Origin of the sequence: uncultured Sunxiuqinia sp. (assembly GCF_963974515.1) — a bacterium.
Lineage (GTDB): Bacteria > Bacteroidota > Bacteroidia > Bacteroidales > Prolixibacteraceae > Sunxiuqinia.
This window is the reverse complement of record NZ_CAXBDD010000030.1, coordinates 1-40769: the sequence shown is the minus strand read 5'-3', so window position 1 is coordinate 40769 and position 40769 is coordinate 1. Positions and strand designations below refer to the sequence as shown.

Genomic DNA, 40769 nt, shown 5'->3' with positions numbered 1-40769 from the left:
TACAAATGGGATGTTTTTTGGATGGCGATCAAAAAAAAACCGTATCAATGATAAAGACTAAGCTTTTCATTAACTGTGAAATACAAGCAATAATCTGGATTAGATGTCTATGCTTTGAATTACTGGTACGGCTTTTGTCAATTTGGAATCAGAGACCATTCATTTAATACTTAAAGTCATGAAAAAATTAATCATCATATCCGTCCTCGCACTGCTCACAGCAGTTGGAAGCACCGCAAGAACAGAGTCATACCCGGATGAATACCTGGGACTGCCGGGAGACAACTTTAATCTCTACGCCACCATGAAACTGTTTCAGGAGTCGGAAACTCTTGAAGATTTTGAAAGAAGCCTGAATGATGAAAATTCACGGATTAATAACCTCGACCTGAATGGCGACAATTTGGTTGATTACATCATGGTGATGGACTATGCCGATGGTAATGTTCACACCATCGTTTTGCGTGCCGCACTTAACCGAGACGAAACACAGGACATTGCAGTGTTCACTGTTGAACGTTACAGTGATGAATCCGTTCGTATTCAACTTATTGGCGATGAAGCACTTTATGGCAGAAACTACATTGTTGAACCAATTTATGCAGATAGCATGGAAACTCCAAACCCCGGGTACATTGGGAATGCAGGCAATAATGGAAGGCCGATTGCGGTTTCAGTAACTACTTATCAGGTTGCTGGATGGCCAGTAATCCGATACATCTATCGCCCGAGTTACATTGGCTGGCACTCTTCTTGGTATTGGGGTTATTATCCGTCCTACTGGAATCCATGGCGTCCGTTTTACTGGCATACCTACTATGGTTACCATTCCAATTTTCACAACCATTACTATGCGCATTACCGTCACTGGGATCATCCTCGTTACCAGCGATACAACGACCATTATTACACCAGCATCCGGACCTACTCTCCGAGAGTGACTGTGAGAATAAAAGAGGGAAATTATCGAAAAACTTACTCTCGTCCTGACCTGAGGAGAAAAGGTGAAGCGCTTTACACACGTACAAACCGGGAGAATTCGGCCTCACGCTCCAGTTATTCCGGAAGGAGGAGTGACTCCAATAATGCTTCAACGCTCAAAAGCAGATCAACCAATCGAAGCAGTTCCGGGTCTGAGAGAAGGTCGGTTTCAAATCCATCGACCCGAACCAGAACAAACTCTGTAATTTCCGGGCAAAGCGGAAACAGTCGTAAGTCAACAACAATTCAACCCAAAAGATCGGTTACAAGCCCTTCTTCGGGAAACAGAACAAATGTATCGCGCAGCGTAGAAACCTCGGGCAATAGGACATATAGAGCAGGTTCAAATTCGTCGGTGAGTAAACGAAACGAGGTGGCGCCGAAGTCAAAGACGATAAGCACCAGCAGAACGGCAAGATCGTCATCGGTCAGGCAAAATACCAGTTCTCCGAAACGATCATCGACAGCTGTTTCTACCAAGTCGGTTTCCAGCCCGAAAGCGTCACCAAGGTCAGTGAGCACAAGAAGTTCATCCAGTCCGCGCAAAGCTGCGGTCAGTTCAGGTGGGTCAAGCAGCAGAAGTTCAAAAGCTACGAACAGAACAAGTAGTTCAAGAGGTTCATCGAATGGTAGTCCATCGCGTCGATAGTTTGACAGGTGCACCACAACTTACGTTGCCCTACAATTAACCAACAAAATCAATCAGCAAGCAAATATAAAGGCTTGCTGATTTTCCATATAGCAATATTGGAATCAGCAGCCAACAGCTGCTTCTGAGACCGTGTATTTAAAAGCCAAACCCGATATGGACTCCCAGCGAAGCATGAGATTCTTCCTTGTCGAAACCAAAGCCGATCATTGGTCCCAGGTGAAATTCGCCAACTGTGAATTCGTAGATCATTTCAGCATGTCCCGACATGGCAGTATGCGACTCTCCGTCTTCTTTGGCAAAGGTGATTCCGGGGCCACCAACAATTGAAAGCCGGGGTATCAGTTCATAATTAATCAGTGCTGAAATGGTATTGTGGGTATGATCGTCCAAAATAGATTCAAAACCCAATCCAATGGAAACAGGACTGAGTGGAGCTACACGGTATAAATAGTGAAGGTGAACAACCGGGGCTATTTCATTTTCGGCAAATAAGCTCGCCGCCCCCAATCCTAAGCCCAAGTGATGGCGGTGGCTATCAAGGTTGTGATTATGGTCATGGCTATGATCATGATCCTGAGCAACAGCAAAATTGAAAAGCAATAAAAAAAGGGCAAGTAATCGAAGTCTCATTTTAGTTGTCGATTGATAATATTGGGATAACAACAAGACTTACCCCAGAAAAGTTGAAAAAAAAACCCGGATTTATCCGGGTTTGTGTTTTAATATTGTATCCGGCTTGATTAATCCGGGAAATAGCCACGAATAATGCCCCGCTTGGAATCTTTTACGAACATCAGTATTTCATCGCGTTCCGGAGTTGCCGACATTTCTGCTTCAATGATCTCAACAGCCTGAGAAATATTCAAGCCTTTTTGATAGATGTAGCGGTAAATTTCCTGCACTTCCCGAATCTTATCGTTGTTATAACTCCGCCTTCTCAGGCCAATGGAGTTGATTCCAACGTAGGAAAGCGGTTCGCGTCCGGCCTTGATGAATGGAGGCACATCTTTACGAACCAAAGAGCCTCCGGAAATCATCACATGTGATCCGATATGACAAAACTGATGGATTGCCGACATTCCGCCAATAATGGCCCAATCATCAATGATCACCTCGCCAGCCAGCTGTGTGCTGTTCACCAAAATGACATTGTTTCCAACAAGACAATCATGTGCAACATGCACATACGCCATAATTAAGCAGTTATTACCAACCACTGTTTTTCCTCTTGCTGCGGTACCACGGTTGATGGTAACGCACTCGCGAATGGTGGTGTTATCGCCAATCTCCACGGTAGTGTATTCGCCTTTGAATTTCAAATCTTGTGGGACTGCTCCAATAACTGCTCCGGGGAAAATACGGCAGTTTTTACCAATCCGGGTTCCGGGCATAATGGTTACGTTTGAACCAATACGGGTACCTTCCCCGATGATGACATCCTTATCAATGGTAACAAATGGCTCAATAACCACATTGTCTGCTACCTGTGATTCGGAATGCACGTAAGCTAACGGTTGTTTCATCTTTTAAATAATTGTTTTCAATAATTTCTTCAAGCCTTTACAATCTGTGCCATAAAATCGCCTTCGGCAACAATAGTCTCTCCAACATAGCAAAGTCCTTTCATGTTGGCAATTCCTCGTCTGATAGGAGAAGTTAATTCAATCCGGAACAGCAGTGTATCTCCCGGGATCACTTTCTTACGGAACTTCACATTATCAATACGGATGAAATAAGTCGAATATTTTTCTTTTTTATCGTGCAAAACATACAAGCCGCCACATTGCGCCATTGCTTCAATCAGTAAAACGCCCGGCATCACCGGCTCTTCAGGAAAATGCCCTTGAAAGAATGGTTCATTGACCGTCACATTTTTAACACCGACAATGTAGTTATCTTTAATTTCAATGATCTTGTCGACCAGCAAAAATGGAAACCGATGAGGTAGAAAGGTTTTAATCTCATTCACACACATCAGAGGTTCCTTCAGCGGATCATAATGGGGGATGGCTTTGCAAACTTCGTATTTCCTGATTTCTTTTTTCAGCAACTTAGCAAACTCTGTGTTTGCCTTATGGCCGGGTTTTGTAGCGATGATTCGTCCTTTAATCCGTTTTCCTGCCAGGCTCAAATCACCAATTACGTCAAGCAATTTATGGCGGGCGCATTCATTTTCAAATTGAAGATCCAGGTTGTTCAGAATACCCTGCTCCTTTTTGACCTCAATATGTTCATGATTAAACAGGTCAGCTAAACGATCAAGTTCTTCCTGGCTGATTTCCTTATCCATAATGACGATGGCATTATCCAAATCACCACCTTTCACCAGGTTGTTTTTTAGAAGGAATTCCAGTTCGCGGACAAATACAAAGGTGCGGCAAGGTGCGACCTGGGTTTTAAAATCATCGAGGCTTTCCAAAACAGCAAATTGATTGTTCAATACGCTGGAGTTGAAGGAAATCATCACGTTCAGATTGTAATCGCTATCGGGTAAGGCAATGATTTCTGAACCCGATTCCGGATCTCGATAAACAATTTTCTCGGTGATTTCAAGGTAATCCCGTTCGGCATTCTGTTCCACTACTCCAGCTTGTTCAATAGCTTCGACAAATAATTTGGCGCTTCCATCAAGAATAGGAACCTCTTCGTTGTCGATTTCAATCAGGACATTGTCCAAATCCATTCCGGTGAGGGCGGCCAACGCGTGCTCAATGGTGCTGAGCCGGGCATTGCCTTTCCCAATAACTGTTCCGCGCGAAGTATCAATAACTAAGCTGGCATCGGCCTCTAGAATAGGGCTACCTTCCAGATCAATCCGTCGAAATTTAAATCCATGATTTGTGGGAGCAGGCTTAAAGGTCATGTTTACCTGTACTCCTGTATGCAATCCTTTACCGCTTAAAGAAAATTGGCGGGCTAAAGTTTTTTGTTTCATTGTCATCACCAAGTCGATTTCTAAATCTTATTCTTTGTTTAATTTCGATTTTAGTTCCGCTACTTCCTTTTGCAAATTAATCAACTCATCCCTCATTTGGGGAAGACGTCTGTATACCACGTACGATTTTAAAGCGTGTTCATGATCCGTTACAGGCGTTCCAAGAACGATTCTTCCCGACTTGATATTATTTGAGACCCCAGACATGGCTCCTACTTTTACGTTGTCGCCTATTGTTAAATGTCCTGCAACTCCGATATGGCCTCCAAGCATACAATTTTTTCCAATTTTTGTTGATCCGGCAATTCCGGTTAAAGCAGCAATTACTGTATTTTCACCAACCTCACAATTATGAGCAATTTGAATCAGGTTATCCAACTTTGTGCCCTTACGAATAATGGTTGAGCCCATGGTTGAGCAGTCAATGGTTGTGTTGGCTCCAACTTCAACATCATCTTCCAAGATGACATTGCCAACTTGTGGAATCTTTTTGTACGATCCGTCAGGTGTAGGGGCAAATCCAAATCCATCGGATCCAATCACCGCACCGGCATGAATGATACAATTATTTCCAATAATGGATCCATCATATATTTTCGCTCCGGCATAAATAATCGTATTGTCTCCGATTGTCACGCCCGAACCGATAAAGGTTTGAGGATATATTTTGACCTTGTTTCCCAGACTTGAGTTTTGTCCGAGGTAGGCAAAAGCACCGAAATAGACATCATTGCCAAGCTTGGCTGAAGGATCAATAAAAGACGGTTGTTCAACTCCGTTTTTTAGTTGTTTGGCCTGCTCATACAAGTCCAATAACGCGGCGAACGCCTGGTAGGGATCTTCCACCCGAATCAGTGTTGCTTTTACCTTATGTTCCGGTTTAAACTCATTTTTGACCAAAACAATTGAGGCTTCCGTCTGGTATATGTACCGCTCGTATTTGGGATTGGACAAAAATGCCAGTGTTCCTGGTTTTCCATCTTCAATTTTCGATACATTATTTACGCTTACATTCTCATCACCTTCGATCGTACCGTGAAGGAACTCAGCGATGTTTAGTGCTTTAAATTCCATATATTTTTTCTTGGCGCGCTGCAAAAATAGGTTTAAATTACTTAATGTCCAATTCTTTCGGATAACAGACAAAATATTTCCTGACGGTTTGCAACAGGCTGGAAAGGTTAACGTCTGAAGCTTCGTTGATCTCTCTGACGCTTCCGTCTTTCATCAAAATGTTAATTTTATCACTCCCGGAAGCATAGGCGAAATTGGTAATTGAGTCATGAATCAGGAAATAATCCAACTCATTTTTGTCCATTGTCCACCGATCTATAATCTTGTTTCTCAGCTCCGTAATTTCCTTGTCTGAAAACGGGGTATTCTGGATTTTGATTCTAAAAAGTTTACGATTAATTACAGCGCCAGACAAATAAGATAAAATTTTGTCTTCATGATGTTGCCACTGCTTCATAGCCGAAATCAAATCACTGTCATCAAGTTCAACAAACAGCTCGAGAATATTTTCCTGATTGGCATAAACAGGCTTTGTGAAACACTCTTTCGTAATTTTTCGTTCCAGAAAAACTTGCAGAGCAGGTGTTGCAAACAAACCATGGCCTTGCATGACCAGCTCCTTGGCGCGTCGCAGTACTTTAACCAACATGTTTTCGGCCGACAAAACAGTTTTATGCAAATAAACCTGCCAATACATCAGACGGCGCGAAATCAGAAACTTTTCAATGGAGTAGATCCCTTTATGTTCAATCACCAGGCCGTCGTTTCGGACATTGAGCATTTTGATGATTCGATCCGACCCGATTGTTCCTTCGGTAACCCCGGAAAAAAAACTGTCGCGGCGTAAATAGTCCAGCCGATCCACGTCCAATTGACTGGCAACAAGTTGATGCAGGAATTTTTTAGGGTATTCATTCTTAAAAATCCGGATCGCCATTTCTAACCGCCCATTAAATTGTCGGTTTAGTTCCTCCATAAGCAGCAGGGAAATCACTTCATGCGAAATTCCTTCGACCAACGAATGCTCCAGGGCATGAGAGAAAGGGCCGTGACCAATATCGTGCAGCAGAATCGCCGCCGTTACTGCTTCTGCTTCCTCATCGGTAATTTCAACGCCTTTCATCACCAGACCCGAAATAGCCAGCCGCATCAGATGTACAGCACCTATAGCATGCTCAAACCGGGTATGGTTCACTCCCGGAAAAACGATGCTGGAAAGCCCGAGCTGCTTAATCCGACGCAAACGCTGGAGGAATGGGTGTTCAATCAAATCGTATATGAATTCTGATTGGATGGTGATGAATCCAAAAACCGGATCGTTGATGATCTTTTTCTTATTTGTTTTCAAGCTGATAGTTGCTTTTTTCACGTGTTATCGGCAAAAATAAGAAAAATTTCATTCCCCAAAGGACAACAGGCGTTCGCTTGCTTATTTTCCAAACACCTATTCATTGATGATCAGTTAAGTTCCATATTTTGAGATTTGAATTCCTTTTGCTAATTTTGCGCTGACAATTGGAAGAAAGACCGTTTGCAGGGGACCCCAAAGTCCCCTGTTTTATTAGTCGGAATTTATGATTGATAAAAGTAAAATCGCACAACTCATTGAAGATAAACTTAGTGAAGACCAGTTTATCGTATCTTTGGACGTGACTCCGGCCAGCCAAATCATGGTTACGCTTGACAGCATGAATGGGATCACCATTGACCACTGTGTTCAGATCAGCCGGCTTGTTGAAGGAAGTCTTGACCGGGAAGAAGACGATTTTGAATTGCAGGTTTCTTCAGCCGGGCTGGGACAGCCGTTAAAAGTGTATCGCCAGTTTGAAAAAAATATCGGACAGGAAATGGAAGTGGTGCTTACGAACGGCGAAAAACTGGAAGGACTTTTGAAGACGGCAGACCAGGAAGGATTTGAATTGGAAACAACCAAACGCGAGAAGGTTGAGGGACATAAAAAAAAGCAACTTATAACACGTCTCCACCGTATAGCGTTTGACGAAGCGAAAACAGTTAAAAACATTATAAAATTCTAAAACGAGCGCAAGATGGATACGATTAATCTTATCGATACATTTTCTGAATTTAAAGACCTGAAGAACATTGATCGGGTCACAATGATGAGCGTTCTTGAAGACGTTTTCCGTAATGTGTTGGAAAAAACATACGGAACAGATGAAAACTTCGACATCATTATTAACATCGACAAAGGAGACTTCGAAATTTGGCGCAACCGTGAAGTGGTGGAAGATGCTGACATAGAAGACCCCAACAGACAAATCACGCTTTCAGAAGCAAAAAAAATTGACGAAGACTACGAGGTGGGGGAAGAGGTTACCGACGAGGTTAAATTGAAAGATTTTGGTCGACGGGCGATTCTGAATTTGCGTCAGAACCTGGCCAGCCGTATTTTGGAGCTGGAAAAGGACCACATCTTTGGAAAATACAAAAGTAAGATTGGCGACATTGTAACCGGCGAAGTTTACCAGGTTTGGAAAAAGGAAATCCTTGTGTTGGACGACGAAGGCAATGAGCTGATTCTTCCAAAAACGGAACAAATACCTTCAGATTATTTCCGCAAAGGAGATAGTCTGAGAGCGGTAGTCTACAAAGTAGAACTACGCAACAACAACCCGCTGATTATTCTATCGCGCACCTCGCCGGTGTTTCTGGAGCGATTATTCGAGCTGGAGGTTCCTGAAATATTTGACGGACTAATTACTATTAAAAAGATTGTTCGGGTGCCAGGCGAAAGGGCCAAAGTGGCCGTTGAGTCGTACGATGAACGTATTGATCCGGTCGGCGCATGCGTCGGAATGAAGGGCTCACGTATTCACGGCATAGTTCGTGAACTTCGGAATGAAAACATTGATGTAATCAACTTTTCATCCAATGTACAACTGTTTATTCAGCGGGCTTTGAACCCCGCAAAAATATCATCGATTAAGTTACACGAAGACACCAAGCGTGCCGACGTTTACCTGAAACCCGACGAAGTATCGCTGGCTATTGGAAAAGGCGGGCTAAACATTCGTTTGGCAAGCCAGTTAACCGGCTACGAAATTGACGTTTACCGTGAAATGGCAACCGACGATGAAGATGTTAATCTTGAGGAGTTTGCCGATGAGATTGATGCCTGGATTTTGGATCAATTAAAATCAATTGGGTGTGACACCGCTAAAAACGTTTTGGGGTTAAGCCGCGCTGATCTGATTAAACGAACCGATTTGGAAGAAGAGACAATTGATCACATATTAAAGATTTTGCGCTCTGAATTTGAGTAATCAAAAACAAATAACACTAAACTATTGGGATTTAAATAAATTGGATATAAAATTGCATAGTTTTTGCGCAAAAGATAAAAAAGAGATAAAAAAATAGATTGGGTATATGGCAATTGGCAAAAAAAGTACGCGACTTAGTAAGGTAGCACGAGAATTTAATGTGGGAACCAACACGATTGTTGAGTTTCTGCATAAAAAAGGATTTGATATTGATGCAAATCCAAACTCTAAGATTTCAGAAGATGCATATCACATGCTCGAAAAAGAGTATAAAAGTGATATCTCGCTGAAAAAGGAGTCAGAAAAAATCAACCTGATGAGTCACCGTAGTAAAAACGAATCTATTTCGCTTGAAAATGCTGATGTGGTTACTGAAGATGTGGATCAGGATGAGGAAGAAGAGGAAGTGGAAGAGGTTCGGATTAAGGATATGAATCCTCCCAAAAAGGAAATCCCGAAGGCCAAGCCGGAACCGAAACCTCAAGAAGAAAAAGAAAAATTGCCTGAAGGGGACAAACTAAAAGTTGTCGGAAAGATTGATCTCGACAGTTTTCAACCCAAAAAAAGGGAAGGAAAACCTACTGTTATTAAAAAAGGAGATCAGAAATCGGAAGAAACAAAGCCCGTCAAGCCAAAACAAGAAGAAAAGCAACAGGAAGCGCCTAAAGCCGAAGTAAGCAAACCTGCCGAACCTAAGCCAGCCCCAGAAGAAGCAATCCCAGCAAAAGAAGAAAAACAAGTTGAATCAATCGAAGATGTTCAGACCAATATTCCTAAAGTTGATGAAGTAAAGGTGGTTGGTCGCATTGACCTTTCGTCAATCAACCAAAAAACACGTCCGACCAAAAAGACAAAAAAACAAAAAGAGGACGAGCGCAAAGAACGGGAAAAACAAAAGCGTCAAACAAGCCAAGATCAGGGTAGAGATCAGAGCAAAGACATTAAAACCAATGTCGAAAAGCTTTCAGGGCCAAATGTCGTTGGTAAAATTGACATCAAGAAAAAGAGACCGGAAACTTCGTCTACTGATAGCAGTGCGCAAAACGCGAAGAAAAAACGTCGCCGCATACAAAAAGATTCCGATTCCCGTGTCAGTGTGATCAAGCCTGGGCAAGGACAGCCGCAGGCCCAAGGACAACGTGGCCGCTTGCAACAACAGGGAGGCAAGGGAAAACGAAAAATCATTAAGAAAGAGGTTAGTGAGGAAGATGTACAAAAGCAAATTAAAGATACTCTGGCTCGCCTGACTTCCGGAAAACAAAAATCAAAAGGATCCAAATATCGCCGTGATAAGCGCCAAGCTGCGAGCGATAAAGCATCGGCCGCTCATGATAGAGAAAGTGCAGAACAAAACGTTCTAAAGGTAACCGAGTTTGTTTCCGTATCTGAATTGGCAACTATGATGGATGCAAGTGTCACTGAGGTGATTTCGTCCTGCATGAGTTTGGGGCTTTTTGTATCCATCAACCAACGCTTGGATGCCGAAACCATGTCGATTGTTGCTGAAGAATTTGGTTACGAAGTGGAATTTGTCAGCGCCGATATTTTGGGCGGCGTTGAAGATGACGACGAACCGGAGGAAGTACATCCAAGAGCGCCAATTGTTACAGTAATGGGGCACGTTGACCACGGGAAAACATCGCTGCTTGACCATATTCGGAGCGCCAACGTAATCGCCGGTGAGGCCGGAGGTATTACCCAGCACATCGGTGCGTACCATGTCAGCCTACCCGATGGCCGGATGATCACGTTTCTGGATACACCGGGTCACGAAGCGTTTACCGCCATGCGCGCACGTGGTGCACAAGTTACCGATATCGCCATTATTATTGTAGCGGCTGACGATGACATCATGCCGCAAACCAAAGAGGCCATTAACCACGCGCAGGCCGCGGGTGTGCCGATTGTGTTCGCTATTAACAAGATTGATAAGCCGGGTGCAAACCCCGACAAAATAAAAGAAGGACTGGCTAACCTGAACTTCCTTGTTGAAGAATGGGGCGGTAAATACCAAAGTCAGGATATTTCAGCAAAAAATGGCATTAATATCGATGAGCTGCTTGAGAAAGTACTGCTCGAAGCCGAGATGCTTGAGCTGAAAGGAAATAAAGACCGCAGGGCAACCGGAACGATTGTTGAATCGTCACTGGACCGCGGACGGGGCTATGTGGCAACCGTATTGGTTCAAAATGGAACACTGCACCAAGGTGACATCATGCTGGCCGGAAAATATTATGGCCACATCAAAGCTATGTTTAACGAACGGAACCAACGTATCGAATCTGTAGGCCCATCTGAACCGGTGATCATCCTTGGACTGGATGGTGCTCCTCAGGCAGGCGATAAGTTCAATGTCTTTGAAAACGAACGTGAAGCCCGTCAGATTGCCAACAAGCGTGAGCAATTGGCGCGTGAGCAAGGTTTACGTACGCAGAAACACATTACACTGGATGAAATTGGACGCCGGATTGCCATTGGAAACTTCCAGGAATTGAACCTGATTGTGAAAGGTGACGTGGACGGATCCATCGAGGCACTTTCTGACTCATTGATCAAGCTGTCGACCGAAGAAATCCAGGTGAATGTAATTCATAAAGCCGTTGGTGCCATTTCTGAGTCCGATGTGATGCTGGCTACAGCGTCCGACGCGATTGTGATTGGCTTCCAGGTTCGACCAAGTCTAAATGCACGCAAGCTGGCCGAAAAAGAAGAAGTGGATATCCGCTTGTACTCGATTATTTACGATGCCATCAACGAAATCAAGTCGGCTATGGAGGGAATGCTTTCTCCGGAAATCAAAGAAGAAATTCTTGGAACAGCTGAAGTTATGGAAGCGTTCAAAATCACCAAGGTCGGAACCATTGCCGGTTGTATTGTACGTGATGGAAAAATTCACCGTAACAATAAGGTGCGACTGATTCGTGATGGAATTGTGATTTACACCGGAACACTCGGGTCGTTGAAACGTTTTAAAGACGACGTGAAAGAAGTACAGAAAGGCTACGAATGCGGATTAAATATCGATGGTTATAACGACATTCAAGCCGGAGACATGATCGAAGCTTTCCACGAGGTTGAAGTCGCTAAATCATTGTAAAGATTCTTTGTAACACAATACACATAAAAAAATCCGGACTGCAATCCGGATTTTTTTATGTGTATTTGACAATCATTCAGCGGCATAAAACGGATGCCATCAAGGTCTCACAACAAACGATGAAATTTTTAAAAAAGCAGAAACCCATTTGGATTTCCGCTTTCTCTCTGCCCCCTCTTTACTGCTCCCTTCTTAATATCAGGTTGCGCGCTAATTTTTTTGCTTGTTGGCTTTCTTTTTCCTTATTTATCAGGGCATGAATTGGTTTAACATACGCCGCTTATACGGCACTTGTTGTTTGTTGAATCACTGACGCCAGCTGATCGGCCTGAATCACACCACTGCCGGTCCACTTTTTCTGGCCGTTCTGAAAAATTACCAGGGTGGGAACATTCCGAACCTGATATCTCATGGCCAATTCCTGATTTCGGTCGACGTCAATTTTAAGGATTCGTATTCGATCTCCCAATAGATCTTTCAATTGTTTTAGGATGGGAGCCATCATCTTACATGGGCCGCACCACTCGGCCGAAAAATCGACTAAAACGGGCGTTGCTCCCTGTATAATCTGGTTAAACTGTTCCATCGTCTTCTGTTTTTTCTTTAGACTTTTTCAAATCGCTAACAAGAAAACCCATCAGCCCGCCATACAGCGAGCTGGTGTGCCAATTCGATTGAATGGGACAAGTACCGGAGTTACAGCCAATGTAATGCCAGTATAAAAAACCGGCGAAAGCTCCCAGGACTGTTCCAACAATTCGCCATTTATGTTTCAGAATAAACTCTTTCATGATTCAAGATTTTTAGCAAAGAAACAGTAAAATTAAGCTCTGCCAAGTGACTTGAGTCACACAAGTTTGAAGTTGATTTGTTGAAGATAAAATCAGGTGTTGGTATCCATTAAGGCGGTGAAGTCAACTTCATTTCGGCTTAGTTTGACCAGATTTTTTTGCTCCATCTTTTTTAGCAAACGCGAAATAACTTCGCGCGAGGTATTGAGTTGGGAAGCAATATCCTGATGTTTCCCGCTAAAACGCTTTTCGCCGGTGGCTTCAAAACGTGAACGGAAAAAACGTTCAAGCCGTTCATCCAGGTGCAAGAAAGCAATGGCATCAATAGTGTCCAGCAGTTCGTCAAATCGTTTACGGTACGCGTACATCATGTACGATTTCCATTCAGGAAAGCGGCTCATCCATTCATCCAGCAAATCAACTGGAATTCGAACAATCAAGCTGTCCTGTTCGGCAATAGCGCTGATGTTACTTTGCTGTTGTCCCATACAACATGTGAGTGCCATACTGCACACTTCACCGGGGTTCAGGAAATAGAGCAAGAGTTCGCGACCGTCCTTGTCGGTTCGGATCACCCGCAGGCTTCCTTCCAAAATTAGCGGAAAGGATTTGATAAACTGGCCTTCACGTAGGATTTCCTCATCGGCAGTTATTTCCTGAATCAAGCCTTGTTGCTCAATTTCGTCCAGTAGTTCTTTCTCGAAGAAAGGAAAACGTTGGTTTAATATCGATCGAACTTCTTGCATATGATTGTAAAAGTAGCAAGAAAAAGAAAAAACAGCTTTAAAAAAGCCAAAACACCAGCCCCAGGCTTCACCCTGAATTGACTGACAGCGGCTGGAGGCAATCTAAACCTCGGACTCATTGGTTTTTAAAGCTGTTTTGAACCATTAATAATTGGTTGCTTCTATTTCGAAGTATTCCTGCTCATGTTCGCACGAAGGACATTTTTTTGGTGGACGCTTCGATTCATGCAGCAAGCCACACACGCGGCACTTCCAGGTCACTTTGTCTTCGCGTTCAAACACTTTTCCTTCTTCCAGGTTTTGGCATAACTTGCGGTAACGTTCTTCGTGGTGCTGTTCAATTTTGGCAATGGTTTTAAAAACCACGGCAATTTGCTTGAACCCTTCTTCCTCGGCAATGCGCGCAAATTCAGGATACAGTTCTGTCCACTCTTCGTTTTCGCCATCGGCGGCGGCTTTCAGGTTTTCCATGGTTGTCCCGATCACTCCAGCAGGGTAGCTGGCTGTAATTTCAACCACGCCACCTTCCAAAAAGCGAAAAAACCGTTTGGCATGTGCTTGCTCATTGATGGCTGTCTCTTCAAAAATCGCAGCTATCTGGTGTAGACCTTCTTTTTTGGCTTGCTTTGCAAAAAACTCGTACCGGTTCTTTGCTTGCGATTCGCCGGCAAAAGCTTTCAGTAAATTCTTCTCAGTTTGTGTTCCAATAATTGAATTCATTCTGATGTATTTAAAAGTTATAATTTTTTGGTTTTTTGGAATGTTGAAGATAATTATTTGTCGCTGATTGGCCGAATGCCCGATCATATTTAGAATCATTCAAAAATAGGCCGGCAACTTTTTGTTTTTTTTAAGTCTTCATTCCGTTGTTGTCCCGATTGTGTGATTACTAAAAAAATTACGACCTTTGCATCTTTTAAAGCTAAAATGCATGACGATAGAAAATATACAACAAGAAATAGTGGCTGAATTTTCAATCTACGAAGACTGGATGGACAAATACAGCTACCTGATTGAATTAGGAAATGATTTAAAAGATTTGGATCCAAAACAAAAAAGCGATCAGCATTTAATTAAAGGTTGCCAATCGCGGGTTTGGTTGGTTCCGGAATTTAAAGATGGGAAGATTTACTTTGAAGGAGAGAGCGATGCCGTGATTGTCAAAGGCTTGGTTGCACTTCTGCTGCGAGTTGTTTCGGGCCGTACACCCGAGGAAATTATGAAAAGCGATTTGCACTTTGTGGATGATATTGGATTGAAACAACACTTGTCGCCAACCCGCTCTAACGGATTGGTTGCCATGATCAAACAAATTAAGTTATATGCTGTTGCTTATAAAAGGATTTCAAGTTAATGAGGAAAAGCTATGGACGCGAGGATTGATTTAATTATAGACAACTTAAAAGAGGTTTATGACCCGGAGATTCCGGTAAACATATACGATCTGGGCCTGATTTATAACATCGATGTGGACGAAAACAACAAGGCCAATGTAATTATGACCCTAACAGCTCCCGGGTGTCCGGTGGCCGACATGCTGGTGGAAGACACCCGGCAGGCTGCGCTGACAGTTGAAGGAGTAGAAGATGCCCATGTGGAACTTACCTTTGAGCCACCATGGGATAAGTCGATGATGAGCGAAGAGGCCCGGCTGGAACTGGGATTCTTTTAAAAGATATTAACGAGATCGATTGAATACCCGGCCAAAACCGGGTATTTTTATATCCGCAAAAATTGGGAAGACATGGAACAGCAAGAACAAGCGGCACAAATTAAGAAGAAGGCTTTTGAGTTAGGTTTTCTGGACTGCGGAATTTCCAAGGCTGATTTTTTAGCCGAAGAAAAACCCCGTCTCGAACGCTGGTTAAACCGAGGGCTGCATGGCGAAATGAGCTACATGGCTCGCCATGTGGACATGCGGCTCGATCCGCGTCTGATTTTTGAAGGTGCTCAATCAGTCATTTCTGTCTTGCTGAATTATTATCCCAAACAAAAACAACAGGATGCCCAGGCACCAGTACTATCAAAATACGCTTATGGCAAAGACTACCATTTTGTGTTGAAAGGCAAGCTGAATGAATTGCTGACATTTATTCAGAATGAAGTAGCTCCCTGTAATGGCCGTTCGTTTGTTGATTCGGCACCGGTGCTCGACAAAGCCTGGGCGGTCAAAGCCGGCCTCGGTTGGGTGGGTAAACATACGAACCTAATTTCGGTGGAGCACGGCAGTTTCTTTTTTATTGGCGAGTTAATTGTTGATTTGGAGCTCCCCGCTGACAGTAAAACCGTGCGCGATCATTGCGGAACCTGCACTCGCTGTATTGATGCCTGTCCAACTCAAGCCATTGTTGCCCCGCAAGTGGTGGACGCCCGGCGTTGCATTTCATATCAAACCATTGAGTTAAAAGGTAGTTTGGATGAACGCCTGAAGAATCAATTCGAGGATCGGGTATTTGGCTGCGATATTTGCCAGGACGTGTGCCCCTGGAATCTGAAATCGGAATCGCACCAGGAGCCGGATTTTGAGCCGCACCCCAAGTTGTTGGAACTCACCCGAAACGAATGGATGGAAATGGACAAGCCCTTGTTTAATGAATTGTTCCGTAAGTCGGCTGTCAAGCGAACCAAGTTTGAGGGGCTAAAACGCAATTTGGAGTTTATTGAAGATGCTTCTAATACAGATCGAACATATGACGCGTGAAAATAAAAACCATTGGGTTGAAAAAAAGTCTGCTACCTGATCATTCAATTTGAAAATAAACTAAATTTGGAGCATCAAAAAATAAATAAGCGGGAGTAGCTCAGTGGTAGAGCATCAGCTTCCCAAGCTGAGGGTCGTGGGTTCGATCCCCATTTCCCGCTCATTCATTATCAGTATTTCATTGGCGACCTTGCTTGCTGTTTTTTATAGCTCCACCCTTCTTCGATACATTTGTTCCGCCATGGATTGGAAAGTCGCTCATTGTTCCCTGGCTGTGGATGATTACCCAAATTGCTGTGTTCTTTCGGGGACGACCGGTTTCGGACTACTGACCCGAGCCAAAAGCGGCACGAATGGACCCGATTGAAAGAAACATTTCAATCCTGGCGAGAATTTTTCAACTCTACCGCCAAATTTTGAGTTCTACCAAGAATTCTACAGTTCCACCAAAAACGTCTGAACAACAAATACTGGGATTTCATTCATAACCAACTTATTTTTTGAATCCTACCACGAAAATATCAAATGATCCCGATTTTGTCGCCTGCCACCAAACACGGATAATTACAACAAGCCTTTTGCTATTCCCTCGCATGGGTTTGCTAACTGCCTGTTTTTACTGCCTCGCCATATGGGTATGTTTACCGCTGTATTTGAGTGTGTTTGAAACACAAACGATAGATGACGGCCATAAGATGAAGCAATTTTTTACATTTCTGTGCTTGGGCTTGGCGTTTCTTCTTTTCCAGTTGGAGAAAGCGAATGCACAGCAAGACCCCATGTACACGCAATACATGAACAATATTCTTTCGGTTAATCCGGCTTATGCCGGGTCGGGCGAGGTGCTAAGCATGATGGTCATGTCGCGTAACCAATGGGTTTCCATTGATGGAGCGCCGGCAACGCAATCGTTTATTATGCACGCTCCCATTACCAAACACCACATGGGCTTGGGTTTTTCGCTGTTGAAAGACCAGCTTGGTCCGATTTCACAAACTGGCGCTTACATTGATTATTCGTACAGCATCGATATTGTACACGGCCGATATTTGTCGTTTGGACTGAAAGGTGGTGTTAATTTCTTTGAAGCGGGCCTGTCGAAATTAGAGACTGTTGACTCTAATGATCCTGTTTTTGCCAACGACATTAACCGGAATTTCCTTCCCAATGTTGGTATTGGACTTTACTATAATTCAGAACGGTTCATGACCGGAATTTCGATCCCCAAGCTCATCCAGAACCAGATCAACCGCAGCGATTTTTCTTCGGAATACGTCAGCAGAGAAAACATTCACCTGTTTTTTATGGCCGGGTATGTTTTTGATATCAACCGAATTCTTAAATTCAAGCCGTACTTTCTAACAAAATACAGCCAGAATTCGCCACTGGCGGTCGACTTAACCGCCCAGTTCCTGTTTTATGAGCGATTGTGGCTGGGGGCTATGTACCGGGTTGGCGATGCTGTGGGCGCGATGTTTCAAGTGCAAATCTCTAATCAATTGAAAGTTGGCTATGCTTACGACGTTACGGCCACCGACCTTGGCTCATACAACAATGGAACGCACGAAATTTTGGTGAGTTATGATTTTAACTTCGGTCGCGACAAAGTTCGGTCGCCACGCTATTTTTAAATTGAAACGGCTGATTGATGAAACAGGCAACACCTAAGATCTTTCTAATCTTCTTTTTTTCTTTTTTACTATGCTTGCTGGCTGACGCTCAAAAAGTCACGATTCGTATGGCTGATAAAAGTTACGATAACTTTGCCTTTGTTGAAGCCATTGATTTATACGAATTTGCCTTTAGTAAAGACTCGTCTAACAGCTATGTGATTCGAAGGCTGGCCAATGCCAACCACCACGTTGGAAATACTGAGGAAGCGGAGAAATGGCTGGAGCTTTTAGTTTCAAAAGGCGATGCCCAGCCCGAAGACCTGTTCAATTACTCTCAGGCATTGAAAAGCAATGGAAAATACCCGGAAGCCGAAAAGTGGCTAACCAGCTATGCCGAACTCCGTCCGGACGACAGACGGGTGGATACTCAGAACTCCTTGCTGGAATACATCCAACTCCTGCACCGCGACCCAAAACGATACAGCATTCGACCGGTATCTCTAAACACCAGTGGATCTGAGCTAGGTGTGGCTTTTTATGGTGAGAAACTCGTGTTTTCATCAACCAAATTCATAAATGGAACACCTACTCCGAAATATAAATGGAATGAGCTTCCCTACTTTAACCTGTTTATTGGCGATCAGGCACCCAATGGCGACATTGTCAATGTCAAAGAATTTGCATCGAAGTTGGCCACCAGCTACCACGACGGACCCGTGTCTTTCGACCCTAAAAGCGATCGGGTGTACATTACCCGTAACAATGTTGGAAAGGGAGGTAGCGCCACCAAAGGAAAAGGAGGAGAGATCAACCTCAAAATTCTGTTTGGAGGAAAAGAGGAGGATGACTGGGAATACCGGGGCGAATTTTCTTACAACAGCGACGACTACTCCACCGGCCATCCATCCATTGACACTACCGGACAGGTCATGTACTTTGCATCGGATATGCCAGGTGGCTATGGCGGGACCGACATTTATTACGCAGTTTTCAATCAAGGATTTTGGAGCAATCCGGTCAACCTGGGTCCCAAAGTCAATACCGCCGAAAACGAATTATTCCCGTTTATCAGCTACGATGGAACGCTTTATTTCTCGTCCAACGGTCATCCCGGACTAGGCGGATTGGATATTTACTCTGCGATTCCTGAGAATGGCGTTTTCAACCAGGTGCACAACATGGGATATCCTTTGAATAGCCCGAAAGATGACTTTAGCTTTGTGCTTGATGAAGCCGGGACGGCGGGATATTTTTCCTCCAATCGCAATAAAGGACGCGGAAACGACGACATTTATTTTGTTCGCCTCACCCACGTTCCAGTGTTTATTCGTGGTGTGGCTAAAGATTTTATCACCGGAAAACCATTGGCTGGTGCAACAATCAGTCTTGTCAATGAATTTGCTGACACACTTGCCACCCAACAGACCAAACGCACCGGAGAATTTGAGTTCGAAGTTCATAAAGGACGAAACTACATCGTTCATGGACTGAAGGAGTTTTATCAGGCTAACCACACTTTGGTTCCTACCAAAAAACTGAGGGCTGGCGATGAAACCTTTGTCCAACTTTCGCTTGAAATGGAAGAAGAGATTGACGACGGATCGCCCGAGCCGTTATACATGGAAGAGGAAGATGGCGAACCACTTCAGGTGCATGAAATTAGAGATATTGATTTTTACGTGGGTGACTGGGTCGTCAATTCAGATGTTGCCCATACCATCAATGAACTCATTCAATACCTGATCGAGTTTCCCGACATGGAAATACGCATTGAAACGCACACCGATTCAAGGGGTGATGAGGAAGAAAACCTTTTGCTGTCGAAACGACGGGCAAAAGCTATTTTCGATTATATCCGTTGGAAAGGCATTGATCCACTGCGTGTGGGGTATGAAGGTTATGGTGAAACCCGTCTGCTAAATAAGTGCGATGATGGTGTGGATTGCTCCGAAGCAGAACACCAGGCCAACAACCGAAACATTGTAAAAGTAGTTAAAAAAGGCGAGTACCGGGGAAAGCGAGCCATTCGAAATACTTTCTACTTCTAAGTAGTTATCCAAGTGGATTCCACCCTTGGGCTTGAAGAGCGATAGCGGTTCCTGCTCCGGTAATCATGTTGGTTCCTGTGCCTTCTTCTGTAATGTGTCCGATGATTGTAATGTCCGGATCCAGCTTGATCTTGTCATGATCAGCCAGCGGGACGGTAAAGAGAAGTTCATAATCTTCGCCGCCATTCAGCGCCGCAACAAGCGGATTGATGCTCAGTTCATCGGCAAACTTACGGGTTTGATAGTCCATGGGAACTTTTTCCTCGTAAATACTACAGCCAACTTTCGACGAGCGACAGATATGCATGATTTCAGAAGATAAGCCGTCTGAAATATCAATCATCGCCGTCGGCTTTACGCCCAGTTTTTTCAAAGCACTGATCACGTCGCCCCGTGCCTCGGGTTTAAGTTGGCGCTCCAAAATATAATCGTAACCCTCCAGCTTTGGTTGTTCTTTCGGATTCACCTTGAACACTTCGTTCTCCCGCTCCAACAGCTGAAGCCCCATGTAGGCGCCGCCCAAATCGCCTGTAACACAAATCAAATCGTTTAGTTGGGCACCACTGCGATAAACCAGGTCTTCCTTGTTCGCTTCACCAATGGCTGTCACACTAATGGTAAGGCCGGTCAGTGAGCTGGTGGTATCGCCGCCAACCAAGTCCACACCATATTTCTCGCAAGCCAGGTGAATTCCGGAATACAACTCATCAATAGCTTCTACCGAAAACTTATTTGAAATAGCCAGCGACACCGTAATTTGCCGGGGCTGGGCATTCATCGCAAACACATCGGATAGGTTGACAATAACGGCTTTGTATCCCAAGTGTCGTAAAGGAACATACATCAGGTTAAAGTGAATTCCTTCGGTAAGTAAATCGGTGGTAACAACAATTTGTTTTCCTTCAAAACTAAGCACAGCAGCATCATCGCCGACACCTTTTACGGTGCTTTTGTGTTGAATTTGAATGGTCTGCGTGAGCCGGTCAATAAGCCCAAATTCGCCTAATGTCGCAAGTGCTGTTTGATTTTTAGTATTATCCATTTTTTAAATATCAGACCTACAGGTGTGGATTAATCGTTTTCAGGTGCAAAAATAGCTTTACTTCCTTATCTTTGCAATTATTTTTAAACAGTCTATTTTAAAGTTTGTTGTTACAAACGGAAAGAGAAACGTATAAAAAGAGGGATATGGAAGAACAAGATAAGATATTGCAAGAGGTTACCTCACAAGAATATAAATTTGGGTTTGTCTCCGATTTTGAATCGGATTCGATTCCCAAGGGATTAAATGAAGATGTGATTCGAGTGATTTCAGCGAAGAAGAATGAACCGGAATTCATGCTGCAGTTTAGGTTGGATGCCTATCGTAAATGGCTGAAAATGCCAGTGCCGAATTGGGCCTACCTTAAAATCCCACCTATTGATTTCCAGGAGATCATATACTATTCGGCACCCAAAAAGAAGCCGCAGTACGAAAGTTTGGATGAAGTAGATCCTGATTTAATTGAGACTTTCAATAAACTCGGAATTCCTCTGGAAGAACAGAAAGTGCTTGCAGGCGTTGCCGTTGATGCGGTGATCGACAGTGTTTCGGTGAAAACAACCTTTAAGGAAACCTTGGCTGAAAAAGGAGTCATTTTTTGCTCGTTCAGCGAGGCAGTCAAAGAACACCCAGATTTGATAAAAAAATACCTGGGGATGTCTGTTCCGACGTCCGACAATTTCTTTGCAGCGTTGAATTCAGCGGTATTTTCTGATGGTTCGTTTTGCTACATCCCCAAAGGGGTGCGTTGTCCGATGGAGCTCAGTACCTATTTTCGGATTAATGCTTCCGGAACCGGACAGTTTGAGCGAACGCTTATTGTGGCTGAAGACGACAGCTACGTGAGCTATCTGGAGGGCTGTACTGCACCTATGCGCGACGAGAACCAGCTTCATGCTGCCGTAGTCGAGATTATAGCGATGGACAGGGCCGAAGTGAAGTATTCGACCGTTCAAAACTGGTACCCCGGAAATAAAGAGGGAAAAGGCGGGGTTTACAATTTTGTTACTAAGCGGGGCATTTGTCGTGGCGAATCGTCAAAGATTAGCTGGACACAGGTGGAAACTGGTTCAGCCATCACCTGGAAGTACCCAAGTGTTATTTTGATGGGAGATCGTTCAGTTGGCGAGTTTAACTCGGTAGCGGTAACCAACAATCACCAGCAAGCCGACACCGGAACCAAGATGATCCACATTGGAAAAAACACAAAAAGCACGATTATCTCAAAAGGGATTTCGGCTGGGGTAAGCGACAATTCCTATCGTGGTTTGGTAAAAGTATTGCCAGGGGCAGTCAATTCTCGGAACTTTTCGCAGTGTGACTCCCTGCTGCTAGGCTCAACTTGTGGCGCACACACTTTTCCATACATTGAAGTAGGAAACAAATCGTCGATTGTAGAGCACGAGGCAACCACTTCAAAGATTGGCGAAGACCAGATTTTCTATTGCAACCAACGTGGAATTTCAACCGAAGATGCCATTGGAATGATCGTAAATGGTTATGCCAAAGAGGTGTTGAACAAACTGCCAATGGAGTTTGCCGTTGAAGCTCAAAAGTTGCTGGCGATTAGTCTGGAAGGAAGTGTTGGATAAATTGAAAATAAATACAAACGTTTGAGTTGGTTCCGGTCCGGAGCCTAAAACTCAAAATCCGAAATAATAAAAAAATATGCTGACAATAAAGAATTTAAGAGTTGCAATTGAAGGGAAGGAAATCCTGAAAGGTATCAACCTTGAAATTAAAGCTGGCGAAGTGCATGCCATCATGGGACCAAACGGTTCGGGGAAAAGTACGTTAGGCAATATTTTGGCCGGAAAAGAGGAATACGAAATACTTGAAGGTGAAATTACCTACGAAGGTGAAGACTTACTCGAGCTCCCAGCCGAGGACCGGGCCCGTAAAGGCTTGTTTCTGGGCTTTCAGTATCCGGTGGAAATTCCCGGTGTACCAATGGTCAATTTCATCAAAACTTCAGTCAATGAACATCGCAAATTTAAGGGTTTGGAACCTCTGACTGCCGGTGAATTTCTGAAACTGATGCGCGAGAAGAAAGAGTTGGTTCACCTGGATTCACAACTGACAAACCGATCGGTAAACGAAGGTTTCTCGGGTGGTGAGAAAAAGAAGAATGAGATTTTCCAAATGGCCATGCTGGAACCAAAACTGGCCATTCTGGATGAAACCGATTCGGGACTCGATATCGATGCGCTGCGTATCGTTTCGGATGGTGTAAATGCCTTGAAACATCCCGAACGTTCGACCATCGTCATTACCCACTACCAGCGTCTGCTGGAGTATATTGTTCCTGATTACGTTCACGTGTTGTATCAAGGAAAGATCGTCAAATCAGCCGGAAAAGAACTGGCCCTCGAATTGGAAGAAAAAGGATACGACTGGCTAAAAACTCATAGTTTATGACATTGACAGCGAATAAAGTTGCACTTAGCGAAAAATATATTGAACGATTTCATGCTCACCGAAACCTGTTGGATGCAGGATCATCCAACTTGCTGAACCGGATGCGTGAGATTGCCATCAAACGGTTTGAGAAAGCTGGAATTCCCGGCTTCAAAAACGAGAACTACAAATACACGAACCTCGAACGGGTTTTCGATAAAGACTATCGGCACATTTTCGAATATGAGCTCGTCGATGTTGACTTGAACGAAGCATTTCGTTGCGACGTGCCACAGCTTGACACCCATGTTGTACTGCTCGTGAATGGTTGGTATTATGCCAAAAACCAACCCTTGCAGAATCTTCCCAAAGGGGTTGTGGTTGGTGGTTTGAAACAGGTTGCCAACGAACAACCTGAGTTGGTGCGCGATTACTTGAACCGTCAGGCAGCCTTGTCCGACGACCCAATTGTGGCGCTGAATACCGCCTTTGCGCAGGATGGCTTCTTTATGCACGTGCCGGATCATGTGGTTTTTGAAAAACCAGTTCAGGTTATTAATATCATGCGTTCGAATGACGCGATTTTTGCAACCCAGCGTAACCTGATTGTGGTTGGAAAAAACAGTGAGGCGAAGGTTATTTTTTGTGACCACACGATGAGCTCCTGTGATTTTCTTACCAATAATGTGACGGAAGTATTTGTCGGGCAAGATGCAGTAGTTGATATTTATACGATTCAGAATCAGAATAACCTGGCCAACTCGGTCAATTCATCTTTCTTTAGGCAGGAAGCGAATTCGAACCTGATGTCTGGTGTGGCGACCTTGCATGGTGGGATGATTCGTAATAATCTGAATGTTGAAATGGCAGGCGAACATGCCGAAGCCAATCTTTACGGTATGTCGTTTACCGATAAGAAACAACATGTCGATAATTTCACCAACATTGAACATGCACAGCCCAACTGTCTGAGTAACCAAGTGTATAAATATGTGTTGGATGAAGATTCTGTTGGTGCTTTTGCCGGTCGGATTCATGTGGTGCGGGATGCGCAAAAAACCAATGCCTTTCAACGAAATAACAACGTACTGCTGACCGATTCGGCTAAAATGAATACCAAGCCGCAATTGATTATTGATGCCGATGATGTGAAGTGTAGTCATGGCGCAACCATTGGCCAAATCGACGAAGACGCCTTATTCTACCTTCGTGCTCGCGGAATTGGCGAAGCCGATGCCCGCATGATGCTGATGAATGCCTTTGCACATGAAGTGGTGCAAAATATCCGGGTCGAGCCCCTTCGTGACCGTATTGATGAGCTGGTTGAAAAGCGCCTTCGCGGTGAACTGGCTTACTGCCATTCTTGTGATCGACATTAGATCAATTTCAAATAGATCCTGAGAGCTTCACTTTTGTGAGGCTCTTTTTTTAATCTCCGTCGGATGGAAGCCCATTTCCAGAGGTGAAATTCTAAACATGAAATGTGCGATTCCGGAGATTAAAAATTAGAATCCGTCCTTGAAAAAGTCGAATCGAAATATGTTAGGAAAGATTGATTTAACAGAATTACAGGTTCTTGTAAGGGATTAGTGCACGTTGCAAAGACGTTCGTGTAAATCTTTTAGAAATTGCAATTTTTTCATCTGATATTTGCGAAGCTTTATCAAACTATAATAAAGACCGGCAAATATAATTGGTGTGAAAATAATTAGCCCCCATATATCTTCATTGATGAATTTGTCCGAACGAAACACGTCAATAAAATATAGGCCTGAATAGTATACATGAATTGACAAAACGGAGAGGACATATAATATAGGAATGAGATAATAATTTACTCTTCGGTACTTGCCAGTCAGCCATTTGGACAACAAGTTGATTTCTGTTTCCAACCACTCTTTGACGGGTTTATCCATTTTGCTCCGTTTAATTCGATGCCATTCCAGGATGATGTATATTAAAGCAAACAATGCAATTGACCCCAGAAGGATATTGTTTGCAACATATAGACTGTCATCCAATCGGTTAGCTGTAGTGGCAACCAACCAGACGATTAAGCCGATACAAACCGGAATGGCAGTGATATCCACAATCAGGAATTCGGTAAATACTTGCTTGGCTTTTGATGTCAACAATAAATTCAATTCATCCCTGGATTTGCGTTTAATATCAGAATCCACAGTTCTCCATATTAATTGCAATTCGTTATTTTCCATGGCTTTGTTTTTTTAAGTTTTGCTTTAAGGTTTCTTTCGCCCGATTGATCCTTACGCCTACATTTGACTTAGAGATACCAATAATATCAGCAATCTCATCATAACTTCTCTCTTCCAAATAAAGCAGCATGATTGATTTATCAACTTCTTCAAGATGATAGATTGCATTTAGTAATAATTGCAGGGATTCGTTCATTGAAATATGATCAAATAAATCTGACCTGTCGGGCATTTCAGGCACTGCTTCTCGGTATTCAATTCTTGACACCTTTTTTACCCTTGAAATGGATGTATTTATTGAAACAGCATAAATCCATGAACCGATACGATCTTGATTTTTGATGCTTGGAAACGACTTCCAAAGTTGATAGATGATTTCTTGAAGATTATCCTCTCGGTCAGATTTGTTTTTGAAGTAAATCAAACTGACTTTGTATAATATTCCCTGATATTTAGAAAGGACTTCGAGAAATTCATCTTTTGCAGATTTCATATCATGAGTTGTTTCTTATAAAGTACGGTTTCAAAAGAATTTCTTACAAAAAACAGAAGATAATTTTGAGAAAGTGATTTTGGACGTGATATTCGACTGATTATTAAGAAGCAAGGATGTACTAATCGTTAGCCTCAGATCAAACGTTGCTTGCGTGCGCTTTGTATTGTAGGTATGTTGAACGATATATTGTCTGCCTATCAGCCATCGCTTGCCGTGGCCTTATTAAAGGCCTGATTCGATGCTTTAATTCTTCTCGCACGAAACGAGTGTTTGGTTGCAAGGCAGTGTAAAGTAGCAAATCTTCCTGTTCCATATACAGCTGCTATAGCACCGCTTGTTAAAGCACTTGACTCGTGCGTAATTTATATTGTATCTTTATTCGAAAACCATTCAGCAAATTTAATTGTCCATTTGTTGATCGGGAAGTCAGCTCCTGAATAGAATGTCACGCTTTTGCATGGTGAATTTTAACCTTTTTAAAAACCTTTGTATGACTGAGCCTAAGACAATTCGAATTGGTATTTGCATGGCTGGCGCTGTTTCGGCCGGAGCTTATACAGCTGGAGTAATCGATTATTTGTTTGAAGCGTTGGAGCATTGGCAAAAGGCCAAAGACCTGAATTTAGCGGGTGTTCCGAAGCATGATGTGAAGATCGAAGTGTTCACGGGCGCTTCGGCTGGCGGCATGACCGCAGCCATTAGCTCTTGTGCCGCTCAGCAGTATTTTCCGCACATTAACCCTTCCAATTTCAGATCACCGGAAGCAGCAGAGAATCCCTTGTATGATGCTTGGGTTAATCTCACCGAGACCGAATATTCGGACATGATGGACCAGATGCTTGGAGATGAAGATGTCAGGCAGCATCCGGTCCATGAGGTGAAGTCGATTTTTAATTCCGGTTTTATTGAAAAAGTGGCATCCCGCATTATTGATATCACCGTGAAGGACCCGGCTGTGAACCGGCCCTATGTAGCCAAAGATCTGGAAATACTGACCACCCAAACTAATTTACGTGGTGTGAGCTACCAGCTGAAGTTTCGAACGGCATTGGGTGAAAGCATTCACCAAATGACTCGTCACCAGGATTTGTCGCATTTTAGGCTATCCGAAACTGGCGAATACGAAGGAAACGGCTTGATTCCGCTTTCATTTGGCACCATTGAAGGAATAAACAAAGCTTTGCTGAAAGATGCCGCGATTGCTACCGGTGCTTTTCCTGTGGGCCTGAGTCCTCGTAAAGTGAGTCGTCCCGCGCGTTTCCTGCTCGAAAACCCGCTGCTAAATAAAACCCGGGATAAAATTCAGTTGGATGAAACAGTCGATTATTTGTGTGTGAATGTGGATGGCGGAGTCATTAATAACGAGCCCTTTGGGCTGACAGACCAGATTTTGGAGCGGCGAAAAAAAGACCAGTTGCTGGCCGAAGACAAAAAAGTGGAAGCCCGGAACTACGAGATGGAGAAATCAGCAGCTTCCTTTGATTCAACCTTGATCATGATTGATCCCTTTCCGAGCGACCAGGACTTGGTTGAGGATGATGAACCGCTCGATGCGATCAAGTTTGCAGTGCCTGAGCTGTTGAATGCCATGCGCCAGCAACTCATGTTTAAGGAAGAGGAATTGACGAAAGCCTACGACGAGGAAAATTACACGCGGTTCATGGTTTTGCCGGTTCGTTATCAAAATAATGAGAAACAACCCTACGCCTTGGCATGTGGCGGACTGGGTGGTTTTGCCGGCTTTTTTAAGAAGGAATTTCGTGAGCATGATTTTTTGTTGGGACGACGCAACTGCCAGTTGTTCCTTCAGAAATACTTTAGCGTTCCCGAGGAGAAAAACAACCCGACCCTGCGGTTCGGGTACGAGGGCGTTGAGCGGTTTCGTGTTTCGGCGAAAGAAGGCACTGGTTTCTTGCCTATCATCCCCGACATGCGGGTTGTTGAACAGGATGATGGAAGCGTTTCGCTGATGGATCAGGTACCTGAGGAAACAGGGATCGAGTATGATTCCGTTAAAATAAGCCTGGCGCGGCTGTTGGCTTTGGAAGAGAAAATGGCCGATCGCTTTGGTTTGGTGTTGGAGAATATATTAAACGGTGAACGAACCAAGACTGCCCAAGCTGATCCGAGCGCCATTGTCAGGCGAATCAGAAAAAAGAGCAAGCTGAAAAAGTATCTACTCAAAGCCATCACTAAAGTGGGAACCAAAGTGGGGATCAGCCAGGCTCAAAAAATGATGGCCACTAAGTTCGTCGATGCCGTAATTATCGACATGGAGAAACGAAATTTGCTGATTGATGATCTTTGATTGTCAAGGTAGAAAGTGGCCAAAAATCATCTGATTTTGTTCTGAAGTTCAGCCTGCGGTGCGTATTGGAATTTATATTGGTTCTAAATGCCAGGTTAATTAACCAAAGCTTGTGGTTTCTGTTGTTTTCCCGTTTGACTGGCTTAAAAATAAAATTAAATTTGTGGGCAGACTTAAAAGACTACAGGCATGGCAAAGAAACACGATCTGGGTAAAAAGATCAAACAAATACGTGAGTCCAAAAAAGTAAGCCTTGAAGAAATGGCTGAAAAAACGCATCTGGACACTGATCAGCTGACAAAAATAGAAAAAGGAGACGTCCTTCCTTCGCTTGCTCCTTTGATTAAGATTGCACGTGCATTGGGGGTGCGGTTGGGTACTTTTCTCGACGACAGCAGCAATCTGGGACCAGCTATCGTCCGGGCTAATGAGCACGAAGAGGGGGTTCGGTTTAGCTCGCAGCAAAACGGTTCGCGTGAGCATCTGAACTTTTTATCTCTGGCATTCGACAAGGTGGGCCGGAGCATGGAGCCTTTTCTTGTAGAGATTGAGCCAGGACAACAGTCGGACTACATGCTTTCCTCGCACGAGGGCGAAGAGTTTATCTATGTTTTGGAAGGGCAGATTGAAATTAACTATGGTAAGGAAGTTTATCAGCTTGGTGCCGGTGATAGCATTTACCTCGATTCAATTGTCTCGCACAATGTGCATGCCGGTGATCACAAGGCCGCCAAAATACTGGCCGTTGTTTATGCACCTTATTAAAAGCCAATTCGTTTTCAAAAAACTGACATCATGCAATTACTCGATTATACGCTTGGCGGAATTTTAGAGAAATACGCTTACGAAACACCCGATCAGGAATTCATTGTTTATGCCGATCGGGATTTACGTTTTTCTTACAGCCAGTTTAACGCCCGGGTAGACAAGTTGGCCAAAGGGTTGATGTACACGGGGGTGGGTATGGGCGACAAAGTGGGCATTTGGGCCAACAATGTGCCCGACTGGCTGACCTTTATGTTTGCCACCGCTAAGATTGGTGCCGTTTTGGTGACCATCAACCCCAATTATAAATTGGCTGAACTGGAGTATTTGCTAAAAGATGCCGACATTCATACGCTATGTTTGATTGATAGTTGGAGAGACAGTGATTATGTGAACATGATTTTTGAATTGGTTCCTGAACTGAAGACGCATGCGCGGGGTAACCTGAAATCAGACCGGTTTCCCGAGTTGCGGAACGTGGTGTTTATCGGGCAGGAGAAACACCGGGGCATGTTCAATACGGCTGAATTGATTTTGTTGGGTGAGCACCTCGATGACCTGGAGCTGGAAGATGCCAAATTGAGTGTTGATCCGCATGATGTGGTAAACATGCAATACACCTCAGGAACTACCGGCTTCCCAAAGGGAGTCATGTTGTCGCACTACAACATTTTGAACAATGGTTATTCTGCTGGAGAATGTATGAAATTCACGGGTGAGGATCGTTTGTTGGTTTGTGTGCCGCTGTTTCACTGTTTTGGTTCTGTGCTTTCGGTTTGTGCCATCGTTAGTCATGGCGCCACCATGGTCCTGACCGAAAATTTCGATCCGCTGATGGTTTTGGCCTCCATCGAAAAGGAAAAATGCACCGCGCTGCATGGTGTTCCAACCATGTTTATTGCAGAATTGAACCATCCCATGTTTGAAATGTTCGACCTGACTTCGCTTCGTACGGGGATCATGGCCGGTTCGTTGTGTCCGATCGAAACGATGAACCAGGTGATGACCAAAATGCATTGCAAAGACATCATTATTGTTTATGGGCTGACGGAAACATCGCCGGGAATGACGGCCACCCGCACCCATAATTCTCCTGAAGTTCGTGCAACAACCGTTGGTTTTGAATTGCCCAATGTGGAGGTGAAAATAGTAAACCCCGAAACCGGAGAGGAATGTCCAGAGGAGGAGCAAGGCGAAATTTGCTGCCGCGGTTACAACGTGATGAAGGGGTATTACAAAAATGAAGAGGCCACCAGAAAAGCTATCGACGAAGAAGGTTGGCTGCATTCGGGAGATCTGGCAGTGAAAACTGCCGACGGTTTTTATCGCATTACAGGGCGTATCAAAGACATGATTATTCGCGGAGGTGAGAATATTTATCCGCGCGAAATTGAAAACTACTTGTTTCAGTTACCACAGGTGGAGTCGGTCGAAGTGGTGGGCATTCCCAGTCCTAAATATGGAGAGCAAGTAGGCGCCTTTATCAAACTCAAAAATGGACAAACCTTGGCCGAAGAAGAGGTGAAAGAATATTGCCGCGGACAAATTGCCCGCTTTAAAATTCCGAAATACATTTTTTTCGTGAATGAATACCCTATGACTGCCAGTGGCAAAATTCAGAAATATAAGCTGAAGGAAATAGGGCTGGAACTGCTGAAGGAAAAGGGGATTGAAGCGGTGTAAGGGAGTGGATTGGGAACATAATCCTTCAAGGTTTTTATCACCCTGAAGGATTAAGCTGGTTTATCTTTGTCCCCCGGCTTTCCCTCCGAAGCTTTTCTTTTTTCCAAATTTGCCTTTGCCGCGGCCTTTCGATCCCACTTTCCATTGAGGACCTTCTCCAATTTCGGGCGGGAGAGGTGCTTTAAACACTTCATCTTCAATCAGCGACTCAATCTGTTGGAACTTGTACATGTCGTCCTCGTTGATAAAAGTCAGCGCAATTCCGGTGGTGTTTGCCCGGGCAGTCCGGCCTACACGGTGTACGTAATCTTCGGCATCTCCCGGCACATCGTAGTTGATAATGAGGTTGATGTCCTTGATGTCAATTCCACGGCTCAGCACGTCGGTAGCAACCAGGATACGAATTTGGCGCGCTTTAAAGCGCATCAGCACATCTTCGCGTTCCTTCTGTTCCAGATCCGACGAAATACCTTCAGCAACCAAACCTTTCTTTTTCAGTGCCCGCACAATGACCGACACTTTCTTTTTTGTTGATGTGAAGATCAAGATGCTTGGTGTATCCTCTTTCCCGGCAATCAGTTTTTCAATCAGTGGGGTTTTTTGTGTTTCGTAACAAAGGTAAGCGGCTTGTAAAACACCTTCGGCCGGCTTGCTTATGGCGGTGCTAAACTCTTTGGGGCTGGTTAGGATTTTGGATGCCAGCGTCCGGATTTTTGGAGGCATGGTGGCGCTGTACATCAGCGTTTGCCGTTTGGTGGGCAGGTTGCTGAAAATCTTAATAATGTCGTCATAGAAGCCGATGTCCAGCATGCGGTCGGCCTCGTCCAGCACCACAAATTCCACGCTGTCGAGTTTTGCAATCCCGTTGTCAAGGAAGGAAATAAGCTTCCCGGGCGTAGCAACAATAACATCGACGCCCTTGTTCAACGCCTGTCGTTGGGTTTCCCACTCGCTGCCATCGCCGCCGCCATACATGGCAATGGACGTAATACCCAGGTAATAGGCAAATCCCTGCACTTGCTGTTCAATCTGGATCGCCAGCTCGCGGGTGGGAGCAACAACCAGCGCACGTGTTTTTCCTTCAGGTAAGTCGGCTATTTTATCCAAAATGGGTAAGATGAAAGCGGCAGTTTTTCCGGTTCCTGTTTGGGCGCAGGCAATTAAATCGTGGCCTTCAAGAATAATGGGTATGGTGCTTTCCTGAATCGCCGTAGCTTCCTGAAAGCCCATATCATGCACGGCATCTAAAATGTCATCATGTAAATCAAAATCGTCAAATCTCATATAAAAATGGAATGTATTTCTAACTATCAGGAAAAAGAATCTCACCTTTTGAGAAAGGTGCTTGTCCGGATTTTATTCTTTACAAAAGTAGTATTTTTTTTGGAGTTTCGGAGATCAGGTTTTTCACTAAAAAGTTAAGCTCCAGCAAACTGGTAATTGGAGGATGGATAGTAGCTCTGATCTGTTATAAGGTTTTTTCATTGAGGTAATTGCGAAATGAAAACGAATTTGGAGCGAAACAGGCTGGTCAATCCTAGGAAGGCGATTTGTTGTTAAACCATTTTGCCGGATTTAGCTGTGATTTGTACTTATTGAATAACTCTTTACCAACCAACAAACCTCCGGCCCAAAAACATACTTCCATCGCGATAAAACTTGCAGAAGACCAAAATAACTTCTGCTTGGTTGGGAGTTCCAGAAATGGAGTCAGCAGCATTAAACCAAAGAATACACCACTAAAGATCATTAGAAAGATGCCCGCTTTAATTTGTCTGTTTTTCTTGTTCATTAGTTTGAATGTGCTGAATGAATTTATTCCGATTTCTGTTTCTTCAAGTACTTTCAGCAAATGTCTGCATCGTTGCATTTTCTGCTCACATTGTTCTAAAAACTTAGTTTTCTGCTTTCGATGTTAGTTTTTGTTCTTATTAACAAAACGCCTTTGGAATGGAAAAGTTGTCGGATAAAAAGGGCTAGTGGTAAATAGTTAGCAAGATGATTGCCGAAATGACTTCAGATTAGCTCGCAAGTTGTAATTTTATTTGATCGTTTAAAAAATTGTTTGGTTATTAGCCGATCAAAATAGTGCCGGATTGAAATGCTGTGTTTTTAGCTTTTACCGGTGTCAATGTGAATCAAGGCTCGCTTGTTACAAAGAGCTTCTAAAAAGATCAATACTATGTTATCATCGATTGTTGAGTTTCTGGTCATGTTAAATCCTTTTGCCCTATTTCTTTATCTGGAGCCGATTAGGAAAGATTTATCACATCGCGATTTCGTGATGGTTATTTTTAAAGCCAGCCTGATTTCGTTTTCGGTATGCCTACTTTTCTTTTTCTCGGGTGACCTGTTCTTTCGTCGGATTTTCAATATTGATTTTGAGTCGTTTCGGATTTTTGGTGGGATTATTATTTTTTCGTATGCCTATTTTTTTATTATGAAGGGGCAAAAAGCATTGATCATCATCAAGGAGAATCTGGACGATTTAGCTTCGGAGATTGCCCTGCCGTTTATGGTTGGCGCCGGCTCTATTTCGTTGAGTATTTTATTGGCCCACGACCATACTTATGTGACCGGAGGCATCGCCTTATTCATCATTTTTCTCATCAATTTCCTGGTAATTTTTCTGCTGAAAAAATTCAGGGATTCGATTGAAGCGAGGAAGTTTAAAACGGCGTTCGATAAAAACATGGAGGTTCTATTACGACTGAATGGATTTTTTATTGGCGCCATCGGAATAAATATGGTGCTGATGGGAATTAAAAACCTTTTTGGTATCGCTTAACTTCCTGAAGCCATCCAATTGTGATGAGATTCATCTTGCGATAGAAAGTCAAAATTCATGTCTGTTTTAGTGGCATGAACGCACCTTGATGAAAAAGTACGCAAATCCGGTTTCTTCCGTCTTATGTGTTAATCTATTGCCAATAAGCTGTTAAGTTGCTTATTAGGCGATCTAATCAACCAATTTCTGGCTTACGTTTGAAAGCAGCCAGGTCTTAGTAAAAAATGAGTTTATGAGTTTAAAGAAACGAGTTTTAAAATCGAAGCCGGTCTGTAAAGTTACTTTTCCTGTTTCAAAAGAGCTGATAGGACACGCTGAATCAATAAGCCTTATTGGCGATTTTAATGTTTGGGATACTGCAGCCTCTCCGATGAATAAGTTGAAAACAGGTGATTTTTCCTCCCAATTGGCTCTGGAAAAGGGAAAATCCTACGAATTTCGCTATTTGATTGATGGTCAGAAATGGTACAATGAGCCTGAGGCCGACCGTTTTTCAGCGAACTCGTTTGGTGAAGAAAACAGCGTGCTTGAAGCAGTTTGACTTTTTTGACAAGACTGGAAATTCACGGGTTGAGTTTACGGATTTTTGATTCCACTATTTTTAATATCGTATCGGCAAAAGAATTCATTCATAGGTTTTTCCTGTCCTACCTCCGAAATGGCAAGGAGATATTTAACGAAATTATCAGCTTTTTGAACCTCAAATCTGTTATTCTAATTCAGTAAAAAGCCCCGAAAAAAAATGGTTTTTTGAACGATAATTGGCTAGATTTGTTGGCATCGCTTAATTCATGAGTAACCACAATCATCAATACATTGTTCGTGAAGGTTGGATTTCCATTGTGACCAACCTGTTGCTGTTTGGTCTGAAGTATTGGGCTGGCTTGGTTTCCGGATCCATTGCGCTGATTGCGGACGCCTGGCACACGCTGACGGATTCTGTTTCGTCGGTGATTGTGCTTGTTGGGGGCAAGGTGTCGAATAAGCCCGCTGATGAAGAACATCCTTTTGGGCATGGGCGTGCCGAACACATTGCCGCTGTCATTATCGGCGTGCTTCTAGCTATTGTTGCGTTCGACTTTGTTTTGAGTTCGGTAGAAAAGTTTAATAGCCGGGAAGGTGGAAACTTCGGTACCATCGCCATCGTGGTAACCATCATTTCCATTGTAGGCAAAGAGGTGCTTGCCCAATATGCCTTTTGGGGCTATCGAAAAACCAAATCGTCGATGTTGAAAGCTGATGCCTGGCATCACCGAACAGACTCCCTTTCATCGATCATTATTTTGATTGGTATTTTCGTTGGTAAGTTTTATTGGTGGATGGATTCATTGCTGGCCTTGATTGTAGCCTTAATGATTGCCTATGCCAGTTATGAGATTTTGTCGAAGGAGATTAGAGGCTTGCTTGGGGAGCGCATTGATCCTGAGCTTATTCGGGCAATTAAGGTTGACATTGACGGGTTGCTGGAACGCGAAGTCTATATTCATCACTTTCACCTGCATCAATACGGTCAGCATAACGAGTTGAGTTGTCACATTAAACTACCGGCAACCATGTCGCTAAACGAGGCTCATGCTATTTGCACGCGTATTGAAAACCGAATTAAAGAAAAATTTGACCTGGTTACCACGATTCACCCAGAACCGCTGGAGGAATGAATCTGCGATCGTTGTGTTGTCGGGTCGGCGCCAGGAGCTTCTTTTGTTTGTTGAAAAGTTCTTCCTGTTTGACTTTCATTCATACTTAATATCCTTAAATTAGCGTTTTTTATTTCAAGAAAATGAGAAAAATCCTTTATAGCTTGTTTTTGGTTACTGCTATCGTTGCATGTCAGGATCTCTATGATGCTCCACCACAGGCTTTGCTTGAGGTGAAACTCATAAATGAAGATACCCTGAGTACCCATGTTCCAAAAGTCTCGGTTTACGGGGTAGACCAAGACAGCATTTGGATTTACCAGGTGAAAACTGATGTTTTTCGGTTGCCGTTGAGCTTGGAAGAAACAACCAGTTTTGTTTTGTTGCTTGATTCCATCGCCGATACCTTGACGATCAGGCATTCCAACGAATTGATTTTTGAATCAGCCGAAAGTGGATTTTACCACGAATTTAAAATATTAGACGTCGGGCATAGCTTTAACCAGATTGACGATTATGAAGTTACAGATAGTATGGTCACAAAAAACTGGCATGAGAATATTGAGCTTTACATTTTTTCTTTGCCTGCTGACGATAATTAGCCTGGGGCAGGAGCGCGATCTTAAAAAGAAGCCAGAACGAACCGACAAATTTATTCGGATGGATGGGCTCCGCGTGGGCCTTGATCTTTCAAGATCGTTGCAGCATTTATGGAACAAGGGAAACCGCTACGGAACAGAGTTAAGTTTTGATATGGAGTTAATACCCAATTTATATCCGGTGATTGAAACCGGCTGGGAACGGCTAAGCATTGATCACGATTTCCTCGAATATGTTTCGTCAGGATCATACACCCGATTTGGATTCGATTATAATTTGCTGGTAGCCGAACATAAAAAAGACATGGATATTGTGTATGTTGGCTTGCGTTATGGATTTAATTTTGCGAACCAGCAAGTTAAGCGATACATGATTGCCAATTATTGGGGAGATATTACCGGTCGCCTGGGAAGACAAAATTACAACGCCCAATGGGCTGAAGTGGTATTAGGAATTAAAGGAGAAGTTTTTAGCAATTTTTTTATGGGCTGGAGCATTCGCGGAAAGTTGAAAATGGATCAGAAGGAACTTGACCTGCCCCACGTTTACTTCAATCCGGGCTATGGTCCGGCCGAAAAGGATTTCAATTTTGATATTTCCTATTCAATTTTTTATAACCTGCCTTTTAATTTCAGAGGATCGAAGAAAGAATGAAGGGACAACCGGGGATGATGAGTTTTCAATGACTCGGGCACGCGGGATGGCCTGTTCATTTTGAGGTCATTGATATTGCTTCAGTCAATTCTTCACTCCGTCAATCCTTCAGCGCATACGTGTTACCATCCCATGAACACAATTCCAGCTCCGCTAATCAGAATGACCAGTCCGGCGAGCAGGTGCAGGTACTTTTCGTGTTTTTTGAAGCGCACAAGCGAAGTTCCCTTATGGCCGAGAAAAACAGCCAGCAACATGGTTCCAACGGTGGCCAGACCAAAAATCAGGGCAACCATCAGCATACCAGCTGTGCTGTGCTGGTAAGCCGGAAAAATCAGGATGGGAATCAGAACTTCGCAGGGGCCAAACACAAAAATCAGGAACAGGATCCATGGAGTAAGTTTGGTATTAGCTTGCTCTTTTTCATCGGTCGGCAGGTGTTGCAAATCGCGAATTTTTTTCGGGAGTAGAAAGGCCGGCAGATGCGAGTGATCGATGCTTCTCAAATATTTGTATACGCCGTAAAGGGTGTAGGCTACTCCAAAGGCGAATAAAAGCCAGCCCACCAGTTCGCCGCGGATGGCTTCAATCGATTCCAACTTATTGAGGCTGATGCCAAGGGCGATACCTAGAAAGCCAATCAGTACAGAGCTTCCCACATGGCCCACGCCTGAAATGAAAGTAATCCACATGGTTTTGTTGCTCGACCATTGGCGGGCTTTACTTAGCACGATGAAAGGCAGGTAGTGATCGGGGCCCAGGATGGTGTGAATAAATCCGAGAGAGGCGGCTGAAATCGAGAGTAAATACAATTCATTCATGTTCCGGTTCTTAAAGTTTATTTATCAGTGAAGCCTGGCAGGCGGCTCCAAAACCATTGTCGATATTGACCACGCTAACACCGCTGGCGCAACTGTTTAGCATGGAAAGCAGTGCCGAAAGACCCTGAAAGTTGGCTCCGTAGCCGATACTCGTTGGTACGCCAATCACCGGCTTATCTACCAGCCCACCAACCACGCTGGCCAAGGCGCCTTCCATTCCGGCTACCACGATGATGACCCGGGCATTACGAATCAGCTCGAGCCGGTGAAACAGTCGGTGAAGCCCGGCGACACCCACATCGTAAACTTTTTCAACCCGGTTGCCTAAAAACTGTGCGGTTTCGACGGCTTCTTCGGCCACAGGCATATCTGAGGTGCCTGCTGCCACAACCATGATGTAGCCTTTTGAGCATGGCTGGGTGGTTTGTTTGTAGATAATCGTTTTGGCCAGTGCATTGTATTGGGCACCTGGAATTCGTTCTTTGACGGCTTCAAACATTTCTGGAGTTGCACGTGTGGCCAGCACATCAATGCCTTTTTGGTGCATCCGTTCGGCAATCTGGCTGACTTGTTCCACTGTTTTCCCCGAAGCATAAATCACCTCTGGCAGTCCGGTTCGTTTGCACCGGTCAGTATCAATTGTCGCGAAGCCCATCTCTTCAATTCCACGGTCCGGGATATGTTCCAACGCTTCGGTTAAGGTCATCTCTCCATTTTTGTATTTTTCCAGAATGTCTTTTGGGCTCATTTTTCCAATTGTTTACGGATTGCTTCCTCAATTTCTGAAAGGCTTAGTTGGTTGGCTTCGGCCAATTTTTTACAGTCGTCAAATTCAGGTTTCGAATGGACAAGCTTTCCGCCATAAAAACTTTGCTTGATACGTACTGGTCCATAAGTCGTCTCCAAGTTCGTCTCTTCCCGGCGTAGCACGTTTTTTCTCACGCGGTACTCGCGAATGCCGATAGAGGTGCTGTGTACAAATATGATAGCCTTCAATTTATCGGCCAATTCCGCCTTGCACAACACCGAAAGTTGGATTGCCGGGCGCGACTTTTTCATGATGATCGGAAGCAGCCAGGCATCGCTGGCTCCAGCCCGGAAGAGTTGTTCCAGAATGAAGTCGTAATGTTCCGGGTTCATGTCATCGATATTACTCTCCAGTAGGGTGGCTTCTTCCGTACCTACATCCTGGACGACTTTTGCATCTTCCAGTAAATGCACACGCAACACGTTGGGCACCTCGCTGTCACGATTGCCAATGCCGTAAGCTGTTTTGGTGATGGGCAGGTTGATTTGATCGGTGAATTCATCGACTGTAGCAACCAAAATGGCTGCTCCGGTCGGGGTGGTGGCTTCGTGGTTCACCAACCCGGTTTTAACCGGAATGTTTTTGACGATTTCGGCGGTAGCTGGCGCGGGCACAGGCATGATCCCGTGCGCACAGCTCACCGTTCCGCCGCCCAATTGAATGGGAGAGGACATCACCTTGTCCACATTGAGGTAATCCAGGCATATGGCGGCACCTACAATGTCGGCGATGGAATCTAACGCGCCAACTTCATGAAAGTGAACTGCTTGTTTGGAAATGTTGTGCACTTTGGCTTCGGCAACCGCAATCAGGTCAAATATTTTCAGGGCATTGATCTTAACTTGCTCCGGCAAGCTGCTGTTATTGACAATCTCCTCGACATGGCGCAGGTGACGGTGTTTTTCATTCTCTTGGTTTTCAATCACCACCTCGGCTTTGGTACCGGTAATGCCACGTCGCTGATCGGTTCTTATCTCAAGGTGAAAACCCTCGATGTTCAGTTTTTCCAATTCCGTTGTCAGGTAATTGGCATCCACTCCCAAATCAATCAGGGCGCCCAGGTTCATGTCACCGCTGATTCCCGCAAAACAATCGTAATACAATATCTTCATGCTGATTTTATTATCAAGTATTCAGTCTTAAGTGTTCAGTAAAAGTGAGCCAGATTTCGGCATCCAGGATCGATTGCGTATTTCCACCTGAATTCTTTTTGCCCATTACTTTTGCGGATTTGCAACGTTCAGTGCCCGGTTTAACTTACCAGATACCAAGCCTTCGCGGTCGATCCGGACATCTTGAAAGCCGACAGCTTTAATTCTTTCAATTACTTCATCTTCCAGTGAAAACAATTTTTCCAACTCGGTTTTTTGTACTTCCACCTGTCCGTAGTTGCCGTAGTGGCGAACCCGAACATCAATAAAACCCAAGTCATTGAGGATGTTTTCAGCATCTTCAACCTGCTTCAGTTTTTCGCGGGTAATGTGGTGGTTGTATGGAATTCGGGAGCTCAGGCACGGACTGGCCGGCTTATCCCAATTGGGCAAATCGAAATGTTTGGCAATCTGGCGCAGTTCCTCTTTGCTCACTTGGCACGCTGCCATGGGGGCGAGAATCTTGTACTCGGCCGCAGCCTGCAATCCAGGGCGGTAATCAGCAAGATCATCCTGATTGGTGCCACTCAGTACATCAAAAGCCGGGTACTTCTCCTTGATATCCTGCAAATCGTGGAACAGGTGTTCTTTGCAGAAATAGCAGCGATTTTCGGGGTTCTGGTTGTATCGCAGGTCAGTTAGTTCCTCGGTTTTTATAATTTCAAGCTGGATGTCAAATTCCTTGCAGAAGGTTTTGGCCAGTTGAAAGTCTTTGGCTTTCAGGCTTTCCGAATTGGAAATGACACCGATGGCATTTTCCCGACCCTGAAATTGGCGGGCTAAAAACAAGACGAGGGTGGAGTCAATTCCTCCGGAAAAGGCCACAATGGAACCATTGCGTTGCGTGTACCAAACTTCCAGTTGGTTAAGTTTATCTTGAAGATGGGAGCTTAATTTTTTCATTTTTGATTGTATTTCATAAGACTAAATGTTTTCCTATGGTATCATATGGAACTCGTACTTTAATCATTTCCATTTGCATTGACCACAGGTGGCAGCTTCATGGGAACTGGTTCGTGACATTTTAATTTGAAAAGATGTCATCACAGCCGGGAATTAATCTGCCCGGCTCATGCTTAGCTTGCCGTGTTGCACGCCTTTAATGCTAATTAGCTGGTCGGCTAAATCTGTCAGTCGCCTGGCAACACCTTTGATGGCCACAATCTCCATGTGTTTTGATTTATCGAGAATCAGTCGTTGAGTTGACAGGATTTCCTGGTGGTAATTTTCCAGTATATCAGCCAACTGATTGAGAATTTCCCGACGGTTGGGATCATAGACCAAAGTTACCGAGCCTGCCACATAGTTGTTGCACTGCCACTTTTGTTCAACAATATTGCGGCTAATCAATTGTCGGATGGCCTGCGATCGGTTGGAAAAACGATTTTCCTTCACATATTGATCCAAAGCATCCAACAAGTCTTTTTCAAGTGATACGCCAAAGCGGGAGACAGTCATCGTAACATCTTTTGATTAAAAAGTAACATCATAAGCAAAAATAGAAAAAAAATAACTCTTTGTCGGCTCATTAACAATTATTA

At 44.0% G+C, this 40769-nt stretch carries 39 protein-coding genes and 1 tRNA gene; 21 read left to right on the top strand and 19 right to left on the bottom strand.

What is annotated here, in order from left to right; translation table 11 throughout:
* Positions 1-178 precede the first annotated feature (178 nt).
* The gene (locus AAC033_RS09195; protein ID WP_339737302.1) at positions 179-1630 is read left to right on the top strand and encodes a hypothetical protein; all 1452 of its coding nucleotides are present in this window, start codon (positions 179-181) and stop codon (positions 1628-1630) included.
* A gap of 138 nt (positions 1631-1768) precedes the next feature.
* On the opposite strand, the gene AAC033_RS09190 is transcribed toward AAC033_RS09195, so the two are convergent.
* The 5 genes from AAC033_RS09190 to AAC033_RS09170 all read right to left on the bottom strand — a co-directional run bounded on the left by AAC033_RS09190 (position 1769) and on the right by AAC033_RS09170 (position 6930).
* Positions 1769-2263 (bottom strand): hypothetical protein, encoded by a 495-nt coding sequence (locus tag AAC033_RS09190; RefSeq protein WP_339737300.1) that lies wholly within the window; start codon positions 2261-2263, stop codon positions 1769-1771.
* Positions 2264-2373: 110 nt separating this feature from the next.
* Positions 2374-3156, bottom strand: coding sequence for an acyl-ACP--UDP-N-acetylglucosamine O-acyltransferase (lpxA, locus tag AAC033_RS09185; RefSeq protein ID WP_339737298.1), 783 nt, complete (start codon positions 3154-3156; stop codon positions 2374-2376).
* A 29-nt stretch (positions 3157-3185) separates the two neighbouring features.
* Positions 3186-4574, bottom strand: coding sequence for a bifunctional UDP-3-O-[3-hydroxymyristoyl] N-acetylglucosamine deacetylase/3-hydroxyacyl-ACP dehydratase (locus AAC033_RS09180; protein WP_339737296.1), 1389 nt, complete (start codon positions 4572-4574; stop codon positions 3186-3188).
* 21 nt (positions 4575-4595) lie between these two features.
* Positions 4596-5642: a UDP-3-O-(3-hydroxymyristoyl)glucosamine N-acyltransferase gene (gene lpxD, locus AAC033_RS09175; RefSeq protein WP_339737294.1), complete on the bottom strand. Its 1047-nt coding sequence runs from the start codon at positions 5640-5642 to the stop codon at positions 4596-4598.
* Between the two features lie 37 nt (positions 5643-5679).
* Complete coding sequence (locus AAC033_RS09170) at positions 5680-6930, bottom strand: HD domain-containing protein (protein ID WP_339737292.1); 1251 nt, start codon at positions 6928-6930, stop codon at positions 5680-5682.
* A gap of 226 nt (positions 6931-7156) precedes the next feature.
* On the opposite strand from AAC033_RS09170, the gene rimP reads away from it, so the two are divergent.
* The 3 genes from rimP (at position 7157) to infB (ending at position 11963) form a co-directional block, all read left to right on the top strand.
* A complete protein-coding gene (gene rimP, locus AAC033_RS09165) occupies positions 7157-7618 on the top strand; it encodes a ribosome assembly cofactor RimP (RefSeq protein ID WP_339737290.1) in 462 nt (153 codons plus the stop codon).
* Between the two features lie 12 nt (positions 7619-7630).
* A complete protein-coding gene (nusA, locus tag AAC033_RS09160) occupies positions 7631-8866 on the top strand; it encodes a transcription termination factor NusA (protein ID WP_339737288.1) in 1236 nt (411 codons plus the stop codon).
* Positions 8867-8972: 106 nt separating this feature from the next.
* Entirely contained in the window at positions 8973-11963 is a 2991-nt protein-coding gene (gene infB, locus AAC033_RS09155) for a translation initiation factor IF-2 (RefSeq protein ID WP_339737286.1), read from the top strand.
* 280 nt (positions 11964-12243) lie between these two features.
* On the opposite strand, the gene trxA is transcribed toward infB, so the two are convergent.
* The 4 genes from trxA to rbr form a co-directional block, all read right to left on the bottom strand.
* Positions 12244-12549 carry a thioredoxin gene (gene trxA, locus AAC033_RS09150; protein ID WP_339737283.1) on the bottom strand — a complete coding sequence of 102 codons (306 nt, stop codon included), beginning with the start codon at positions 12547-12549 and terminating at the stop codon, positions 12244-12246.
* Positions 12536-12754 (bottom strand): DUF6132 family protein, encoded by a 219-nt coding sequence (locus tag AAC033_RS09145; protein ID WP_339737281.1) that lies wholly within the window; start codon positions 12752-12754, stop codon positions 12536-12538. Before AAC033_RS09145 ends, trxA begins: the two co-directional genes overlap by 14 nt.
* 92 nt (positions 12755-12846) lie before the next feature.
* Positions 12847-13500 (bottom strand): Crp/Fnr family transcriptional regulator, encoded by a 654-nt coding sequence (locus AAC033_RS09140; protein WP_339737279.1) that lies wholly within the window; start codon positions 13498-13500, stop codon positions 12847-12849.
* Between the two features lie 144 nt (positions 13501-13644).
* Positions 13645-14220, bottom strand: coding sequence for a rubrerythrin (rbr, locus tag AAC033_RS09135; protein ID WP_339737277.1), 576 nt, complete (start codon positions 14218-14220; stop codon positions 13645-13647).
* A 211-nt stretch (positions 14221-14431) separates the two neighbouring features.
* On the opposite strand from rbr, the gene AAC033_RS09130 reads away from it, so the two are divergent.
* The 6 genes from AAC033_RS09130 to AAC033_RS09105 all read left to right on the top strand — a co-directional run bounded on the left by AAC033_RS09130 (position 14432) and on the right by AAC033_RS09105 (position 19862).
* Complete coding sequence (locus AAC033_RS09130) at positions 14432-14854, top strand: SufE family protein (protein ID WP_339737275.1); 423 nt, start codon at positions 14432-14434, stop codon at positions 14852-14854.
* Between the two features lie 12 nt (positions 14855-14866).
* Positions 14867-15172 carry an iron-sulfur cluster assembly protein gene (locus AAC033_RS09125; protein WP_339737273.1) on the top strand — a complete coding sequence of 102 codons (306 nt, stop codon included), beginning with the start codon at positions 14867-14869 and terminating at the stop codon, positions 15170-15172.
* Positions 15173-15244: 72 nt separating this feature from the next.
* Positions 15245-16201 carry a tRNA epoxyqueuosine(34) reductase QueG gene (gene queG / locus AAC033_RS09120; RefSeq protein ID WP_339737271.1) on the top strand — a complete coding sequence of 319 codons (957 nt, stop codon included), beginning with the start codon at positions 15245-15247 and terminating at the stop codon, positions 16199-16201.
* Positions 16202-16290: 89 nt separating this feature from the next.
* Positions 16291-16362, top strand: a tRNA-Gly gene (locus tag AAC033_RS09115).
* A gap of 534 nt (positions 16363-16896) precedes the next feature.
* Positions 16897-17832 carry a type IX secretion system membrane protein PorP/SprF gene (locus AAC033_RS09110; protein WP_339737269.1) on the top strand — a complete coding sequence of 312 codons (936 nt, stop codon included), beginning with the start codon at positions 16897-16899 and terminating at the stop codon, positions 17830-17832.
* 107 nt (positions 17833-17939) lie between these two features.
* Positions 17940-19862 carry an OmpA family protein gene (locus AAC033_RS09105; RefSeq protein WP_339737267.1) on the top strand — a complete coding sequence of 641 codons (1923 nt, stop codon included), beginning with the start codon at positions 17940-17942 and terminating at the stop codon, positions 19860-19862.
* 4 nt (positions 19863-19866) lie between these two features.
* Here AAC033_RS09105 and thiL read toward each other — a convergent pair whose 3' ends face one another.
* On the bottom strand, positions 19867-20904 hold the full coding sequence (gene thiL / locus AAC033_RS09100) for a thiamine-phosphate kinase (RefSeq protein ID WP_339737265.1): 1038 nt from the start codon (positions 20902-20904) through the stop codon (positions 19867-19869).
* 146 nt (positions 20905-21050) lie between these two features.
* On the opposite strand from thiL, the gene sufB reads away from it, so the two are divergent.
* The 3 genes from sufB to sufD all read left to right on the top strand — a co-directional run bounded on the left by sufB (position 21051) and on the right by sufD (position 24680).
* Complete coding sequence (sufB, locus tag AAC033_RS09095; protein ID WP_339737263.1) at positions 21051-22496, top strand: Fe-S cluster assembly protein SufB; 1446 nt, start codon at positions 21051-21053, stop codon at positions 22494-22496.
* Positions 22497-22572: 76 nt separating this feature from the next.
* The gene (sufC, locus tag AAC033_RS09090) at positions 22573-23322 is read left to right on the top strand and encodes a Fe-S cluster assembly ATPase SufC (RefSeq protein WP_339737261.1); all 750 of its coding nucleotides are present in this window, start codon (positions 22573-22575) and stop codon (positions 23320-23322) included.
* Positions 23319-24680 carry a Fe-S cluster assembly protein SufD gene (sufD, locus tag AAC033_RS09085; RefSeq protein ID WP_339737259.1) on the top strand — a complete coding sequence of 454 codons (1362 nt, stop codon included), beginning with the start codon at positions 23319-23321 and terminating at the stop codon, positions 24678-24680. The genes sufC and sufD overlap by 4 nt, the downstream gene beginning before the upstream one ends.
* 207 nt (positions 24681-24887) lie before the next feature.
* On the opposite strand, the gene AAC033_RS09080 is transcribed toward sufD, so the two are convergent.
* Together AAC033_RS09080 and AAC033_RS09075 are read right to left on the bottom strand one after the other, a co-directional pair.
* Positions 24888-25517 carry a hypothetical protein gene (locus AAC033_RS09080; protein WP_339737257.1) on the bottom strand — a complete coding sequence of 210 codons (630 nt, stop codon included), beginning with the start codon at positions 25515-25517 and terminating at the stop codon, positions 24888-24890.
* Positions 25507-26010 (bottom strand): RNA polymerase sigma factor, encoded by a 504-nt coding sequence (locus AAC033_RS09075; protein ID WP_339737255.1) that lies wholly within the window; start codon positions 26008-26010, stop codon positions 25507-25509. The genes AAC033_RS09080 and AAC033_RS09075 overlap by 11 nt, the downstream gene beginning before the upstream one ends.
* 493 nt (positions 26011-26503) lie before the next feature.
* On the opposite strand from AAC033_RS09075, the gene AAC033_RS09070 reads away from it, so the two are divergent.
* The 3 genes from AAC033_RS09070 to AAC033_RS09060 all read left to right on the top strand — a co-directional run bounded on the left by AAC033_RS09070 (position 26504) and on the right by AAC033_RS09060 (position 30769).
* Positions 26504-28321, top strand: coding sequence for a patatin-like phospholipase family protein (locus AAC033_RS09070; protein ID WP_339737253.1), 1818 nt, complete (start codon positions 26504-26506; stop codon positions 28319-28321).
* 189 nt (positions 28322-28510) lie between these two features.
* A complete protein-coding gene (locus AAC033_RS09065; protein WP_339737251.1) occupies positions 28511-29086 on the top strand; it encodes an XRE family transcriptional regulator in 576 nt (191 codons plus the stop codon).
* Positions 29087-29116: 30 nt separating this feature from the next.
* Entirely contained in the window at positions 29117-30769 is a 1653-nt protein-coding gene (locus AAC033_RS09060; protein ID WP_339737249.1) for an AMP-binding protein, read from the top strand.
* Positions 30770-30829: 60 nt separating this feature from the next.
* On the opposite strand, the gene AAC033_RS09055 is transcribed toward AAC033_RS09060, so the two are convergent.
* Positions 30830-32053 carry a DEAD/DEAH box helicase gene (locus AAC033_RS09055; RefSeq protein ID WP_339737247.1) on the bottom strand — a complete coding sequence of 408 codons (1224 nt, stop codon included), beginning with the start codon at positions 32051-32053 and terminating at the stop codon, positions 30830-30832.
* 253 nt (positions 32054-32306) lie between these two features.
* Positions 32307-32561: a transporter suffix domain-containing protein gene (locus AAC033_RS09050; protein ID WP_339737245.1), complete on the bottom strand. Its 255-nt coding sequence runs from the start codon at positions 32559-32561 to the stop codon at positions 32307-32309.
* Positions 32562-32951: 390 nt separating this feature from the next.
* Here AAC033_RS09050 and AAC033_RS09045 point away from each other — a divergent pair, with 390 nt between their 5' ends.
* The 5 genes from AAC033_RS09045 to AAC033_RS09025 all read left to right on the top strand — a co-directional run bounded on the left by AAC033_RS09045 (position 32952) and on the right by AAC033_RS09025 (position 36448).
* On the top strand, positions 32952-33557 hold the full coding sequence (locus AAC033_RS09045) for a MarC family protein (protein WP_339737243.1): 606 nt from the start codon (positions 32952-32954) through the stop codon (positions 33555-33557).
* A 232-nt stretch (positions 33558-33789) separates the two neighbouring features.
* A complete protein-coding gene (locus tag AAC033_RS09040; protein WP_339737241.1) occupies positions 33790-34098 on the top strand; it encodes an isoamylase early set domain-containing protein in 309 nt (102 codons plus the stop codon).
* A gap of 250 nt (positions 34099-34348) precedes the next feature.
* Positions 34349-35215, top strand: a complete 867-nt coding sequence (locus AAC033_RS09035; RefSeq protein ID WP_339737239.1) for a cation diffusion facilitator family transporter — start codon at positions 34349-34351, stop codon at positions 35213-35215.
* Between the two features lie 122 nt (positions 35216-35337).
* Positions 35338-35796 (top strand): DUF6452 family protein, encoded by a 459-nt coding sequence (locus AAC033_RS09030; RefSeq protein WP_339737237.1) that lies wholly within the window; start codon positions 35338-35340, stop codon positions 35794-35796.
* A complete protein-coding gene (locus AAC033_RS09025; RefSeq protein ID WP_339737234.1) occupies positions 35747-36448 on the top strand; it encodes a DUF6048 family protein in 702 nt (233 codons plus the stop codon). The genes AAC033_RS09030 and AAC033_RS09025 overlap by 50 nt, the downstream gene beginning before the upstream one ends.
* 122 nt (positions 36449-36570) lie before the next feature.
* Here AAC033_RS09025 and AAC033_RS09020 read toward each other — a convergent pair whose 3' ends face one another.
* The 5 genes from AAC033_RS09020 to nikR form a co-directional block, all read right to left on the bottom strand.
* Positions 36571-37269, bottom strand: coding sequence for a sulfite exporter TauE/SafE family protein (locus AAC033_RS09020; RefSeq protein WP_339737232.1), 699 nt, complete (start codon positions 37267-37269; stop codon positions 36571-36573).
* 10 nt (positions 37270-37279) lie between these two features.
* Positions 37280-38017 (bottom strand): nickel pincer cofactor biosynthesis protein LarB, encoded by a 738-nt coding sequence (gene larB / locus AAC033_RS09015; protein ID WP_339737230.1) that lies wholly within the window; start codon positions 38015-38017, stop codon positions 37280-37282.
* Positions 38014-39189, bottom strand: coding sequence for a nickel pincer cofactor biosynthesis protein LarC (gene larC / locus AAC033_RS09010; protein ID WP_339737228.1), 1176 nt, complete (start codon positions 39187-39189; stop codon positions 38014-38016). Before larC ends, larB begins: the two co-directional genes overlap by 4 nt.
* A gap of 105 nt (positions 39190-39294) precedes the next feature.
* Positions 39295-40131: an ATP-dependent sacrificial sulfur transferase LarE gene (gene larE / locus AAC033_RS09005; protein ID WP_339737226.1), complete on the bottom strand. Its 837-nt coding sequence runs from the start codon at positions 40129-40131 to the stop codon at positions 39295-39297.
* 153 nt (positions 40132-40284) lie between these two features.
* Complete coding sequence (gene nikR, locus AAC033_RS09000; RefSeq protein WP_339737224.1) at positions 40285-40686, bottom strand: nickel-responsive transcriptional regulator NikR; 402 nt, start codon at positions 40684-40686, stop codon at positions 40285-40287.
* Positions 40687-40769 lie beyond the last annotated feature (83 nt).

Excerpts from the sequence above, each read along its gene's own strand:
- AAC033_RS09195 (WP_339737302.1), top strand. The coding sequence starts at position 179 with ATGAAAAAATTAATCATCATATCCGTCCTCGCACTGCTCACAGCAGTT.
- AAC033_RS09190 (WP_339737300.1), bottom strand. The coding sequence starts at position 2,263 with ATGAGACTTCGATTACTTGCCCTTTTTTTATTGCTTTTCAATTTTGCT.
- lpxA (WP_339737298.1), bottom strand. The coding sequence starts at position 3,156 with ATGAAACAACCGTTAGCTTACGTGCATTCCGAATCACAGGTAGCAGAC.
- AAC033_RS09180 (WP_339737296.1), bottom strand. The coding sequence starts at position 4,574 with ATGACAATGAAACAAAAAACTTTAGCCCGCCAATTTTCTTTAAGCGGT.
- lpxD (WP_339737294.1), bottom strand. The coding sequence starts at position 5,642 with ATGGAATTTAAAGCACTAAACATCGCTGAGTTCCTTCACGGTACGATC.
- rimP (WP_339737290.1), top strand. The coding sequence starts at position 7,157 with ATGATTGATAAAAGTAAAATCGCACAACTCATTGAAGATAAACTTAGT.
- nusA (WP_339737288.1), top strand. The coding sequence starts at position 7,631 with ATGGATACGATTAATCTTATCGATACATTTTCTGAATTTAAAGACCTG.
- infB (WP_339737286.1), top strand. The coding sequence starts at position 8,973 with ATGGCAATTGGCAAAAAAAGTACGCGACTTAGTAAGGTAGCACGAGAA.
- trxA (WP_339737283.1), bottom strand. The coding sequence starts at position 12,549 with ATGGAACAGTTTAACCAGATTATACAGGGAGCAACGCCCGTTTTAGTC.
- AAC033_RS09145 (WP_339737281.1), bottom strand. The coding sequence starts at position 12,754 with ATGAAAGAGTTTATTCTGAAACATAAATGGCGAATTGTTGGAACAGTC.
- AAC033_RS09140 (WP_339737279.1), bottom strand. The coding sequence starts at position 13,500 with ATGCAAGAAGTTCGATCGATATTAAACCAACGTTTTCCTTTCTTCGAG.
- rbr (WP_339737277.1), bottom strand. The coding sequence starts at position 14,220 with ATGAATTCAATTATTGGAACACAAACTGAGAAGAATTTACTGAAAGCT.
- AAC033_RS09130 (WP_339737275.1), top strand. The coding sequence starts at position 14,432 with ATGACGATAGAAAATATACAACAAGAAATAGTGGCTGAATTTTCAATC.
- AAC033_RS09125 (WP_339737273.1), top strand. The coding sequence starts at position 14,867 with ATGGACGCGAGGATTGATTTAATTATAGACAACTTAAAAGAGGTTTAT.
- queG (WP_339737271.1), top strand. The coding sequence starts at position 15,245 with ATGGAACAGCAAGAACAAGCGGCACAAATTAAGAAGAAGGCTTTTGAG.
- AAC033_RS09110 (WP_339737269.1), top strand. The coding sequence starts at position 16,897 with ATGAAGCAATTTTTTACATTTCTGTGCTTGGGCTTGGCGTTTCTTCTT.
- AAC033_RS09105 (WP_339737267.1), top strand. The coding sequence starts at position 17,940 with ATGGCTGATAAAAGTTACGATAACTTTGCCTTTGTTGAAGCCATTGAT.
- thiL (WP_339737265.1), bottom strand. The coding sequence starts at position 20,904 with ATGGATAATACTAAAAATCAAACAGCACTTGCGACATTAGGCGAATTT.
- sufB (WP_339737263.1), top strand. The coding sequence starts at position 21,051 with ATGGAAGAACAAGATAAGATATTGCAAGAGGTTACCTCACAAGAATAT.
- sufC (WP_339737261.1), top strand. The coding sequence starts at position 22,573 with ATGCTGACAATAAAGAATTTAAGAGTTGCAATTGAAGGGAAGGAAATC.
- sufD (WP_339737259.1), top strand. The coding sequence starts at position 23,319 with ATGACATTGACAGCGAATAAAGTTGCACTTAGCGAAAAATATATTGAA.
- AAC033_RS09080 (WP_339737257.1), bottom strand. The coding sequence starts at position 25,517 with ATGGAAAATAACGAATTGCAATTAATATGGAGAACTGTGGATTCTGAT.
- AAC033_RS09075 (WP_339737255.1), bottom strand. The coding sequence starts at position 26,010 with ATGAAATCTGCAAAAGATGAATTTCTCGAAGTCCTTTCTAAATATCAG.
- AAC033_RS09070 (WP_339737253.1), top strand. The coding sequence starts at position 26,504 with ATGACTGAGCCTAAGACAATTCGAATTGGTATTTGCATGGCTGGCGCT.
- AAC033_RS09065 (WP_339737251.1), top strand. The coding sequence starts at position 28,511 with ATGGCAAAGAAACACGATCTGGGTAAAAAGATCAAACAAATACGTGAG.
- AAC033_RS09060 (WP_339737249.1), top strand. The coding sequence starts at position 29,117 with ATGCAATTACTCGATTATACGCTTGGCGGAATTTTAGAGAAATACGCT.
- AAC033_RS09055 (WP_339737247.1), bottom strand. The coding sequence starts at position 32,053 with ATGAGATTTGACGATTTTGATTTACATGATGACATTTTAGATGCCGTG.
- AAC033_RS09050 (WP_339737245.1), bottom strand. The coding sequence starts at position 32,561 with ATGAACAAGAAAAACAGACAAATTAAAGCGGGCATCTTTCTAATGATC.
- AAC033_RS09045 (WP_339737243.1), top strand. The coding sequence starts at position 32,952 with ATGTTATCATCGATTGTTGAGTTTCTGGTCATGTTAAATCCTTTTGCC.
- AAC033_RS09040 (WP_339737241.1), top strand. The coding sequence starts at position 33,790 with ATGAGTTTAAAGAAACGAGTTTTAAAATCGAAGCCGGTCTGTAAAGTT.
- AAC033_RS09035 (WP_339737239.1), top strand. The coding sequence starts at position 34,349 with ATGAGTAACCACAATCATCAATACATTGTTCGTGAAGGTTGGATTTCC.
- AAC033_RS09030 (WP_339737237.1), top strand. The coding sequence starts at position 35,338 with ATGAGAAAAATCCTTTATAGCTTGTTTTTGGTTACTGCTATCGTTGCA.
- AAC033_RS09025 (WP_339737234.1), top strand. The coding sequence starts at position 35,747 with ATGAGAATATTGAGCTTTACATTTTTTCTTTGCCTGCTGACGATAATT.
- AAC033_RS09020 (WP_339737232.1), bottom strand. The coding sequence starts at position 37,269 with ATGAATGAATTGTATTTACTCTCGATTTCAGCCGCCTCTCTCGGATTT.
- larB (WP_339737230.1), bottom strand. The coding sequence starts at position 38,017 with ATGAGCCCAAAAGACATTCTGGAAAAATACAAAAATGGAGAGATGACC.
- larC (WP_339737228.1), bottom strand. The coding sequence starts at position 39,189 with ATGAAGATATTGTATTACGATTGTTTTGCGGGAATCAGCGGTGACATG.
- larE (WP_339737226.1), bottom strand. The coding sequence starts at position 40,131 with ATGAAAAAATTAAGCTCCCATCTTCAAGATAAACTTAACCAACTGGAA.
- nikR (WP_339737224.1), bottom strand. The coding sequence starts at position 40,686 with ATGACTGTCTCCCGCTTTGGCGTATCACTTGAAAAAGACTTGTTGGAT.